The organism is Halomonas sp. SpR8 (assembly GCF_031010195.1).
Classification (GTDB): Bacteria; Pseudomonadota; Gammaproteobacteria; order Pseudomonadales; family Halomonadaceae; genus Vreelandella.
The window spans coordinates 57,076-114,746 of record NZ_JAUAMC010000001.1 but is presented as its reverse complement, the minus strand read 5'-3'; the positions used below and the strand labels follow the sequence as shown (position 1 = coordinate 114,746).

At 54.7% G+C, this 57,671-nt stretch carries 52 protein-coding genes, 2 tRNA genes and 1 pseudogene (2 of these 55 only partly in view); 18 read left to right on the top strand and 37 right to left on the bottom strand.

The window, feature by feature from the left end; all coding sequences use genetic code 11:
• The 3 genes in view from QT230_RS00550 to QT230_RS00540 are tightly spaced (at most 8 nt apart) and all read right to left on the bottom strand, a layout consistent with a single transcriptional unit that may run on beyond the window.
• Positions 1-150, bottom strand: partial view of an SIS domain-containing protein gene (locus QT230_RS00550; protein WP_308319550.1) — the start only. 870 nt of this gene lie to the left of the window's left edge; only the first 150 of its 1,020 coding nucleotides appear in the window; its start codon is at positions 148-150; its stop codon lies off the left edge, out of view.
• Positions 150-1,253, bottom strand: a complete 1,104-nt coding sequence (gene nagA, locus QT230_RS00545; RefSeq protein WP_308319549.1) for an N-acetylglucosamine-6-phosphate deacetylase — start codon at positions 1,251-1,253, stop codon at positions 150-152. Before nagA ends, QT230_RS00550 begins: the two co-directional genes overlap by 1 nt.
• An 8-nt stretch (positions 1,254-1,261) precedes the next feature.
• On the bottom strand, positions 1,262-1,996 hold the full coding sequence (locus QT230_RS00540) for a GntR family transcriptional regulator (RefSeq protein ID WP_308319548.1): 735 nt from the start codon (positions 1,994-1,996) through the stop codon (positions 1,262-1,264).
• 254 nt (positions 1,997-2,250) lie between these two features.
• On the opposite strand from QT230_RS00540, the gene QT230_RS00535 reads away from it, so the two are divergent.
• Positions 2,251-4,191: an exoribonuclease II gene (locus QT230_RS00535; protein ID WP_308319547.1), complete on the top strand. Its 1,941-nt coding sequence runs from the start codon at positions 2,251-2,253 to the stop codon at positions 4,189-4,191.
• 204 nt (positions 4,192-4,395) lie between these two features.
• On the opposite strand, the gene QT230_RS00530 is transcribed toward QT230_RS00535, so the two are convergent.
• The gene (locus tag QT230_RS00530; protein WP_308319546.1) at positions 4,396-4,815 is read right to left on the bottom strand and encodes an amidase family protein; all 420 of its coding nucleotides are present in this window, start codon (positions 4,813-4,815) and stop codon (positions 4,396-4,398) included.
• Between the two features lie 309 nt (positions 4,816-5,124).
• Here QT230_RS00530 and QT230_RS00525 point away from each other — a divergent pair, with 309 nt between their 5' ends.
• The gene (locus QT230_RS00525; protein ID WP_308319545.1) at positions 5,125-6,243 is read left to right on the top strand and encodes a glycosyltransferase family 1 protein; all 1,119 of its coding nucleotides are present in this window, start codon (positions 5,125-5,127) and stop codon (positions 6,241-6,243) included.
• A complete protein-coding gene (locus QT230_RS00520) occupies positions 6,221-7,246 on the top strand; it encodes a lysylphosphatidylglycerol synthase transmembrane domain-containing protein (protein ID WP_308319544.1) in 1,026 nt (341 codons plus the stop codon). The genes QT230_RS00525 and QT230_RS00520 overlap by 23 nt, the downstream gene beginning before the upstream one ends.
• Positions 7,247-7,321: 75 nt before the next feature.
• Here QT230_RS00520 and sucD read toward each other — a convergent pair whose 3' ends face one another.
• From sucD to sdhC, 9 genes are all read right to left on the bottom strand, one after another.
• On the bottom strand, positions 7,322-8,194 hold the full coding sequence (gene sucD, locus QT230_RS00515) for a succinate--CoA ligase subunit alpha (protein WP_308319543.1): 873 nt from the start codon (positions 8,192-8,194) through the stop codon (positions 7,322-7,324).
• On the bottom strand, positions 8,194-9,360 hold the full coding sequence (gene sucC, locus QT230_RS00510; RefSeq protein WP_308319542.1) for an ADP-forming succinate--CoA ligase subunit beta: 1,167 nt from the start codon (positions 9,358-9,360) through the stop codon (positions 8,194-8,196). Before sucC ends, sucD begins: the two co-directional genes overlap by 1 nt.
• Positions 9,361-9,539: 179 nt before the next feature.
• On the bottom strand, positions 9,540-10,979 hold the full coding sequence (gene lpdA / locus QT230_RS00505; RefSeq protein WP_308319541.1) for a dihydrolipoyl dehydrogenase: 1,440 nt from the start codon (positions 10,977-10,979) through the stop codon (positions 9,540-9,542).
• A 174-nt stretch (positions 10,980-11,153) separates the two neighbouring features.
• Positions 11,154-12,752 (bottom strand): 2-oxoglutarate dehydrogenase complex dihydrolipoyllysine-residue succinyltransferase, encoded by a 1,599-nt coding sequence (gene odhB, locus QT230_RS00500; protein WP_308319540.1) that lies wholly within the window; start codon positions 12,750-12,752, stop codon positions 11,154-11,156.
• Positions 12,753-12,807: 55 nt separating this feature from the next.
• Positions 12,808-15,642 (bottom strand): 2-oxoglutarate dehydrogenase E1 component, encoded by a 2,835-nt coding sequence (locus QT230_RS00495; RefSeq protein WP_308320100.1) that lies wholly within the window; start codon positions 15,640-15,642, stop codon positions 12,808-12,810.
• A gap of 402 nt (positions 15,643-16,044) precedes the next feature.
• Positions 16,045-16,755: a succinate dehydrogenase iron-sulfur subunit gene (locus tag QT230_RS00490; protein ID WP_308319539.1), complete on the bottom strand. Its 711-nt coding sequence runs from the start codon at positions 16,753-16,755 to the stop codon at positions 16,045-16,047.
• A 24-nt stretch (positions 16,756-16,779) separates the two neighbouring features.
• Positions 16,780-18,552, bottom strand: coding sequence for a succinate dehydrogenase flavoprotein subunit (gene sdhA / locus QT230_RS00485; protein ID WP_308319538.1), 1,773 nt, complete (start codon positions 18,550-18,552; stop codon positions 16,780-16,782).
• 3 nt (positions 18,553-18,555) lie between these two features.
• Complete coding sequence (gene sdhD, locus QT230_RS00480) at positions 18,556-18,903, bottom strand: succinate dehydrogenase, hydrophobic membrane anchor protein (protein ID WP_308319537.1); 348 nt, start codon at positions 18,901-18,903, stop codon at positions 18,556-18,558.
• The gene (sdhC, locus tag QT230_RS00475) at positions 18,897-19,274 is read right to left on the bottom strand and encodes a succinate dehydrogenase, cytochrome b556 subunit (RefSeq protein ID WP_308319536.1); all 378 of its coding nucleotides are present in this window, start codon (positions 19,272-19,274) and stop codon (positions 18,897-18,899) included. Before sdhC ends, sdhD begins: the two co-directional genes overlap by 7 nt.
• A 500-nt stretch (positions 19,275-19,774) precedes the next feature.
• Here sdhC and gltA point away from each other — a divergent pair, with 500 nt between their 5' ends.
• Positions 19,775-21,061 carry a citrate synthase gene (gene gltA, locus QT230_RS00470; RefSeq protein WP_308319535.1) on the top strand — a complete coding sequence of 429 codons (1,287 nt, stop codon included), beginning with the start codon at positions 19,775-19,777 and terminating at the stop codon, positions 21,059-21,061.
• 715 nt (positions 21,062-21,776) lie between these two features.
• Here gltA and QT230_RS00465 read toward each other — a convergent pair.
• The 3 genes from QT230_RS00465 to gltX all read right to left on the bottom strand — a co-directional run bounded on the left by QT230_RS00465 (position 21,777) and on the right by gltX (position 23,656).
• Positions 21,777-21,852 (bottom strand) — tRNA-Glu (locus QT230_RS00465).
• 58 nt (positions 21,853-21,910) lie between these two features.
• A tRNA-Ala gene (locus tag QT230_RS00460) sits at positions 21,911-21,986 on the bottom strand.
• Between the two features lie 188 nt (positions 21,987-22,174).
• Positions 22,175-23,656, bottom strand: a complete 1,482-nt coding sequence (gltX, locus tag QT230_RS00455) for a glutamate--tRNA ligase (protein ID WP_308319534.1) — start codon at positions 23,654-23,656, stop codon at positions 22,175-22,177.
• A 303-nt stretch (positions 23,657-23,959) separates the two neighbouring features.
• On the opposite strand from gltX, the gene QT230_RS00450 reads away from it, so the two are divergent.
• Positions 23,960-24,484, top strand: coding sequence for a helix-turn-helix domain-containing protein (locus tag QT230_RS00450; protein ID WP_308319533.1), 525 nt, complete (start codon positions 23,960-23,962; stop codon positions 24,482-24,484).
• 5 nt (positions 24,485-24,489) lie between these two features.
• On the opposite strand, the gene QT230_RS00445 is transcribed toward QT230_RS00450, so the two are convergent.
• The gene (locus QT230_RS00445; RefSeq protein ID WP_308319532.1) at positions 24,490-25,092 is read right to left on the bottom strand and encodes a hypothetical protein; all 603 of its coding nucleotides are present in this window, start codon (positions 25,090-25,092) and stop codon (positions 24,490-24,492) included.
• A 145-nt stretch (positions 25,093-25,237) separates the two neighbouring features.
• On the opposite strand from QT230_RS00445, the gene QT230_RS00440 reads away from it, so the two are divergent.
• The 4 genes from QT230_RS00440 (at position 25,238) to dusA (ending at position 28,180) form a co-directional block, all read left to right on the top strand.
• Entirely contained in the window at positions 25,238-26,044 is an 807-nt protein-coding gene (locus QT230_RS00440; protein WP_308319531.1) for a sulfite exporter TauE/SafE family protein, read from the top strand.
• A gap of 200 nt (positions 26,045-26,244) precedes the next feature.
• A complete protein-coding gene (locus QT230_RS00435) occupies positions 26,245-26,619 on the top strand; it encodes a hypothetical protein (protein ID WP_308319529.1) in 375 nt (124 codons plus the stop codon).
• On the top strand, positions 26,616-26,828 hold the full coding sequence (locus QT230_RS00430) for a helix-turn-helix transcriptional regulator (RefSeq protein WP_308319527.1): 213 nt from the start codon (positions 26,616-26,618) through the stop codon (positions 26,826-26,828). The genes QT230_RS00435 and QT230_RS00430 overlap by 4 nt, the downstream gene beginning before the upstream one ends.
• 338 nt (positions 26,829-27,166) lie before the next feature.
• Complete coding sequence (dusA, locus tag QT230_RS00425) at positions 27,167-28,180, top strand: tRNA dihydrouridine(20/20a) synthase DusA (protein WP_308319526.1); 1,014 nt, start codon at positions 27,167-27,169, stop codon at positions 28,178-28,180.
• A gap of 52 nt (positions 28,181-28,232) precedes the next feature.
• Here dusA and QT230_RS00420 read toward each other — a convergent pair whose 3' ends face one another.
• Together QT230_RS00420 and QT230_RS00415 are read right to left on the bottom strand one after the other, a co-directional pair.
• Positions 28,233-29,705, bottom strand: a complete 1,473-nt coding sequence (locus tag QT230_RS00420; protein ID WP_308319525.1) for a catalase — start codon at positions 29,703-29,705, stop codon at positions 28,233-28,235.
• A gap of 207 nt (positions 29,706-29,912) precedes the next feature.
• Entirely contained in the window at positions 29,913-30,944 is a 1,032-nt protein-coding gene (locus QT230_RS00415) for a succinylglutamate desuccinylase/aspartoacylase family protein (protein ID WP_308319524.1), read from the bottom strand.
• 214 nt (positions 30,945-31,158) lie between these two features.
• Here QT230_RS00415 and QT230_RS00410 point away from each other — a divergent pair, with 214 nt between their 5' ends.
• Both QT230_RS00410 and QT230_RS00405 read left to right on the top strand, forming a co-directional pair.
• Positions 31,159-31,770 carry a TetR family transcriptional regulator gene (locus QT230_RS00410; protein ID WP_308319523.1) on the top strand — a complete coding sequence of 204 codons (612 nt, stop codon included), beginning with the start codon at positions 31,159-31,161 and terminating at the stop codon, positions 31,768-31,770.
• A 77-nt stretch (positions 31,771-31,847) separates the two neighbouring features.
• Complete coding sequence (locus tag QT230_RS00405) at positions 31,848-32,777, top strand: alpha/beta hydrolase (protein ID WP_308319522.1); 930 nt, start codon at positions 31,848-31,850, stop codon at positions 32,775-32,777.
• Between the two features lie 54 nt (positions 32,778-32,831).
• Here QT230_RS00405 and QT230_RS00400 read toward each other — a convergent pair whose 3' ends face one another.
• From QT230_RS00400 to QT230_RS00385, 4 genes are all read right to left on the bottom strand, one after another.
• The gene (locus QT230_RS00400) at positions 32,832-33,518 is read right to left on the bottom strand and encodes a hypothetical protein (RefSeq protein ID WP_308319520.1); all 687 of its coding nucleotides are present in this window, start codon (positions 33,516-33,518) and stop codon (positions 32,832-32,834) included.
• A 168-nt stretch (positions 33,519-33,686) separates the two neighbouring features.
• Positions 33,687-36,875 (bottom strand): efflux RND transporter permease subunit, encoded by a 3,189-nt coding sequence (locus QT230_RS00395; protein WP_308319518.1) that lies wholly within the window; start codon positions 36,873-36,875, stop codon positions 33,687-33,689.
• Positions 36,875-38,146, bottom strand: a complete 1,272-nt coding sequence (locus QT230_RS00390) for an efflux RND transporter periplasmic adaptor subunit (protein WP_308319516.1) — start codon at positions 38,144-38,146, stop codon at positions 36,875-36,877. The genes QT230_RS00395 and QT230_RS00390 overlap by 1 nt, the downstream gene beginning before the upstream one ends.
• Before the next feature lie 75 nt (positions 38,147-38,221).
• Entirely contained in the window at positions 38,222-39,694 is a 1,473-nt protein-coding gene (locus QT230_RS00385) for a TolC family outer membrane protein (protein ID WP_308319514.1), read from the bottom strand.
• A gap of 376 nt (positions 39,695-40,070) precedes the next feature.
• Between QT230_RS00385 and QT230_RS20825 the strand changes: the two are divergent.
• A pseudogene (locus tag QT230_RS20825) lies at positions 40,071-40,154 on the top strand (formate/nitrite transporter family protein); the annotation flags it as partial.
• 2 nt (positions 40,155-40,156) lie between these two features.
• A complete protein-coding gene (gene cynS / locus QT230_RS00380) occupies positions 40,157-40,513 on the top strand; it encodes a cyanase (RefSeq protein ID WP_308319512.1) in 357 nt (118 codons plus the stop codon).
• A 20-nt stretch (positions 40,514-40,533) separates the two neighbouring features.
• Here the strand turns inward: cynS and QT230_RS00375 are convergent, their stop codons facing one another.
• The 11 genes from QT230_RS00375 to QT230_RS00325 form a co-directional block, all read right to left on the bottom strand.
• The gene (locus QT230_RS00375) at positions 40,534-41,376 is read right to left on the bottom strand and encodes a fructosamine kinase family protein (protein ID WP_308319510.1); all 843 of its coding nucleotides are present in this window, start codon (positions 41,374-41,376) and stop codon (positions 40,534-40,536) included.
• 79 nt (positions 41,377-41,455) lie between these two features.
• Positions 41,456-42,409, bottom strand: coding sequence for a transaldolase (gene tal / locus QT230_RS00370; protein WP_308319508.1), 954 nt, complete (start codon positions 42,407-42,409; stop codon positions 41,456-41,458).
• A gap of 35 nt (positions 42,410-42,444) precedes the next feature.
• Positions 42,445-43,935 carry a xylulokinase gene (xylB, locus tag QT230_RS00365; RefSeq protein ID WP_308319505.1) on the bottom strand — a complete coding sequence of 497 codons (1,491 nt, stop codon included), beginning with the start codon at positions 43,933-43,935 and terminating at the stop codon, positions 42,445-42,447.
• A complete protein-coding gene (locus QT230_RS00360) occupies positions 43,935-45,422 on the bottom strand; it encodes a mannitol dehydrogenase family protein (protein ID WP_308319503.1) in 1,488 nt (495 codons plus the stop codon). The genes xylB and QT230_RS00360 overlap by 1 nt, the downstream gene beginning before the upstream one ends.
• An 88-nt stretch (positions 45,423-45,510) precedes the next feature.
• On the bottom strand, positions 45,511-46,296 hold the full coding sequence (locus QT230_RS00355; protein WP_308319501.1) for an L-iditol 2-dehydrogenase: 786 nt from the start codon (positions 46,294-46,296) through the stop codon (positions 45,511-45,513).
• A 42-nt stretch (positions 46,297-46,338) separates the two neighbouring features.
• Positions 46,339-47,010 carry an HAD-IA family hydrolase gene (locus QT230_RS00350; RefSeq protein WP_308319500.1) on the bottom strand — a complete coding sequence of 224 codons (672 nt, stop codon included), beginning with the start codon at positions 47,008-47,010 and terminating at the stop codon, positions 46,339-46,341.
• Positions 47,007-48,158 (bottom strand): sn-glycerol-3-phosphate ABC transporter ATP-binding protein UgpC, encoded by a 1,152-nt coding sequence (locus QT230_RS00345; RefSeq protein ID WP_308319499.1) that lies wholly within the window; start codon positions 48,156-48,158, stop codon positions 47,007-47,009. The genes QT230_RS00350 and QT230_RS00345 overlap by 4 nt, the downstream gene beginning before the upstream one ends.
• Before the next feature lie 12 nt (positions 48,159-48,170).
• Entirely contained in the window at positions 48,171-49,037 is an 867-nt protein-coding gene (locus tag QT230_RS00340; protein WP_374694429.1) for a carbohydrate ABC transporter permease, read from the bottom strand.
• A gap of 29 nt (positions 49,038-49,066) precedes the next feature.
• Positions 49,067-49,957, bottom strand: a complete 891-nt coding sequence (locus tag QT230_RS00335; protein WP_308319498.1) for a sugar ABC transporter permease — start codon at positions 49,955-49,957, stop codon at positions 49,067-49,069.
• 67 nt (positions 49,958-50,024) lie between these two features.
• Positions 50,025-51,344, bottom strand: coding sequence for a sugar ABC transporter substrate-binding protein (locus QT230_RS00330; RefSeq protein WP_308319496.1), 1,320 nt, complete (start codon positions 51,342-51,344; stop codon positions 50,025-50,027).
• A gap of 166 nt (positions 51,345-51,510) precedes the next feature.
• Positions 51,511-52,461 (bottom strand): sugar-binding transcriptional regulator, encoded by a 951-nt coding sequence (locus tag QT230_RS00325; RefSeq protein ID WP_308319494.1) that lies wholly within the window; start codon positions 52,459-52,461, stop codon positions 51,511-51,513.
• Positions 52,462-52,590: 129 nt separating this feature from the next.
• On the opposite strand from QT230_RS00325, the gene QT230_RS00320 reads away from it, so the two are divergent.
• Complete coding sequence (locus tag QT230_RS00320; protein WP_308319493.1) at positions 52,591-52,902, top strand: NGG1p interacting factor NIF3; 312 nt, start codon at positions 52,591-52,593, stop codon at positions 52,900-52,902.
• A 16-nt stretch (positions 52,903-52,918) separates the two neighbouring features.
• On the opposite strand, the gene QT230_RS00315 is transcribed toward QT230_RS00320, so the two are convergent.
• Complete coding sequence (locus QT230_RS00315) at positions 52,919-53,476, bottom strand: NUDIX hydrolase (RefSeq protein WP_308319491.1); 558 nt, start codon at positions 53,474-53,476, stop codon at positions 52,919-52,921.
• Between the two features lie 136 nt (positions 53,477-53,612).
• Between QT230_RS00315 and QT230_RS00310 the strand changes: the two genes are divergently transcribed.
• Both QT230_RS00310 and QT230_RS00305 read left to right on the top strand, forming a co-directional pair.
• On the top strand, positions 53,613-54,284 hold the full coding sequence (locus QT230_RS00310; RefSeq protein ID WP_308319490.1) for a CoA pyrophosphatase: 672 nt from the start codon (positions 53,613-53,615) through the stop codon (positions 54,282-54,284).
• A complete protein-coding gene (locus tag QT230_RS00305) occupies positions 54,281-54,949 on the top strand; it encodes a 2OG-Fe(II) oxygenase (RefSeq protein WP_308319489.1) in 669 nt (222 codons plus the stop codon). The genes QT230_RS00310 and QT230_RS00305 overlap by 4 nt, the downstream gene beginning before the upstream one ends.
• Before the next feature lie 11 nt (positions 54,950-54,960).
• On the opposite strand, the gene QT230_RS00300 is transcribed toward QT230_RS00305, so the two are convergent.
• Positions 54,961-55,923, bottom strand: coding sequence for a L,D-transpeptidase family protein (locus QT230_RS00300; RefSeq protein WP_308320098.1), 963 nt, complete (start codon positions 55,921-55,923; stop codon positions 54,961-54,963).
• A 411-nt stretch (positions 55,924-56,334) separates the two neighbouring features.
• Here QT230_RS00300 and QT230_RS00295 point away from each other — a divergent pair, with 411 nt between their 5' ends.
• A complete protein-coding gene (locus QT230_RS00295) occupies positions 56,335-56,766 on the top strand; it encodes a PRC-barrel domain-containing protein (protein ID WP_308319487.1) in 432 nt (143 codons plus the stop codon).
• Between the two features lie 170 nt (positions 56,767-56,936).
• On the opposite strand, the gene QT230_RS00290 is transcribed toward QT230_RS00295, so the two are convergent.
• On the bottom strand, positions 56,937-57,359 hold the full coding sequence (locus QT230_RS00290; protein WP_308319486.1) for an OsmC family protein: 423 nt from the start codon (positions 57,357-57,359) through the stop codon (positions 56,937-56,939).
• Positions 57,360-57,603: 244 nt separating this feature from the next.
• On the opposite strand from QT230_RS00290, the gene QT230_RS00285 reads away from it, so the two are divergent.
• Positions 57,604-57,671, top strand: partial view of a DMT family transporter gene (locus tag QT230_RS00285; RefSeq protein WP_308319484.1) — the start only. Its footprint extends 838 nt past the window's final position; only the first 68 of its 906 coding nucleotides appear in the window; its start codon is at positions 57,604-57,606; the stop codon falls past the right edge of the window.

Here is a 57,671-nt window from a genome sequence, read left to right as displayed (position 1 = left end):
ATCGGAACTGCCCCGGGCCACCGTCACTACAGCTGAAGGCGGTGTCTGGCGTAGTTGCTCGCCCAACGCGGCCAGGATGGGGGCGTTACGCTGCAACTGGCCACGAATACGCTCCGGCGCATTGCGGGCTTCCAAGAGCATCTGGGACATCAGGCATCTCCTTGAATGGCGCGGCCTTCGACGAAGACCGCTTGGAGTTGAAGCTGAGGATCAAGAACAACCAGATCAGCTGAGGCGCCTTCCTGAAGACGACCAATATCGCTAATACCCAGGAAATCCGCCGGGTAGCGAGAGAGGCGATCAGAGGCCTCGGCAAGAGAGAGCCCTAGGGAGACCAGATTGCGCAGCGCCTGGTCCATCGTTAGCGTACTACCTGCCAGAGTGCCGTCGGCTAACCGCACGCCGCCTAGGCACTTAGTGACGGTGTGCTCCCCCAGCCGATAGTCGCCGTCAGGCATACCCGCGGCAGCCGTCGAGTCGGTGACCGCATAGAGATAGGGGATGCAACGTAAGGCAGTGCGGATGGCACCAGGGTGGACATGTAACAGGTCGGGGATCAATTCGGCGTACTGGGCATGAGCCAACGCCGCGCCCACCATGCCAGGTTTGCGGTGATGCAGGCCAGTCATGGCATTGAACAAATGAGCGAAACCACTAGCACCGTGGGCCAGAGCCTCGACGCCTTCCTCGTAGCTGCCCAATGTGTGACCCAACTGCACCCGTACACCGCGCTCGCTAAGGTGGTGAATCAACGCCAAGTGGCCAGATAACTCTGGGGCCAGAGTGATCAAGCGAATTGGTGCCAGCGCGCAGAGTTCGTCCAACTCCTCTGTTATTCCAATTCTTGCATAGGCTGGCTGGGCACCCAGCTTACCTGGGTTAATGTAGGGCCCCTCCAAATGCACGCCCAACACCTTGGCAGCTTGGGGTTCTGGTGCTTCCATATAAGCAGCGACTTCGCGCAGTGTCCGCCGGATATGGGCATCTGGCGCCGTCATGGTAGTCGCTAGCAGCCGCGTGGTGCCAAAGCGCACATGGGTGCGAGCCAAGATAGCTAGCGCTTCGCCTCCCTCCATGACATCTGCACCGCCACCACCATGCACATGTAAATCGATAAAGCCGGGCAGTACGCGAGGATGTTCATTGGTGTCGGGATCTACCGGATCGCCGCTAATACGACTGATACGCCCCTCCTCCCAGTGAATTCCTCCCAATCGCCAGCCCCTGGGGGTATAAATATTACCGAATTGCATAACGTCTCCTAGCGAGTCAGCTCGACCATAAAGTCGTAGTAATCGGTGCGGCAGTAAGTCACCGTGAGCTCTGCTGGCGTGCCATTGGCCAGGTAACCTAGTCGAGTAATCTTAAGCAGCGCCTGCCCCTCGGCTACCTCAGCGAGTGCCGCTAGCTCTGCGTCCGCATTGATGGCTGTGACGTGCTGCAGCGCTCGAGTCACTGATTTACCGCTGGACTCCAGTACCGCATAGAGAGACGTTTCTACTGACTGAGGATCGGGCAGCACCGAGACAGGTAGACAGCTATCTTCTACCGCCATCACCACATCATCGGCCAAGCGTAAGCGCTTCAGGCGCGAAACCTGGGCATCAGCACCCAGGCCAAGACGCATGCTCTCTTCCGCATTGGGATTTGCAAGCCTGCGCTCTAACCATTGAGAACTTGGCTTAAAACCACGCTGAGTAAGCAGCTCTGTGAAACTCACCAACCGGGTTAACGACTGATTGAGACGCGGCGTAATGAACGTTCCGGAACCGCGACTACGACGAATAAGCCCCAGCTCTGCCAGACAGTCCAAAGCCTTACGCGCGGTAATACGCGAGACATTGAGGGTATCGGCCAAGTTACGCTCTGAAGGCAACGCCTCCCCGCTCTCCCAAGTGCCAGTCTCAATGGCATGCTCCAACTGGCGGGCCAACTGTTGGTAAAGAGGGGTCGCGCCCTTAGGGTCAAGGCGCAGCTGGGTAAAGCGTGAATCCATGGATCTCTCCTGAAGACAAACAAGACCAATTAGATACCAATATAGTCAATAATTAATACCATTCAAGCACCAATAATCCACGAACATGTTTGGTAGGGACACTTTCTTCATTTAATAAGGAGATGACACGACTGGCAGAGGGGATGTAGGTTATTGATAAATTGAGATCAAAGAGAACTTCCCATGGCGACAATTGGCGCAGCCCGCGGTAATCCGTATAGTGGCATCCTATCCTTCGCCAACTGATTGACCTCATGCTGCAAAACAATTCCGTGCTTGCGTCGCTCAAGCAACAGATTCGTCAAACCACCCCCCGTGCTGAAGGGGTGATCAAAGCTACCGACAAAGGTTTCGGTTTTCTCGAAACCGACGACGGTGAATCCTATTTCGTGCCGCCGCCCGCTATGAAGCAAGTGATTCATGGTGATCGCGTGGAAGGCGTGATTCACGAGAACGGTGACAAAAAATCCATTGAGCCGGAAAAGCTGATTGAAGCAGGGCTGGATCGGTTTGTCTCCCGGGTGCAGAAGCGCGAAGGCCGTCTGGCCGTGGTGCCTGACCACCCATCGATTAAAAATGTTATTAAGGCGCGGATTAAGAACAGCCTTGATGAAGACAGCATTGCTGACGGCGATTGGGTCGTTGCCCGCCTGGTGCGCCATCCGCTAAAAGCCGATGACCGCGCGTTCTTTGCCCAGATTGATGAGCTGGTCGCCAAGAGCGATGATCCAGCGGTGCCGTGGCGCGTCACGCTTGCCCGTCATGCGCTGGAGCAAGAGTGCCCCGATGCGGGCACCGACTGGCCGCTGATGGATGAAGGCCTGACGCGCGAAGATTTAACCGCAACGCCCTTCTTCACCATCGATGGTGAGAAGACCCGCGATATGGACGATGCGCTGCACGTCGCGACCCGTTCTGAAGGCGGCTGGCGGTTAAGCGTAGCGATTGCCGATCCCACGGCTTACGTGGCAGAGGGCCATGCGGCGGATTTAGAAGCCCGTACCCGCGCCTTTACCGTTTACCTGCCGGGCCAGAACGTCACCATGCTGCCGGAGCAGTTAGCGGATGATCTCTGCTCGCTGTGGGAAGGCAAAGAGCGCCCCGCGCTGGCCTGTACGCTGGATATCAATGCCGACGGCAGCCTGGGCGATTACCGCTTTTTTGCTGCCAACGTTAAATCCCACGCCAAACTCGCCTATGACAGCGTCTCCGACTGGATCGAGGGTCAAGGCGACTGGGCACCCGCGGATGAGATCGCCGAGCAGCTCACCGCTCTGCGCGATTTGACCGAGGCGCGTACCGCCTGGCGTAACGAACACGCGCTGGTGTTTAAAGACCGCCCCGACTACGTGTTTGACCTTGATCCCGCCGGTAACGTATTGGCGGTGCGCACCGAAGAGCGTCGCATTGCCAACCGCATGATCGAAGAGTCGATGATTGTGGCCAACGCCTGCTGCGCGGATTTCCTGGCCCAGCATATCGGCCACGGTATCTTTAACGTGCACCGCGCCTTTGAGCCGGAGAAAGCCGAAGCTGCTCAAGAGTTTCTGGCAGGTCAGGAGATCGTGGTCGAGCGCGAAGCATTGACCGAACTTGCCCGCTACACAGAGCTGAAGCGTGCGCTGGAAAGCCGCGATGACGCCTGGCTGGATGCGCGCCTACGCCGTTTCCAGGGCTTCACCAGTATGTCGGCCCAACCCGGCCCGCATTTTGGTTTAGGCTTGGCTGCCTATGCCACCTGGACGTCGCCGATTCGTAAGTATGGCGATATGGTCAATCACCGCTTGATCAAGCGCGTGTTGAAAGGCGAGCAGGCACCAGCCGAAGCCACCCAGCAGCTTACCGAGCAGTTGACCGAGCGTCGCCGCTTGAACCGTATGGCCGAGCGCGATGTGAAAGACTGGCTCTACGTGCGTTACTTAACGCCCTCCGCGCAGAACCAGGACACCTTTGAGGCCGAAATCATGGCCATCAACCGTGGCGGTATGCGCGTTCGACTGCTGGAAAATGGCGCGACGGCGTTTGTACCCGCGCCTTTGATGCACAGTGATCGCAGTAAAGTGGTCATTGACGATAAAGAGGGCCGTATTCAGATCGAAGGCGAAGAGCGTTATAAGCTGGGCGATCCGCTACGCGTAGTGCTGACGGAAGCGCGCGAAGAGACCCGCTCGCTGGTGGCTAAGCCAGTCACCTAAACTGCACTCGTTGGCTTGCAATCAACAACGGCGCCTTAAGGCGCCGTTGTTGTTTCTATCACTTGGGATTGTTAACCAACCTTCGTTAACGTACGCGCAATTTGCAAAAGCTCTTCATCCTGCCAGCGGTCGGCGATTATCTGCCCCCCTACTGACTACCTCCGCCCCCGCCTGCTCAAAGCGTGCCTGTGCAGTGGCTAACGCCTACTCAACATCCGGCGTCAACGGCTCATCTATCGGCAGGCTGCGAACGCCAACGCGAACTCCCTTAAGGGTATCCAGCGTATCAATAGTGGGGGCTTGGGTGAGAGCGGAGAACGTCGCACAAATATCCTCGATATAGCGGGTAAACCAACCCAAAGTATCCAGTGACGCTGAAAAGGGTTTAACGCCATCGCAACTGAGCGTGCCGAAGGTGGGCTTAAAGCCAAACACGCCACAATAGCTGGCGGACCGGATTATGCTGCCCGCCGTTTGGGTGCCAAATGCCAGTGGCACCATACCGGCCGCGACAGCCGCCGCCGAGCCGCTTGATGAACCGCCCGGCGTGCGAGTAGGGTCGTGAGGGTTACGTGTTTTGCCCGGTGCAAAGTAGGCAAATTCGGTGGATACCGTTTTGCCCATTATCAGCCCCCTTGCTGCTCTAAAAGCGTCACCAAGGCGGCGTTTAACTGTGACCCAGGCAAGCTTTGCGCTTTTAATTCTGCTCGCAGTTATCTAATAGTCTGCCGGTACTGAAAGAAAAAGCGCAGAACTTCGTCCGTGGCAGCTAGGTCTTTCAACGCAACTGTAATGTTAAGACCCATCACACCGTCATTAATGCAGGTGTCAATATAAAAGCAGCAGCGCCAACGCATCCTTCCCAGTGTCGTCGAACTGACTTATTTCTCCTTTATGGTGAAACGATGACACTTTGTAGGGTTGGAGGTTAGCTTGCACATTGCCGATGTGACGATGTTTCATGCCCCCGCCAGCGGCGGTGTGCGCACTTATTTACAGGCCAAGCATCGCGTTTTTTCGCGCATTCCACAGCTGCGTACCAGCCTACTGGTGCCGGGATCGGAGCGCGATAGTTTGGGCGACCATCACACCTTACCGGCTCTACACCTCCCCCTGGGCCAGGGCTACCGGTTTCCGCTACGTCGTTCGCCCTGGCGCGATACCTTAGTTGATCTAAAGCCTGATCTTATTGAGGCCGGCGACCCGTATGTAACGGCATGGGCAGCGCTGGCCGCGGGTCAGCGCCTTGGCGTTCCGGTGGTGGGTTTTTACCACTCGGACCTCCCACGTTTGATGGGAGACCGCTTTGGGCGCTACGTTGAGAAGCGCTTAACCCGCTATGTCACAGACCTTTATCGCCAGTTTGATAGCGTACTGGCACCCTGTAACGCCATGGCTAATCGGCTAAAGGAATGGGGCGTCGATAACGTTCGCGTTCAACCGCTGGGCGTCGATTTGACGCAATTTCATCCCCAGCAGCGAGACCCTGCTTTTCGCCAAACCATGGGCATACCCAACGACAAAAAGCTGCTGATCTTTGTGGGGCGTAACTCCCGCGAGAAAAATATCGATGTGCTGCTGGCGACGATGCGTCAGCTGGGCAGCCATTACCATTTGCTGCTAATGGGCCCCGGTATGCCGCACCAGGTACCCAGCAATGTCACCATTGTCGATCGCTGTTGTGGCGTTCACGAGGTGGCCAAAGCCCTCGCCAGTAGCGATGCGCTGCTGCACGCAGGCACCCGTGAAACCTTCGGTTTAATTGCCCAGGAAGCCATGGCCAGTGGCCTTCCGGTAATAGCAGCAAATGCAGGCGCGCTGGCAGAAAACGTGCCGCTGGGCGCGGGCATTTTATGCAAACCGCTTGACCCTGTTGCTATGGCAGAGGCGTGTATGGCGCTGTTCAGTAATGATATTGCTGCCAGCGGTCACTATGCCCGCCGCCATGTGGAGCGCCATTTCAACTGGGATGGCGTTATGCATTCACTGCTTGAGCACTATCAGCACCTTTGCCACGACAGCCAACCGTATGCACTCAACCAACACCACTAATCGTCGCCAGCTACTCAAGTGGCGACCCATCCACGGCGTAATGATTGCCTTGGCGCTGATTGCACCGCTGGTACTCACCGCCTGGCTGGGTGGCACTGAGGCACTGCAGCACGTCAAACACTTCCCGCCTGGGTTGCTGTCATTAATGCTGGTGATGGCATTTGTATGCTGGAACCTGAATGCGGCGAGGCTACGTTTGATGCTGGGTGGTCGGGCAGGCAGGCTCGGCCAGGGCGGGGCACTGGGCATTGAACTAGCGTCTAAGTTCGCGCTTTGCGCCACCCCAGGCGGTAGCGGTGGCCCAATCACCCTACTGATGCTGCTTGCCCAGCGCGGTTTTCCGCCCGCCAAAGGCGCGGCGATGTTTCTGATAGACCAAGGCTGTGACCTACTGTTCTTCCTGGCGATGCTGAGCGGCCTGGTGCTGTTTTCGCTGCTCAGCGACACCCAATGGCCACATCAATCGTTGGTGCAATGGGCGCTGGTCGGTTTAGCCTTTATGGCAACACTGGTGATTGTGGTAATGCGCTATTTGCCCACCCTACTGCGCTCGCCCGGCATGAATACGCCATGGCCAAGCCGCTATCGGCGACGCTGGCTGGCACGGCGTCTTTTACGCTGTCGGCATGCGTTAAAGGTGACGCTTGAGCTACCACGCTCCACGCTATTCGCGATGCTACTGCTGACCACGGCGCACTGGTTGATGCGCTATAGCTTGCTCTATTTGGCGGTACTGGGAGTGGGCGGGCACGCTGATTGGATGTGGACGTTTTTAACTCAAATGCTGGCCATGGCGGCCAGTCAGTTTAGCTTTCTGCCCGGCGGCGCGGGTGCTGCAGAGGTGGGTGTGGGAACTCTCTTGCTGCCGCTGATGGAACGCGAGCAGGCCGCAGCAGCGGTACTGGTGTGGCGGTTGGTGAGCTATCATCTGTATCTAGCGGCAGGCGCGCCTCTGTTTATTTTATATAGCTACCGAATGCTGCGCCGTTCACCGACCCCATAGCAACATTTAATGAGCAGGAATGAATAAGGGCGCCCCGAGGGGCGCCCTTATAGCGTGCAGCTAAACGTCCGTGACTTACCAGCCAGTGACTGCTTTCAGCGCATCGCCGATTTCAGCCAAAGAACGCACGGTTTTAACACCGGCGTCTTCAAGGGCCGCAAACTTCTCGTCAGCAGTACCTTTACCGCCAGAGATGATGGCACCAGCGTGGCCCATACGCTTGCCAGGAGGGGCAGTCACACCGGCAATGTAGGAAACCACGGGCTTGGAAACGTTGGCTTTGATGTAAGCCGCGGCTTCTTCTTCCGCCGTACCACCGATTTCACCGATCATGACGATGGCTTCGGTTTTCGGGTCTTTCTCGAACATCTCAAGGATGTCGATGAAGTTAGAGCCCGGAATCGGATCACCGCCGATGCCGACACAGGTAGACTGACCAAAGCCGTGATCAGTGGTCTGCTTAACGGCTTCGTAGGTCAAGGTACCCGAACGAGATACGATACCGACGCGGCCCGGCTGGTGAATGTGACCCGGCATGATGCCGATTTTGCATTCACCCGGGGTGATAACACCTGGGCAGTTCGGGCCAATCAGGCGTACACCCAGCTCGTCGCACTTCACTTTGGCTTCGAGCATATCTAGCGTGGCGATGCCTTCAGTGATGCACACAATCAGCTTGATACCAGCATTAGCTGCTTCAAGGATTGAGTCTTTACAGAACGGTGCCGGTACGTAGATAACGCTGGCTTCCGCGCCGGTTTTCTCGACCGCTTCTTTCACGGTGTTGAAAACGGGCAGACCGAGGTGCTCTTGGCCGCCTTTACCCGGCGTAACACCGCCGACCATTTGCGTACCGTAGGCAATCGCCTGCTCGGAGTGGAACGTGCCCTGGCCACCGGTAAAGCCCTGGCAGATGACCTTGGTGTTCTTATCGATCAGGATGCTCATTACTTGCCCTCCGCCGCTTTAACGACCTGCTGAGCCGCGTCGGTCAGACTGGTAGCCGCGATGATGTTCAAACCGCTAGACGCTAATTTTTCAGTGCCTAGCTCGGCGTTGTTACCTTCCAGACGTACGACAACGGGTACGTTGACACCCACTTGCTCAACGGCACCGATAATGCCTTCAGCAATCATGTCGCAACGTACGATGCCGCCGAAGATGTTAACCAGTACGGCTTTAACATTGTCGTCAGAGAGGATGATTTTGAACGCTTCTGCCACGCGCTCCTTGGTGGCGCCGCCGCCAACATCCAAGAAGTTAGCGGGCTTGCCGCCGCTCAGGTTGACGATGTCCATGGTACCCATGGCCAAACCTGCGCCGTTAACCATGCAGCCGATGTTGCCATCAAGCGCGACATAGTTAAGTTCCCACTTCGCCGCATCAGCTTCGCGCTGGTCTTCTTGAGACGGGTCGCGCATGGCTTGCAGGTCGGGGTGACGGTACAACGCGTTGCTGTCTAGACCCAATTTGGCGTCGAGGCAGTGCAGATTGCCTTCATCGGTTACAACCAGCGGGTTAATTTCTAACAGCGCCAGATCTTTGTCGTGAAACAGCTGAGACAAACCTAGGAAGATCTTGGTGAACTGCTTGATCTGGTCGCCTTTCAGGCCCAGAGCAAATGCCAGTTCACGCGCTTGGTAAGGCTGTGCGCCAACCAGCGGATCGATTTCAGCTTTGAGAATTTTTTCAGGTGTTTCTTCGGCAACTTTCTCAATCTCTACACCGCCTTCGGTGGAGGCCATAAAGACCACGCGACGGCTAGTGCGATCAACCACCGCGCCGAGATATAGCTCGTCTGCGATGTCGGTGCAGGTTTCTACCAGAATCTTGGCAACCGGTTGACCTTTCTCATCAGTCTGGAAAGTCACCAGGTTCTTGCCCAGCCACTGCTCAGCAAAGGCTTTGGCTTCAGCCGGGTCTTTAATCAGCTTAACGCCACCCGCTTTACCACGACCACCAGCGTGCACCTGGGCTTTAACCACCCACATGTCACCGCCGATTTTTTTACAAGCCTCTTCGGCTTCTTCGGGCGTGTCGACTGCAAAGCCTTTTGACACTGGTAGACCATAGTCGGCAAACAGCTGTTTACCTTGATACTCGTGAAGATTCATCGATTCATGCCATTGGTTGCATGTGACTCGAACGGTGATCAGTTTTCTTTTAAGGACCGTCTTACAAGAACGGTCTTAAAAGAGCTGGCCACCCCCGTTCTCTCGATCTTTGTGGATTAAGACAAAGCCGAAAGTTTGCGCCACCTTTAAAAGGTGGCGCTTCGTTGTTGCTGACTGAATTACTTACGCTTCTTACGATTAGCCATATGAATCGCATGGCCTTCTACCGCAAGCGCTGCTTCATGAACAGCTTCCGACATGGTCGGGTGCGCGTAGCAGGTCAATGCCAAGTCTTCGGCACTAGAGCCGAATTCCATGGCAATCACGCCCTGGGCGATCATCTCGCCAGCGTGTTGACCCACAATGTGCATACCGAGGATACGGTCAGTTTCCGCATCGGCGATGATTTTGGCACTGCCTTCGGTGGCGTTATTAGCCATCGCGCGACCGCTGGCTGCAAACGGGAAGGTGCCGGTTTTGACTTCGATGCCTTTCGCCTTAGCGTCTTGCTCGGTCATACCAACCCACGCCACTTCCGGGAAGGTGTAGATAACGCTGGGGATAGTATCGTAGTTCATCTCGGCTTTATGGCCAGCGATGATGTCGGCCACCATAATGCCTTCTTCAGAGGCTTTATGCGCCAGCATCGGGCCGCGTACACAGTCACCGATGGCATAAACGCCTGGCACGTTAGTACGGCACTGGTCGTCGACAAAAATAAAACCACGCTCATCCAGCTCAACGCTAACCCCATCGGCAATGACGCCTTTGGTGTAGGGGCGACGGCCAACACAAACGATGAGCTTATCAAAGATCATCTCTTGGTCGCCGTTGGCATCGCTATACTTGACGACGACTTCTTCGCCTTTGACTTCAGAACCGATCACGCGCGCACCAAGCTTGATGTCCAGGCCCTGCTTCTTGAGCAGTTTCTGCGTCTCTTTGGCGACAGTGGTATCCACCATCGGCAGGAAGGAGTCCATCGCTTCAAGCACGGTGACCTCTGAGCCCAGGCGATTCCATACGCTGCCCAACTCAAGACCGATGATACCAGCACCGATTACGCCCAAACGCTTCGGTGTCTCGGTAAATTCCAGCGCACCGGTAGAGTCAACAACCAAACCTTCAACTAGCGGGGTCGGTGGAATTTCAACCGGCACAGAACCCGCGGCGATAACGATGTTATCGGCGTCATAGGTGGTGGCATTGCCGTCGCGGTCGGTGACCTCAACCTGCTTGCCAGACACTACTTTACCGGTACCTTCAAGCGCCGTTACGCCGTTGGCTTTGAACAAGCCAGAGATACCGCCAGTCAAGTTCTTAACGATCTTGTCCTTGCGCGCCATCATCTTGGTAACGTCCATGGAGACGTCACCAGCCTGGATGCCCATCTCATCGAAATCGTGCTTGGCTTCAACGAACTTATGCGACGCTTCAAGCAACGCTTTAGACGGGATACAACCTACGTTCAAGCAGGTACCGCCGTGAACAACGTTGCCTTCTTTACCTATCCATTTTTCGACACAGGCCGTTTTTAGGCCCATCTGTGCAGCGCGAATGGCGGCGACGTAACCACCAGGGCCGGCACCGATAACGATCACATCAAACTTATCAGCCATGTTGGCTCCTTTAGCTTGCTAGCCTCCCCCCGTTACTAACTAAAACTGGGTGAGAGGCTGTGTACGATTGCAGATAAATCCTGGTTAAGCATTAGCGCCGTTAATCGCTATCTCAACAACTATCTCAACAACTATCTCAACAACTATCTCAATAACGGTGACGCTTACGCTTTTTTAGATATCCAGCAACAGGCGTGCCGGGTCTTCCAGCAATTCTTTCAAGGTGACCAAGAATTGAACGGCGTCTTTGCCGTCGATCATACGGTGGTCATAGGAGAGCGCCAGATACATCATCGGGCGAATTTCGACCTTGCCGTTCACTGCCATCGGACGATCCTGGATTTTGTGCATGCCCAGAATGGCGGTTTGCGGCGGGTTGATGATTGGGGTCGACATCAATGAACCAAAGGTGCCGCCATTGGTGATGGTAAAGGTGCCACCGATCATGTCGTCCATGCCCAGCTTACCGTCACGACCACGCTTACCAAAATCAACAATCGTGCGCTCGACGTCAGCAATTTTCATGCTGTCGGTATCACGCAGTACCGGTACAACCAAACCGCGGTCGGTGGAAACGGCAACGCCGATATCCTGATACCCGTGATAGACGATGTCGGTGCCGTCGATAGAGGCGTTCACATCCGGATAACGCTTGAGCGCTTCTGAAGCCGCTTTGACGAAGAAGCCCATAAAGCCCAGCTTGATATCGTGAGCTTTTAAGAAGGTCTCTTTGTACTGCGCACGCAGAGCCATGATCTCGGTCATGTCCACTTCGTTGTACGTAGTCAGCATCGCCGCAGTTTGCTGCGCCTGCACCAAGCGCTTGGCGATGGTTTGACGCAGGCGGCTCATGGGCACGCGCTTCTCGACGCGCTCACCTTCGGCAGCCGGTGCAGCGGCTGATTTCGCCGGTGCGGCAGCCGCTTTCGCGGTTTTCTTGGCAGAGCCATCTTTAACCGCTTTTTGAACGTCTTCTTTCAAGATGCGACCACCTTTGCCGGTGCCCTCAATCTTGGCAACGTCCAGGTCATGCTCAGCCACCATTTTACGTGCAGCCGGGGCGAGGATCTTGTCCCCCACTTTCTCGTCGGCGCCATCGTCATCGCTGCTGTCTGCTTTAGCGGACGCTGAATCACCGCCGCTATCGCTACCACTGCTGTCGCCACCAGCACCTTCGGTGAAGGTCGCTAGAATAGCTTCGGACTCTACCTGGCTGCCCTCTTCGGCTTTAATTTCAGCCAGGGCACCATCCGCCGGTGCCACGACTTCCAGCACGACTTTGTCAGTTTCGATATCAGCCAGCACTTCATCGCGCTTGACCGCTTCACCGACTTTTTTGTGCCATGTCGCCACGGTGCCTTCCTGAATCGACTCCGGGAAGCTGGGGGCTTTCACGTCGTGCTGCTTGCCACCGCCGCTGGCAGGCTTATCTTGCTTCTCTTCAGCCGGCTTGTCGTCAGATTTCTCGGCGGTTTTTTCAGCGCTATCATCACCAGAAGATTTCTCTTCTTTTTTACCGCTGTCACCAGACGCGCTGCCTTCACCAATTTTGCCCAGCACCTGCTCAGACTCAACGGTATCGCCCTCTTCGGCCATCACGTCGGTCAGGGTACCCGCTTCCGGTGCGACGACTTCTAGCACCACTTTGTCTGTTTCAATCTCAACAATCAGTTCGTCACGCTCAACGCTGTCACCCGGCTTTTTATGCCACGCCGCCACTGTGCCTTCGGCAACGGATTCCGGAAAGGTTGGCGCTTTGATCTCGGTAGCCATGTCGTTTCCCTTATGTGTTCTCTATACCCGCATGTTCTCTAAACCCGGTGGTCGCTTATAAATTGAAAGCGTCTTCCACCAGCTGGCGCTGCTGTTCAGTATGGACGGACATATAGCCAGCTGCCGGAGCAGCAGAGGCGGGACGTCCGGCAAATTTCAAATCGCGTCCGAAGCCATCTTTCAGCATATCGGCCACTGCACGCATATTGTGCTGACTGGAGTACCAGGCGCCTTGGTTCAATGGCTCTTCCTGACACCACACGATGTCTTCTACGTTTGTATAGTCTTGCAGCGCTTCCAGAAGCTCTTCTTTCGGGAAGGGATAAAGCTGCTCAATACGTACAATCGCTGTATCAGTACGCTCATTTTCGGCGCGCCAAGCAGCTAAGTCGTAGTAGACCTTGCCAGCACACAGCACAACGCGTTTGACCTTCTCCGGCGCTAGATCCGCCTGGTCGGCGAGCACCATATGGAACTTGCCATGAGCTAGATCTTCAAGACTCGAAATCGCCTCTTTATGACGCAGCAGCGATTTAGGCGTCATCACGACGAGTGGCTTACGCAGCGGACGAATCACCTGCCGACGCAACAGATGATAAATCTGAGCGGGGGTAGTCGGTACGCAGACCTGCATATTGTGCTCGGCACACATTTGCAGGAAACGCTCCAGGCGTGCAGAGGAGTGCTCAGGGCCCTGTCCTTCATAGCCGTGCGGCAACAGCATAGTTAAACCACACACGCGGCCCCACTTCGTTTCACCCGAGGAGATGAACTGATCCACCACCACCTGGGCGCCGTTGAAGAAGTCACCAAACTGAGCTTCCCAGATCACCAAATCATTCGGCGCAGTCGTCGAATAGCCATACTCAAACGCCAGCACGGCTTCTTCCGAAAGGATAGAGTCGTGAATGGTGAAACGCGGCTGACCATCGGCCATGTTCTGTAGCGGAACATAGGTGGAACCGTCTTTCTGGTTATGCACTACCGCATGACGGTGGGAGAACGTACCGCGGCCCACGTCTTGCCCGGTAATTCGAATCGGATGACCTTGCTCTAGCAGCGTGGCATAAGCCAGGGTTTCAGCGAAGCCCCAGTTAAGCGCCATCCCACCGGCCTGCATCTTGCGGCGGTCATCATAAATCTTGGCCACTTGGCGCTGTACGTCGACGCCATCCGGCACTTCACACATACGCGCGGCTAACTGCTGCAGGCGCTTCATATCGAAGGTCGTATCGGCATCACCCGACCACTCGTGCCCCAAGTAGGGCGCCCAGTCGACAAACAGCGAAGCATTGGGCTCTTGCACTAACGCATTAGCAACGTGATTACCTGCCACTAGGTCATTACGGTAGGTCTCCACCATCGCTTTGGCAGACTCTTCAGAGAGCACACCTTGCTCAACCAAGCGCTGAGCATACAGCGAGCGCGCAGAGGGGTGATCTTTGATCTTGGCGTACATCATCGGCTGCGTGCCTGACGGCTCGTCAGCTTCGTTATGACCACGACGACGATAGCAAACAAGATCAATCACCACGTCTTTCTTGAACTGCTGGCGATAGTCGAGAGCGACCTGAGTCGCGTGCAGCACCGCGTCCGGGTCATCGCCATTAACATGAAAAATTGGCGCCTGAACCATCTTGGCAATATCTGTGCAGTACTCGGTGGATCGCGCATCGAGCGGATGCGAGGTGGTAAAGCCCACTTGGTTATTGATCACAATGTGGACCGTGCCACCAGTTTTATAAGCACGGGTCTGGGACATCTGGAATGTCTCCATCACCACGCCTTGGCCAGCAAACGCCGCATCGCCATGGACGTTGATCGGTAGCACCTTGCTACCCTCTTCGTCATTACGACGGTCCTGACGAGCGCGTACCGAGCCTTCCACCACCGGGGCTACGATTTCCAGGTGAGATGGGTTAAACGACATCGCCAAATGGACTTCGCCGCCCGGCGACATGACATTCGAGCTAAAGCCCTGGTGGTACTTCACATCGCCTGAGCCACGCTCGATCACCTTCTTGCCGTCGAACTCATCAATCAAGTCAGCGGGGTTTTTACCCAGAATATTGACCAACAGGTTGAGTCGGCCACGGTGAGCCATACCGATGACCACTTCCTTGGTACCATAACCACCAGCACGCTGGATGAGCTCATCCATCATCGGCACAAACGATTCGCCGCCTTCAAGACCAAAACGCTTGGTACCTGGATACTTGGATGCCAGGTAATTCTCCAAACCTTCGGCGGCCGTCAAGCGCTCCAGTACGTGCTTACGCACGTCAGCGCTAAATTCCGGCGCACTGCGTACCGACTCAAAACGCCGCTGCAGCCAGCGCTTCTCTTCCGTATCGACAATGTGCATGATCTCGCAGCCGATGGAGCGGCAGTAGGTGCGCTCCAGCGCATCCACGATGTCACGCAGTGGCGCTTTGTCGATGCCTAAAAAGAAAGAACCGGTTTGGAACTCGGTGTCCAGATCAGCCTTTGAGAGCTGATGAAACGACAGGTCGAGATCAGGGACGGGGGTGGGATTACGCAGCCCTAGCGGGTCGATATTGGCCTTTTGATGGCCACGAAAGCGGTAAGCGTTAATCAGTTGCAGGACTTTTACCTGCTTTTTATTTTCACCGCTGTCGGCAGCGGCGACTACACGGCCCGGGCGGCTTTCGCGCCCCAACTGGTAGAACTGATCACGGATTGGGCTTAGTGGTACATCGTGGGAGGCGCTGCCCTCGGGGCGCGGCAACTGGTCAAAATAGCTGCGCCACTCGTCAGGGACAGACTCAGGATCGGCGAGGTACTGCTCGTAAAGCGCTTCTACGTAGTGAACATTACCGCCACTAACGTGAGAGGAACGCCACATCAATTCCATTATGCCTTGTTGCATCTCTCGGTCACCCTGCACTGATGGGGTGGTATCGGTATCGTCGCAAACGTGCGGCGACATCGCTATTGCCCTGCCGGCGGGGCGGGACATTTGCCGGCGGCGCCGGCCAAAGGCCGGAAACCCTGTTCATTTAGCTATTAGCTATTAGCTATTCGTCATCTAGTACTTCATGTCACATCTAGCGGTCATGCTGTGTTTCTAGCAGTCATACTGTGTTTCATCTTCAGTTCATGCTCGAAAGCCGGTACCCCAGGCACCGGCTTTCAAACTTGTCTGATCAGCGATGCGACGTGACGCCGCACCGCGTGATAAGCACTATGATAACAAGCGAAGCGCCATGATTTAAGTGGCATTATTACCCAACTTAAGTGATATGCGCTTTTTTACAAACATCTCATAGACTTAGGTAGCATCAGACAGCAGCATTTCGCGAATTTTACCGATTGCCCGGGTGGGGTTGAGCCCTTTTGGACAAACTGCTACGCAGTTCATGATGCCGCGGCAGCGGAAAACCGAGAACGGATCTTCCAGATCGCTCAACCGCTCACGGGTAGCGGTATCACGCGAATCGGCCAGGAAGCGGTAAGATTGCAGCAGACCTGCCGGGCCCACGAACTTCTCTGGATTCCACCAGAAAGAGGGGCAAGACGTTGAACAGCAGGCGCATAGAATACACTCATACAAGCCATCTAGCTTATCGCGCTCTTCCGGCGACTGAAGACGCTCGATAGCCGGCGCAGGCGTATCGTTCTGCAGGTACGGCTGAATACGCTCGTACTGCTTATAGAACAGCCCCATGTCGACGACCATGTCGCGGATAACCGGTAAGCCCGGCAGCGGGCGCAGCACGAGCTTGTTATTTTTGACAACGTCTGACAGCGGCGTAATGCACGCCAAGCCGTTTTTGCCATTCATGTTCATGCCGTCGGAACCGCACACGCCTTCGCGGCAGCTGCGACGAAACACCAAACCGCTGTCTTGTTCTTTCATCATATGAAGAACATCCAACACCATTACGTCGCGGCCTTTGGTATCAACCTGAAACTCCTGCATATAAGGCGCGGAGTCGGTTTCCGGATTGTAACGGTATATGGATACCTGAAGATTGGACATAGTGACTCCCTCTCGTTGCAGAGATTAGTAGGTACGAACCTTAGGCTCGAACATATCCATGGTTTTGGGTTTGAAGTTTACGTCGCGCTTCTTCAGCTCTTTCGTTGCTGGGAAGTAGAGCGAGTGCTTCAGCCAGTTGACATCGTCACGGTCTGGATAGTCGTAGCGTGAGTGAGCACCACGGCTCTCGTTACGCTTCAGGGCAGCGATCGCTGTCGCTTCTGCCACTTCCATCAAGTTATCGAGTTCCAGTGCTTCTACACGCGCGGTGTTGAAGGCATTGGATTTGTCAGGCAAATAAGCGTTGCCAATCCGCTCACGCAGCAGCGCTAGCTTGTCGACGCCTTCCAGCATATTTTTCTCTTCGCGGAATACGCCGAACGAAGTCTGCATGATTTCCTGAAGCTCAGCTTTAAGCTCAGGGATGCTTTCGCCGCCCTCAGACTCATTCCAACGCGTAATGCGCTTCATGGCCGACTCAACGTCAGACTCAGATGCATCCAGGTATTCAATACCTTCGTTCAGCGCACCTTCGATAAACATGCCTGCAGCACGACCAAAGACCACCAAATCCAGCAGCGAGTTACCGCCCAAGCGGTTGGCACCATGGACCGACACGCAGGCCGCTTCACCACAGGCAAACAGACCGTTAACGATATGATCGTTACCGCTTTCATCCATAGTAATCGCCTGACCATGAATATTGGTCGGGATACCACCCATCATATAGTGGCAGGTCGGTACAACTGGGATCGGATCTTTCGCTGGGTCGATATGCGCAAAGGTCTTAGAAAGCTCAACGATACCGGGTAGGCGCTTGCCAAGGACTTCTTCACCCAGGTGATCAAGCTTCAGGAAGACGTGGTCGCCCTTCTCGCCACAGCCGCGGCCTTCGAGGATTTCCATCACCATCGAACGAGCGACAACGTCACGGCCCGCCAAGTCTTTGGCGTTGGGCGCATAACGCTCCATAAAGCGCTCGCCATCTTTATTGATCAGGTAACCGCCCTCACCACGGCAGCCTTCTGTGACCAGCGTGCCCGCACCGTAGATACCAGTCGGGTGGAACTGCCACATTTCCATGTCCTGCATCGGAAAACCAGCGCGCAGCGCCATACCGATACCGTCACCGGTGTTGATCAGGGCGTTGGTGGTCGAGGCGTAGATACGCCCAGCACCGCCGGTCGCCAGCACCGTGGCCTTGGATTTCACGTGAACCACTTCGCCGGTTTCGATACACATGGCGATACAACCCACCACGTCGCCGCTAGCATTTTTGACCAAGTCAACCGCGTACCACTCGTTTAGGAACACGGTGTTGTTCTTCAGGTTATTCTGATAAAGCGTGTGCAGCAGTGCGTGGCCGGTGCGGTCAGCCGCTGCACAAGTACGCGCCGCCTGGCCGCCTTCACCAAAGTTCTTTGACTGACCACCAAACGGGCGCTGATAGATGCGGCCGTTGTCTAAACGCGAGAACGGCAAGCCCATATGCTCGAGCTCAAATACCGCTTTCGGGCCTTCAGAACACATATACTCAGCCGCATCCTGGTCAGCGATATAGTCACCGCCTTTAACGGTGTCGTACATGTGCCAGCGCCAGTCATCGTTCGGGTCATCAGAAGCGATGGCGCAGGTAATGCCACCCTGGGCAGAAACGGTGTGCGAGCGTGTCGGGAATACTTTTGATAACACGGCCGTCTTTTTACCGGACTTAGCCAGCTCCAGTGCGGCTCGCAGGCCGGAGCCACCGCCACCAATGATAATGGCGTCAAACGTCAGGCTACGCAGATTAGACATGTATCAAGCTCCCCACAGAATTTGAATGCCCCACACCAAATACACGAAAATGCCCAGGAGAATGACAGCTTGGACACCCATGCGCAGGCGCGTGGACTTGAGATAGTCGGTGGTGACGGTCCATAGACCAATCCAGGCGTGTGCCGCTAAAGCGATAAACGCCAAAAGCGAGAAAATTCGCATCCACGTCTGGTTGAACAGGCCGCTCCACGTATAGTAATCAAGGTTCGGATTAAACAGCAGAAAGGCGACAATAAAGATCGTGTAAAGGGCAAGGATTACCGCGGATACGCGCTGCATCAGCCAATCAGATAGCCCACTACGGCCAAAACTTGTGATGTTAGTTACCATACCCAGACTCCTGCCAGAATAATCAGAACAGCGCTGACCACGATGGTGATCTGCGCTTTTTGCACGCCACCCTCAAGGGTCACACCAATATCGGCATCCATCAGCAGGTGCTTGATACCTGCCACGAAGTGGAATGCCAAGGCGGACAACAGACCCCAAGCAATCAACTTAGCCAAAAAATTGTTAGCTAAGGCATCGCTAACGGCGTCAAAACCCGCCGGAGATGACAAGGATTTACCCAGCGCCCAAAAAGCGAAAATCAGGCCAACGAACAGGATGACACCCGTAATGCGGTGTGTGATCGATGTCAGTGCTGGCAGTGGAAAATGTATGGTGGAAAGGTCTAGGTTTACGGGTCGTTTGCTATTCACGGCGTTGTACACACTCTCTTGGTCCGCTCTGAGACAAGTCGGGCGTAGCCCGAGCGGGCGGTGGTTTCGGGAAGGGGCTCGGCCGTTGCCAAGTTGGGCACGACCTACTACCTACCGGTCGCGCGCCGTAGATTATAAGAATCTTCGCCCCCGCTTACAAACCGAACTCAGGGCTAAATCGACTATGGTGCAAGAAAATTCCTGTTATCACGAGTCGATTTTGCGCTGCAGCATGGTTATAGTGGCAGTAGGTTAGCAGATTGATAAGCCTGTTAACGTATTATATGAGCCGAACGACCATTTTTGTGACGCTCAGTTATTTATAGACTTTAAAATCTTATACATAAATTAACCATAATAACAATATTTGTATAATATGCGCCTAGCGTTTAGGCTAATTGACAAAATGTCGCACACTTCTATAGTGGGCAGGCCTTTTCGCCGGCGCGGTATGCGCAGCAACGACTTATGTCCCAACCCGAATTCGAAAGGAGGCCTGCATGGCTGATAGGAAAGCGACATTGACGGTAGATGGTCTGGATAACCCGATCGAGCTACCCATGTACTCCGGCACACTTGGCCCCGACGTTATCGACGTACGCAGTTTAGGTGCCGAAGGCCTTTTCACCTACGACCCCGGCTTTATGGCCACCTCTTCTTGCCAGTCTGCTATCACTTATATTGATGGCGGCAAGGGCGTACTGCTGCACCGTGGCTACCCCATTGATCAACTGGCGAAAGAGTCTAACTTCGTAGAAGTTTGCTACACCCTGCTGTTTGGCGAGCTACCCAACGACGACCAGTACGCTGAATTTGAATCGCGCATTCGCAACCACACGATGGTTCACGATCAGATCAACAACTTCTTTAAAGGGTTCCGTCGCGACGCGCACCCAATGTCCATTTTGTGTGGTGTAGTAGGCGGCTTAGCAGCTTTCTATCATGACCACATGGATATCACTAAAGAAGAAGACCGTGAGATCAGCGCCATCCGCCTGATTGCCAAGATGCCCACACTGGCGGCGATGTCACATAAGTACAACGTTGGACAGCCGTTCAACTACCCACGCAACGACCTGAGCTATGCAGAGAACTTCCTCTACATGATGTTCAGCAACCCTTGTGAAGAGTACAAAATTAACCCGGTATACGCTAAAGCCATGGACCGCATCTTTATGCTGCATGCGGATCACGAGCAGAACGCTTCTACCTCGACAGTCCGCCTAGCGGGCTCTACCGGCGCCAACCCATTCGCCTGTATTAGCGCTGGTATCGCGGCACTCTGGGGCCCCGCTCACGGCGGCGCCAACGAGGCCGTGCTGGCCATGCTCGATGAGATAGGTGACGACTCCGAAGAGAACATTCAGCGCTTTGTCGATAAAGCCAAGGATAAAGACGACGGGTTCAAGCTGATGGGCTTTGGCCACCGCGTTTATCGCAACTTCGACCCGCGCGCCAAGGTAATGAAAGAAACCTGCGATGAAGTACTCGCGGAACTCGGCATGGCCGACGACCCGCAGCTTAAAATCGCCAAGCGTCTTGAGCAGATCGCCCTTGAAGACGAATACTTCATTGAGCGCAAGCTGTACCCGAACGTCGATTTCTACTCGGGCATCATCCTGAAAGCGATGGGCATTCCAACCAACATGTTTACCGTGATTTTCGCGGTTTCTCGCACCATTGGCTGGATCTCTCATTGGCACGAAATGCTTAGCGAAAGTTACAAAATCGGCCGTCCGCGCCAGCTTTACATTGGTCACGATCAGCGTGACTATCCAAAAAAATAAATCACCCCGTTTGATAGTACGATCAAAGGCCACCTTCGGGTGGCCTTTTGCGTATGGGCTGATTAACGCTATGCCTCTTAAGCCACCAAGGCAGTATCCGATCACAAACGAGCGATTGCCCCCCCACCCTTCTATTACCTCGACCAAGACCATAGCGTAGAAGCCTCTGAGCAGTGACAGGGGAGCTGGAAGGAAACTGGGCGGGGATAGGCTTGATGTCAGGCGCGCCAACTGAAGAGGCACTTGAGAGCATTTTACTTCGCCCTGTTGAATCATTTATTGAACCATAGCCCCGTCATAAGAATGCCTAAACAGCGGCTAATATCGCTTGACTTTTTTGCTACTGGTTATCGATCAAGGTTTTCCACACTATCTGTGGATAACCCTGTTCACAACCACTTCAAAACGTCCCGAGATCGCCATGGACAGTGGGCCAGCCTTAAATTGGTCATTTTTTGATCTAACATAACTCATTGTTTTTAAATGGTTTAAGTTCTGTTAAAGATTTTTTGCGTCTACAACAAAGGGTTGTGCACAACCTCAAATCCCGAACAGCAAAAGTGGACAAGTCAAGCAAAAAATCGTCTAAAAAATGACGATTTGTAGCGTTTATGTGAACATTTTTATAAGCACATTTGTGAACAGCAGGAATGCCAAAAGCCAGCGCATGAGAAAACTCATTGCCAGAGAAAACATCAGGAGGGGTATAAAGTAGTGGCGTCCCATAGGGGGTTCGAACCCCTGTTACCGCCGTGAAAGGGCGGTGTCCTAGACCACTAGACGAATGGGACGTATAACGAGCCGCTTCACGGCCAACATTCACACTCTTTAACAAAGCAGTATGAAAATTGGTGGAGCCTAGCGGGATCGAACCGCTGACCTCAACACTGCCAGTGTTGCGCTCTCCCAGCTGAGCTAAGGCCCCACATGTCGCGAAGACGGAGCGTATAATACTGATTACGCTAACCTTAGTCAATAGAAAAAGCGCCTATTTGCTATGCAAACAGCATAGAAAGAGTAGACGCTTCGGTTATGCCTAAAAGCTCGGGGGAAAACTTCGGGACAAAAGCTTCAGAAATCTGGCTTAAGGGCTAGGGCTTCGGTAAAACGCGTTTACGCAATTTCACGAAACGCTTTCTCAAAACGCTTAGCCTGCTTTTTGGATACGCCGCCGAGAACGTCGATCGCACTACGCAACCGCGCTCGAGTGACGTCAGACCCCAGAATCGCCATAGCGTCCATCACCGAGGTGCTGGAGGTACTCCCGGTAATGGCAATAAATACCGGAGCCAGGAAGACCTTCATTTTCAAATCAAAGTGTTCAGCTAGCAGCTTCACTTCGCTCAGCAAAGCCTCTTTGTGCCAAGCCGAGACACCCTCAAACCGCCAGACAAGAAACTGGAGCAGTTTTACCAGTTCCTCTTCTTCAAGCTTCACGCTATCAAACGACGCTTTTGTCAGCACAGGTAAACCCGAGAAGAAGTGTCCTGCCAACGGCATCACCTGGGAGAGCGTCTCTACCCGTGGGCGTACCTGTGGCAGAATCTGCTTAACATAGTCTTCATTAAAGGCCCAGTCGCGAAGCGCGCTCAACAGTGCATCGTCGTCCAAATCTTCGCGGATATAAACGCCGTTCAGCCATGTTAGCTTCTCCAGATCAAACACCGGGCCACCTAACGAGACACGCTGCACATCAAATTCCGCCATCATTTCTTGAAGGCTGAATTTTTCGCGCTCGCCAGGCATTGACCAGCCCATCCTCCCCAAATAGTTGGTCACAGCTTGGGGTAAGAAGCCCATCCGGCGGTAATAGTTGATCGAGGTCGGGTTCTTACGCTTGGAGAGCTTGGATTTATCCGGGTTGCGTAGCAGCGGCATGTGACAAAGTTGCGGCATTTGCCAACCAAAATACTCATACAGCAACTGGTGCTTTGGTGCGGAGTTAATCCACTCTTCCCCACGCAATACATGGGTAATTTCCATCAAGTGGTCATCAACAACGTTCGCCAAGTGATAAGTAGGCATGCCATCCGATTTAAGCAGAATTTGCGCATCCACCTGCGCCCACTCCACTTCAATTGTGCCGCGCAGCATATCATTAACAACGCAAACCCCTTCAGCAGGCACATTCATACGCACCACGTAAGGCCAGCCTTCTTGCTCACGGCGTGCTTGCTCCTGGCTATCCAGCGCTAAATCCGCAGGCTTTAAGGCTAAATGCAGGCCGGCTGCTTTGCGGGTTTCGCGCAGTTCATCCAGCTCTTCACTGGTGCGGTAACACTTGAACGCATGCCCCGCGTCCAAAAGCTGCTGGGCGTGCTGAGCATATATATCGCCACGCTCGCTTTGTCGATAAGGACCATGCGGCCCGCCTACGTCGGGGCCTTCATCCCACTCAAGACCCAGCCAGCTCAACGAATCCAGAATCATCTGCTCCGATTCAGGCGTGGAACGCACCTGATCAGTATCTTCAATACGCAAAATAAACTGGCCACCATGCTGACGCGCGAAGCACAGATTAAAAAGCGCGATGTAGGCCGTACCAACGTGAGGGTCCCCGGTCGGAGAAGGCGCGATGCGAGTACGTACGGTCATGAAAACGTCCTATTGGCAAAAGTGCATGGCGATATTATACGCACCTTAGGCGCAACCAACAGCGCCGTGCAGGGAACAACCCAAGCAGAAAAGCGTCAGAGAAATTAGCTCAACGTTATGCGTCCACTAATGCGCACTCTAGCACAATCGCTTAGTATGGCTCTGCAGCAACACCTTGGGGGAATTACCTCAAGATAAGTCAGACCAATAACGCATGCTCCAAGCGCCACTATCTCTATTGAAAGACATACCATAGTGGAAAACATTCAACGAGCTTGTTTAGCTCATCATCAGGAAGACGAAATGGAATCGCTAGGCTCACGGATAAAGCAACTGCGGCTTAGGGCCAAGCTCAATAAAGCTGCCCTCGCACGCAAAGTTGGCGTGTCAGATGTCACCATTTCTTACTGGGAATCCGGGGCGATCAAGCAGATCGGTCACGAACGCTTAGTGGCGCTCGCAGACTCCCTCGACTGCTCCCTGGCAACACTGTTAGAAGGTGATAGCGCCCCCGAGCTATTGACGTTGACCCATACCGGCCCTCTCCCCTGGGAACAGGTACAGGCAACCACCATTAAAGTGCCCAGCCACTTGAAGCTGAACATTGACTGGAAGGCGCCATGTGTCATGGCAACGCCTGGATCCAATACAGATTTTTCGCCGGTGAGTGCTGGTGGTCTAATGTTGCTCGGACCAACCCAAGTGTTTCACAAAGCGGGCCACTATATAGTGCAGCGTGACGATAATTTTGTCATTGAGCACTTCGCTAAAGCCCCCAGCGACACCGCCATTCATGCAGTACTGTTAGCCCATTGGCATCCTGCCTAAAGCGTCTACATCCCCGGACTCTCTAGCACCTCCACCTGGTCACGCGTTCTCCTTGGCTCACTCCCCACCAAGAAGCGTCGTGAGTAGGTGGCCACCTGGCCCAGCCCATGCCGGGATTGACTTACAAGCTCTCCCGCAAGGTGCTGGCCCTCGTGGCCAATGCGCGCTTGTACCGCCTCTGGCTGCACGCTGCCCTCTGAAACTTCAACCCGCACTATATAGCCACCATCGGGCAGGCCACTGCCAGGTCCAAAAGGCCCTGTTGCATATACGCCATCGCTTATGCGTGTTCGCTCGCGCCACCGCACGCTGCTAATTTCGCGCTCAACGATAACTTGCACCAGCGTCTCGTCAGGTAAGTTGCTCTCGCCTTCCACCATTAAGCGCCGGTCGCTACGTAACACTACGTGCGCCGCTATCTCAACGACCAGAGGCTCTATTTCTTCTTCAACCACTTCTGGCTCAGCAACGGCGGCTTCAGCGGTCGGCACCTGCTCAGGCTGCGTCATAGAAGCCGGCTCATTTGGCGGCTCTTCTGTTTCGCCACAGCCTGCCAGTAGCGCAACGAACACAATCAACACGCCAACACTACTTATTACATTGCGCATATAAACTCCAAAACATGGCCTAACCTCAAGCTTACCACTGCCTAGCCGCTACCACAGTTGAATACTCTTCTTAGCCCCCGCTAAACGCCTCGCTTCCGGTACAATGTACTTATCGTGCTAACAAGACATTTAAGAGGCGTCGGCTTTGGACATCATTTGGTGGGTAGCATATGTAGCATTGGGCGGTTTTGTTGGTCTGATGGCGGGCTTATTAGGGATTGGCGGCGGCGGCATCATGGTACCGATTCTAACCTCCCTTTTTGTACTCCAGGGTGTGCCCCATGAGCATCTAGCCCACTTAGCGCTGGGTACCGCGATGGCGGCTATCATACCCGCCTCCACCGCCAGCCTGCTCTCCCACCATCGGCACAAGGCCGTGCGCTGGGACATCGTGCGCTTTATTACCCCCGGCATATTAGTCGGCACTTTCTTGGCCACCTTTATCGCCGCGCTGATCCCCACCCGTGCCCTCGCCATCTTTTTCGCCTGCTTCATGGTGCTAATGTCGCTCCAGATGTTGGCCAACATCAAGCCCAAACCAAGCCGTGGATTGCCGGGCCCGGTAGGCGTAAGCGGCGTTGGCCTGGGAATTGGCGGCATTTCTGCCCTCGTTGCCATTGGCGGCGGCTCCTTAACGGTGCCCTTCCTCACCTGGTGCAACGTCAAACTACCCCGCGCGATTGGCACCTCCGCAGCCGTGGGGCTACCGATTGCGGTTGCCGGGGCGCTGGGCTATATCATTAACGGTTGGAGTACGGCCGGGCTACCTAGTGCCGCGCTAGGCTATGTTTACCTGCCAGCGTTCCTGTTAATGGCGCCCTTCAGCATCCTGACCGCCCCCATCGGGGCGAAATTAGCACATAAGCTACCCGTTAAACTCCTCAAACGGGTATTCGCCTTTATGCTGATGGGGTTGGCACTGCAGATGGTTTATGCGGTGTTCACGGCTTGAGAGAACGTGCCCGCGCCGAGCTTCAGCGTCTCTATTACGAAGAGAAACCCCAGAATGGTCATGACCTTCTGGCGCAAAAATGGGGGGATGACGACAAATTAGCCAGGAGCTTACTATTAAATCAGCCTATCATGTAAAGCGTGCTTGACATAAAATTTCAATAGCCTAATGTAAAGCTACCTTTACATAATGCAGTGGTGATGAAAGCTATGAAATATCGATACTGGCTTGAATTAAGCTTATGCTTAATGACATATGTTCTAATTTTAGTATATTCATTAAATAAGCTTAATAATGAAACTGCATGGCCTATTGTTGTCTCCATAATGCCTATGGTGCCAGCACTGGTTGTGTGCTGGGTTATTATTAGGGGCGTCAGGAGCATGGACGAGCTTCAAAGAAAAATACAATTTGAGGCGATGGTGTTAGCGTTTGCCGCCACAGCATTGCTTACATTCAGCTATGGATTTCTTGAGAATGTAGGTTTCCCAAAGATGACAATGTTTGTTGTCTGGCCGTTGATGGCTTCATTCTGGGTAATTGGAACAATAATAGGCAGCATACGTTATCGATGAAAAATAAAGTGAAGATACTGCGTATCGCTCGGAACTGGTCTCAAGGCGAGTTAGCAAGCCGTTTGGGGGTTTCTCGCCAAACAGTTAATTCTATAGAAAATAATAGATACGATCCCAGCCTTCCTCTCGCTTTTGAGATCGCACGAGTTCTTGAGTCGAAAATAGAAGATATTTTTGAGGAAGAAACGAAAGCTCCAAAGCCGCTTTAATCCTACCCAGCAGCAGTGAACGTTACTGCTTGGTGAGATCACCTCCTAAGGCGATTTATAGCGTTCTTCATTTCATTTTGGGTGATACCCAACCTGAACAACGCCATAAGCGCAGCGGCATATATCTTGCTATGTGCTGAATGCCCTTTCTTACGTACAATGGAGCGAATACATCACGCCGCCTCTGAGAAAGCTCTCAAAAAGCACTTAAAGTGTACCCAGCTTTTTTAGACTTCGGCCATTATGGTTGCTTGGTACACCATGGGTACACCAAGGGCGTTAATTACCGCATTTAGAGGCAATTTAGCTGTGTTTATTGCAGCTAGCGATATTACTAAATGACTAATTTAATTAATGAAAACAGTGCAGATCGTGGGCGGCTTTTTTCGGTTGCACCGATGATGGACTGGACGACCCGCGACTACAGAGCCTTCGCACGCACGTTAACCAAGCGGACGCTGCTGTATACCGAGATGGTCACCACTGGTGCGATTTTGCACGGTACGCCTCGTGAGCGCTTTTTGGGTTATAACGAGGTGGAGCATCCGCTGGCGCTGCAGTTAGGTGGCAGCGATGCCGGTGAGCTAGCTGAGTGCGCGGCGATTGCCGAGGCGTGGGGGTATGACGAGGTGAATCTGAACGTGGGTTGCCCGAGCGATCGCGTGCAGAACAACCTGATCGGCGCGTGCTTGATGGGCTATCCCGAGAAGGTCGCCGATGCAGTGCGGTCGATGCAGGCCACGGTGTCTATTCCGGTCACGGTGAAGTGCCGTATTGGTATTGATGATCAGGATGAAGATGCCGACCTTGAGCGCTTTATCGCTATCGTCGCTGATGCAGGGTGCGAGGTATTTACTGTTCACGCACGTAAGGCGTGGCTGCAAGGCTTATCGCCTAAACAGAATCGCGATGTGCCACCGCTTAACTACCCTCGCGTTCACCGCTTAAAGCAGAGCCGCCCTGAATTACATATTGGCATTAACGGTGGAATTAAAACGCTGGCGGAGTGCCAAGAGCAGCTTACCCATGTGGATAGCGTGATGGTAGGACGTGAGGCGTATCAAAACCCGTGGCTGCTCGCCGGGGTTGATGAGCAGCTGTTTGGTGAGAAAGGCCCTGCGGCAAGCCGCTTGGATGCGGCAATTGCGTTTCGGCCTTATATTCAGCAGCGTTTGGATGAAGGCGCAAAGCTGAATCATATTACCCGCCACCTGCTGGGCTTGTTCCAGGGCTGCCCAGGCGGCAGGCGCTTTCGGCGTCACTTGTCAGAATACGCCCACAAAGAAGGCGCAGGATTGCGCCTATTTGATGACGCGCTTAGCTTGGTGAACGAACCCGAGTGCGTTGTATAAAAAAACCCGCTACGCAAGAGAGTAGCGGGTTCGTTTTCCTGATAGCGTAAGCTTATTGACCGTTTTCCCGACGGTTTGCCATTACGCCCTGCTCGACACGCTCGCCAATCGTCTGGTCGATGTTTTTCCAGTACTCAAATACCCGTGACAGTACCGGCTCTTCAACACCGTCGGAAACGTGGCCCACGATGTTGTTGACCAACCGATCACGGGCAGCATCATCCATTACCTTATTGACCAGGTCATTGGCTTGGTTGAAGTCGCCATCGCCCGAGCGCAGCGTGTAGGCGGCGCGAACCAACTCGCCGTCAGTCTCCCATGTCGCATCTTCCGGGTATCTTTCCGGGCTGGCGTGAGCGCCCCCTTTGCTATTAGGTGCGTACACCGGGTCGGTGGAGTGGGAAATACGCATCCGACCACCTTGGGAATAGCTGTTAACCGGTGTCTTGGGCGCGTTAACGGGGATATGTTGGTAGTTCACCCCTAAACGCGCACGGTGAGCATCAGCGTAGGATATTACCCGCGCCAACAGCATTTTATCTGGAGAGAAACCGGTGCCCGGTACGGCGTTGCTGGGCTGAAACGCCGCCTGTTCGATTTGCGAGTGGAAGTCGACGGGGTTGCGATCCAGCGTCATCTTACCGACTTCTTGCAGCGGGTAGTCGGCGTGCGGCCACACCTTGGTCAAATCGAAGGGGTTGATGTGGTAGGCCTTGGCATCTTCAAACGGCATAATCTGAACTTGCAGCGTCCAGGTTGGATGATCACCGCGTTTGATGGCATCGAACAGGTCGCGGCGATGATAGTCAGCATCCGCCCCCGCCATCTTATCGGCCTGTTCCTGGGTCATGCACTTAATGCCCTGATCAGTCTTGAAGTGGTACTTCACCCAGAAGCGCTCGCCTTCGGCGTTAATCCACATATAAGTATGGCTTGAATAGCCGTTCATATGGCGCCAACTGGCGGGTATACCACGATCGCCCATCAGCCAGGTGACCTGGTGCGCAGTCTCCGGCGACAACGTCCAGAAGTCCCATTGCATATCGTGATCACGTAAACCGTTATCCGCTCGGCGCTTTTGTGAATGGATAAAGTGCTGGAACTTGAGCGGATCGCGAACGAAGAACACGGGGGTATTATTACCCACCATGTCGAAGTTGCCCTCTTCGGTGTAAAACTTCAGCGAGAAGCCACGGGGATCGCGCCAGGTGTCTGGGCTACCGGACTCACCGGCCACCGTCGAGAAACGAGCCAGCATCTCGGTTTTCTTACCCGGCTGAAGAAAGTCAGCCTTGGTGTATTGGCTGACGTCGTGCGTTACCTCGAAGTGACCAAAGGCACCGCCTCCCTTCGCATGTGGCTGACGATCCGGGATCATTTCCCGGTTAAAGGCAGCCATCTGCTCCATCAAGTAGTGATCATGCAGAACGATCGGCCCATCTGGGCCTATCGAGAGGGAGTGTTCATCACTGCTAACCGGTATGCCTGCATCCGTTGTGGTGTGTTTAGGGGTATCGCTCGTCATCGTATTTCCTCCATGTCACGGTAAACGTGGCGTCTTGTCGCCACTCATTCGAGTACGATGAAAGCCTGGCTATTTATTTTGATTATTATCACTTTAGTAGCCGCTAACAAAGCCCACCCATAGGTATAGTCAAACAGCTGCCAACTTGCCATTCATAACGGCTATCACGGCCCTATCATGACAATAGTTTTTAATTATTAGACGCGATTAATAGAACGAATCAGGGGGAGGCACCAGGCTTGAGTTGAAGCTCTCAACAGCGGTTTCGGCCTCTTCAATCTCATCAAAGCGGGCGATATGAAACAGCGCCTCGCCTTCATTGGCCAGCGGCAAACGGCTCATGCCAATCACGATACCATCGGCAGCGGAGCGCACCTCTCCCTCGTCATTGCCAAAAGGGTCGGCTACTTTGCCCAGCACTTCACCTTTGGCTACGCGCGCACCTAAACGCACCTTGGGACGTAAAATACCGTCGATTGGCGCACGCGCCCAGCTTGACCCATTGGCCAACTCAGCCGGTGCTGGTATACGGCGGCGCTGTTCGCCGGTCAGCATACCTAAACGCCGCATTACCCGCAGTACGCCGCGCACGCCGGGGGCAATCGCCCACTCATCAAAACGCAGCGCCTCACCGGCCTCATAGGTTAATACCGGAATACCGCGGCTTTGGGCGTAGTGGCGCAGGCTACCTTCGCGCAGCTCGGCGTTAAGCACCACCGGGGCGCCGAAAGCATCGGCCATGCGTTCGGTTTCGCTGCCTGGACGCAGTTGGGCACGAATTTGGGGCAGATTGGTGCGATGAATCGCCCCGGTATGCAGATCAATAATGTGGGTCGCGTAATCAACGATCTGTTCGCGAAACAGTGCGGCAATCCGGCCGCCTAGCGAACCCGTTTCACTGCCTGGAAAGCAGCGATTGAGGTCGCGCCGATCGGGCAAATAGCGTGTTTGTTGAAGAAAGCCAAACACATTCACCACTGGCACGGCGATAAGTGTGCCGCGGATGCTGTTGATCGCTTTCGAGCGCAGCATCCGACGGACAATTTCCACCCCGTTGATTTCGTCACCATGAATGCCACCACACACTAACAATACCGGGCCATCCTTACGGCCGTGCACCACTTCGACGGGAATATGCAAGGGGGTGTGGGTGTACAAACGCGCCACCGGCACGTCAACTTGTGAGCGCTGACCGGGCATAATGATATGCTCGCCTAGAAGAAAAGGTGCTCGCGCCATGCGTATATCCTGTTTTCAATGGGTAGGGTTAGCAGCAACACTCCCCCTCTGGGCCAGTTTTATTACTCGTTTATACCCCTTAAGCACCAAAATGACGAATTTGTTAATCCACGTTATGCACTGGAATATTTATCCATACAGTTTTGAATGTAAATGTTATTCAGCTTAGGTTAAAATGTGATCATCCCGCGTCGATTATTAAGGTTATATTTCCATGGCAAGAAAAACCAAAGCTGAAGCTGCTGCTACTCGAGAAGCGTTGTTAGAAGCTGCTGAAGAGATGTTTTTTGCCAAGGGCGTGGCGCGCACATCGCTTGAGCAAATTGCTCGCCATGCAGGCCTTACCCGCGGTGCCGTTTACTGGCATTTTAAAAACAAGGGCGACCTGTTCATGGCACTGATTGAACAAGTGCGCATGCCCTTCCAGTCGCTGATGGATGAGGTGAGCAATGCTGACGCCGAGCTATCGCCACTTGAAACCATACGGTTAGCCTGCTATGCGGGCTTGGTGCGCCTTGAGCAACCCTCTTATCAAAGAATACTGTCGATTTTACTGCATCGCTGTGAGTTTTTCAGCGATATCAATCCGTTAGAAATGCAGGAAGAAATTGGCAACGAGTGTTTTGAGGAAATGCTCGACGTCTTTGTGTTAGCTAAGCAGCAGAAGCTATTGCGCGAAGATCTCAGCCCTGAAATGGCGACGCGGTTAATGCAAGCCATGCTAGGCGGCCTTTTTCATGACTGGCTACGTAACCCCGAGGCTTTTTCGATTCGTGAACGCGGTGGCGAACTAATTGATGCCGCTATTCTTATGATGCAGCGCTAAACACCTCACCCAGCTCTCGCTGCAAAGCAGCAGGTATGCTAATACTGGCCCTACTGTTATAGCCGTGTGAGCACACTATGGATGCCTTGGAGTTTATCCGCGTACGCGAATTGGAAGTGGCCGTACGTATTTGGAACCCGACCGCCCCACGCACCCTGGTCGCCTGGCATGGACTTGCTCGCCATGGCGGCGACTTTAGTGCGCTGGCGCGGGAACTCGGTAGTGAATGGCGGGTGCTCGCTCCAGACACCCCAGGTCGAGGGTTATCAAGCTGGTCACTATTCCCTGCCCACGACTATCTTTATAGCCATTACATAACCGTTGCGATCGCGCTACTCGACCATTTCGAACTTGATGAAGTTGATTGGCTGGGCACTTCAATGGGTGGCCTGCTTGGCATGCTGATTGCCGCTGATCCACAGCACAGCGCGCGTATTACCCGGCTGATTCTTAACGACGTTGGTCCCGAGCTGAACACACAGGGCCTTATTGGTCTTTCCAGCTATTTCGGCGTTACCCATCGTTTTTCTACCTTTAGCGAACTCCAGCAAGAGCTCAACCAGCACTATGCCAGCTTCGGCATTACTGCTGAAGCCGCACGCCGCGAGCTGGCACTCAACAGTGCCCGTCGGTTACCGGATGGCAGTTGGACGTACCACTTTGACCCACGCATCGGCGAACAGTTTGTACATGATACGCCGCGCGATATGTGGGCCGACTGGGCGAATATTCGCTGTCCTGTGATGGTCATCCGCGGGGAGGAGTCAACGCTACTAGACCCAGAAACCTTGCCGAAGATGGCCGAAGCACAGCCGAAGCTGGTAACGCTTAGCGTGCCTAACTGCGGTCATGCCCCCATGCTGGATAAACCGGCACAGGTTGACCCTATTCGCGACTTTTTAAATCGCCCCGCACCTCGCCCAGCGCCAGATAATAAAATGCAAAACGCCACTGGCTGGCAGCATGTAGTGCGGTGGCTGGCGCAGCAGTGGCGGCGGTGGAAATAACCGGGATACTTGAGGTTTGTGCCTCCCGGTAGCCCACTAGCGAAATTGAGGTAATCAGTGCGAAGTAGAGTAATGGGTTGAATGGCGGTTTTTCTGGTTTAGCCGCAATTTATTCAAGCGGATCCGCGTTTCGAGATACGCCTGCTCGGAGACGCTGCGGTAGGCGCCCTCTTCAGGTAAATACTTCACCAACACCCGGCGCTCTCCCTGCACAGGCAGAGCATCGCTTTTGCTAAGCAGTTTGACTCTACTAGTAGGCTCATTCTCAATCACCGCAAACGCCTGCTCCCCCACGCCTTGGCGCTCAGTCACGATGACCGTTTGGCCCAGTAAACAGCGCCGGGTGAAGGGGCGGTACCGGTGCAACCCCCGGTGCAACGCCTGGCAGAGCATCGCCGCCACGGGCGAGGCCGCCACCAGCGAGCCCCATAGCACCAGCACCCCTACCGGTATACGTATCAAGCCAAGCGGCAGCCAACGTAACACCAGCAGCTCAATCGCTAATGTTAGAACTGCTGCAATAGTCAGAATCACCGTTAAGGCCAGCGTGGCGGGAACACCGGCGAAGCCTAGAGACACCAGCGTACTGGCGAGATGATCCTCTTTTAGACTATCGCGCTCAAACAGCTCTAAGGGTGCTAAGCGAATAATCACTAATAGCCAGTAGAGGGCTAATAGTCCGAGTAACAGGGTAAAAACAATGCTCGGAAATTGCGTAGCGGCGTGCAGTAAATCATTCATGGTGGCACCTCCCCCGGTACTTAGCCGGTTATGTATTGTTACTTCCAGCTTAGTTCAGGTTAGCTTTTGCGCGCCACCTCTACTTTGACCTCGGTCATCGACATAAAAAAACGGATGCCATCCAAAGATGACACCCGCCTGTTCTTGCTCGTGATTAATCGCTAAGGCTTAATGCTTGTCATGCTCAAGTACCGGTTGCGGGTCATCATGCTTATGCCCTTTTATCTTGCGACTTAGCCAGTCAGAAACAGTGGCAATCATGGCATAGAAACTGGGAATGAACAGGCTACCCAAGGTGGCAACAGAGAACATACCCATAGCGACCGTAGTGCCAATGTGATGGCTACTCACGTCGCTGGCACCGGTCGCCAATGCAAGCGGCAAGGTACCAAAGATAAATGCCAGGGAGGTCATCACGATAGGACGGAAGCGCAGCTCAGCTGCGGTAATCGCCGCCTCACGGATTGATTTCCCCTGCTCCTTACGCTGCAGTTCGGCGAACTCAACGATCAGGATCGCATTTTTCGCAGCAAGCCCAACCACCACCAGCATGCCGATCTGCACATACACACTGGTGTCCAGCCCGCGCAACACGATACCGCCAATACCACCTAAGAAAGCAAAAGGCGTTGCCGTCAATACCGCTAGCGGTAATGACCAACTCTCGTACTGAGCCGCCAGAATCAGGAACACCATCAACAGCCCGAAGACAATCGCCAGCGTCGCGGCACTGCCCATATTGGACTCCTGATAGGCCGTACCGGTCCAGCCCATCCCCCAGTTATCGCCCAGTGCCTCTTGCACCACCTCGTCCATCGCTTCGATCGCCTGCGCTGAACTGTAACCAGCAGCAGGCTCCCCCTGGAACATAGCGCCAGCGTAGACCCCAAAGCGCGATACTACCGATGGACCGGTTTGGCGCTCAAGCTCGACAAATTCAGAGAGCGGGATACGTTCGCCATTGCCGCCACGCACGTAGACGCTGCTGACGTCTTCTGGCGTTTTACGGAATTCATCTTCGTTTTGTAGGTAGACCTGAAAGTTACGATTTTGATAACTGAAATAGTTAACAAAGCCGTTGCCAAATGTATTGGACAGGGCCGAGTTAATATTTTCCAGTGCCACGCCGTAACTTAACGCTTTCTGCTGGTCGATATTGGCACGGTATGACGGCACATTAACGTTAAAGGTGGTGAACACCCGATTCAACGCAGGATGTTGGTTGGCCTTCTGCATGATTTGCAGCGATGCTTCATATAGCTCACGCGCCGAAGCACCATCAAAGGACTGCAGGTAGCCGGTAAACCCGCCGGTGGTCGAAAGCCCCATAATGGGTGGCAAGTTAAAGGCCATCGCGGAACCACCATCGATACTGGCGCCTAGCCCCATAATCCTCCCTACAAGTTCGGTGGCAGTCAGGTCACGCTCAGACCATGGGCTCAGATTGATAAACATAACCCCCCGAGCAGTATTCACGGCACTCGACAAAATGTCATAGCCCGCCACCGCTGAGGAGTATTCCACACCGGGAATATCTTCAATCGCCGCACTGAGTTTTGACATATAGCGCTGGGTGCGATCCAGCGACGCTGCATCGGGGAGCGACACACTCACTAACACAACCCCCTGATCAGTTTCCGGTACCAACGTCGAAGGCGTATTAGCGTAGAGCCAGTAGGAGCCCACCCCGGTTAGCACCGTTAGTGCTAAAGCTAACACCCAAAAACGTACTAAGCCTTTTACTACCCACATATAAGCGGCGGTGATGCCAGCAAACAGCCGGTCAAACAGGCGCAGCGGCGTATTCAAGGCACGCTTAAATTTGGATTGCCCGGCGCCCGCGATTTTATGCTTGATAAAAATCGCCGAGAGGGCGGGCGTAAAGGTCAACGCCATTAACGCCGAGATGGCTACCGAGATGGCGACAGTAATCGCAAACTGCTGATAAATTTGACCGGTAAAACCGCCAAGAAACGCCACGGGTACAAATACTGCGGCCATAATCAGCGACGTCGCAATGACCGGCCCGCCAACTTCTTTCATCGCCCGAATAGTAGCGTCGCGTACGCTAATATCGTCTTCTTCACTCAGCACGCGCTCGACGTTCTCCACCACCAGGATGGCATCGTCGACCACTATCCCTATCGATAAAACCAAGGCAAACAGGGTTAGCAGGTTGATCGTAAAGCCAAACACATAGAAGCCAGCAAACGTACCCACAACAGCGACCGGCACCACCGACATGGCAATCACGGTGAAACGCCAGTTCTGCAGGAAAATAAACAGAATGACGATAACGATTAGAAAAGCCTCAATAAAGGTATGGAGCACCGTTTCCACGGAGGCATCAATAAACAGGGTTGTATCATAAGGGGCATCATACTCAAGCCCGGGCGGGAAGCGGCCGGACAGCTCCTCCATCGTATCTCGCACACCCTGTGCAGTTTCCAGCGCGTTTGCACCGGGCTGTTGATTAATAATAATCGGCGTCATGGTCGAGCCGTTCAAACGCGCATCAACCCCGTAGAAAGATGCCCCAAGCTCTATGCGCGCGACATCTTCCAAGCGCAGCGAAGAGCCATCGTTATTGGTACGCAGGTAAATATTGCGGAAGTCGTCGACATTACTGAGGCGACCGCCAGCGGTTATCGTATAAGTGTACGCTCGCGGGTCACTTTGCGGCGTCGAGGCCAAGTTGCCCGCCGGCACTTCAGTATTTTGTGCTCTAATCGCGCTGGCCACTTCACTGGGCGTCAGATCATACTGGGCCAACTTATCCGGATCCATCCAGATACGCATGGCGAACTCGCCACCACCCAACACTTCGGCGTTACCCACCCCCGGTACCTGACGCAGTTCGTCAAGCACGTTAAGCGTGGCGTAGTTCTGCATATAGATGTTGTCGTAGTCGCCATCAGGTGAGGTCAACGCGATAAACATCAAAATAGAGTCAGAGCGCAGTTCAACGGTAACACCTTGAGACTGCACGGCTTCAGGTAACTGCGAAAGCGCCCCCTGAACCCGGTTGTTAACGTTGATGGTGTTAATATCACCATCGGTACCGATATCGAAGGCAACGCTAAGGCTCATAAGGCCGTTATCAGCGCTGTTAGAGGTCATGTAGAGCATGTCCTCAACACCGTTAATGGCTTCTGCGATGGGAGCTGCCACTGTTTGCGCCACGGTTTCCGCATCCGCACCGGGGAACTGCGCCTGAACTGAGACCGTGGGCGGCACCACGCTGGGATACTGCTCTATGGGCAAAATGCGCATGGACATCACGCCCACCAGCGTCACGATAATCGCCAATACCGTGGCAAATATCGGGCGACTGATGAAGAAGTTAGAGAAATTCATTATTGCGCACCCTCTTCCCCTTCAGCGGGCTGGCCATCGGCAGCCCCCTCCTCCATCTGTTGTGCTGCTTCTGCCTGCTCTTGCGCTTCCTCTTGCTCAGCCTCTTCGACCACTGCTTCCGCATCGCCACTAAACGGCTGGGGGTCAATCATCATACCCGGCTCTAGACCAGCGGGGTCACCGACCACTACACGGTCACCCGGCTCAAGCCCCTCACGAATCAGCTGCCACGGGCCTGCGACTTCACCCAATGAAACAGTCCTCTCGCGGGCTTTATTCTCCTCATCCAGGACAAACACCTGAGGTCCCATTAATCCTTGCGTCACCGCGATCTCAGGCACTGCCATAACATCAAAACGTTTCAGACCCACAATACGCACACGCACAAATTGCCCTGGTAGCACTGTGGCTTCAGGGTTTTCAAAGGTGGCTGACGCTTGCACGGTGCTGGTGCCGCTATCGACCCGCGAACCCAAAAAGTCTAAATGCCCTTCCAGTTCAGAATCGCTGCCGCCACTGACGCCAGGGATACTCAACCGCGCACGAATATCCGAGGTATCACCGCCGTCACTCAACTGGCGACGCAGTTCAAAAGCATCACGCTGGGGCAACTGGAAACGCACTTCCAGTGGATCCAGTGGGGTGATCGTCGCTAATTCCGTACCGGAAGTAACCAGATTGCCCACGTTAATTTGGCTCAATCCGATCATGCCCGATACAGGGGCAGTCACCTGGGAGTAGCCCAGATCCAGGTTAGCGCTGGAGAGTGCCGCTTCAGCCTGTGCCACGCTCGCTTGCGCGACCCGTTGGTCGGCCAGTGCCTGGTCATACTGCTGACGACTCACCGAGTTTTGGCTGAGTAGCTGCTCGAAACGCTGGGCATCACGTTGGGCGCGGGAAAGCTCGGCACGCGCGCTCTGTAGATCCGCTTCACGCTGATTGACCGTTGCCTGGTAAAGATCCGGTTCGATGGTGTAAAGGCGATCCCCCTCTTCGACCAACTGACCCGGTTCGAAGTGGCGCTCCTCAAGGAAACCGTCTACACGGGCAACCAAGGTGACCTCGTCATCACTGCGCAGCAGCGAGGGGTATGACTTGTCCAACGGTATATCCTGACGCGCCATTTCAGCCACTTCGACTTTATGGGGCGGGGATTCTTGCCCACCACCCTGTTGAGGCGCCTCGGCTTGCTCCTGACCACAGGCTGAAAGTGCCAGCGCAGCTACCAGCGTCACCAGACTCGCTCGGCGTGAGTGAATCATCTTCTTCATACATTGAATTCCCATATATCTTTTTTAAGGTGACCGAAAGTGCGCGCACCTGAACCACTGCCAACCGACGGGCAATTACGCGCCAGGCTGAGGCGGAGCACCTATGTTGAGCGCGGGTTCATAGCGATCATTGCCGCCGCTTTCAGGCAGAGTAAAATTCACCTCATCGCCGGTTAACCACGCATTGACTTCCTCAATAGCGTCCACATCCAGGCGTCCAGCCTGCTGACGCAGCGTGAGCAAGTTAACCACGTAGTCGTAACGCGCCTCGGCGTAGTTCGCGATGGCGTTATACAAATTCTGCTCAGCGTTCAAAACATCCACAATATTCCGGGTGCCGACCTCGTAACCGGCACGGGTAGCTTCCAGGGCGCTTCGGTTAGACACAATGGCCTGTTCCCGAGCTTCGACAGTTTCTACATCGTTGCTAACCTGGGTATACAGCGAGCGTACCTGCTGGATCGATGAGCGACGCTGGGACTCGAAATCGTACTGGCTGCTCTCCAGTTGGTAGGTTCCCTGGCGGATGCTGGCGCTGGTACGACCACCGGTGTAGATCGGTAAATTGGCGCTTATCCCCACCTGGCTAGAGGAATCATGCCCGGTGGTGTTATCAATATCACTATCGCCATATTGATAGTTACCAAAGGCTTGAAGGGTGGGAAGACGCCCCGCGCGAGCAATCTCTACGCCGCTGCGGGAAACCTCGATGGCCGCCTGCTGGGCCAATACTTGCGGATTAAGCTCAAGGGCTTGCTCTACCCAGTAGTCGCGACTACTTGGTTCAGGAAGTGCAATCGGCATGCTGTCACCCAGCGCTTCGATGCTGGCGTAGCGCTGGCCGGTTAACTGCTCTAATGCTTCAAAAGCCACCTGCAGATTACTCTCTGCGGCAATCCGGTCAGCCCGCGACTGGTCAAAGGTGGCGCGAGCTTCTTCGACTTCGGTGATCGCAATCAAACCCACCTCAAACTGCTCGCCCGCCTGCTCAAGCTGACGCCCGATAGCACGCTCTTGAGCGAGACGCGCCTCCAGGACTTCGTAGGCACGCAGAATGTCAAAATAGGCGCTGGCCACGTCAATTAACAGTTGCTGTTCGGTAGCTGCGAACAGATATACCTGCTGGTCAATCTGGCGCTCGGCCTGGGTGACTTCCCGGCGGGTCACTTCATCATAGAGGGCCTGAGTGGCTTCTAGAGAGAGCGATACAGAGTTGTAACGGTCATCACCGGCAGTCACATTCCCCCCCGCGCCAGAGCCTGCTCCTGCTCCTGCTCGGGATGAACCCTGACTTTCATATTGCTGATTATGCGCCACGGTGCCCGAGGCGTTGATTTGAGGCAGTAGCCCGCCTCGCGCAACATCTCGACCTGCTTCAACGCCCAGATATTCGGAGCGCGCCGAGGCAAGCTCAGCGTTATTGTCCAACGCATCACGGGTAATCGTGATGAGGTCGGCAGCTTGAGCAGGCAATACAAAAGAAGCGGTAAATACCGCTAACAGTAGGGGTCGTAAAGGGGCATTGACTGCCCTGTGTGCCAGTCGCATGGGATTGCCTCTAGGTATCAGCGTCAGGTTGGCGAACGCACTCAATCAATCAGCGCACTTATTCACTAAAAGCACGGTGTCACTCAAAGTACGGTGCCACTCAGAAAGATGAGCATTATAGTTACATTCATGTATGTATGCTAGCCTTGAACAATCTAAAAATGTGTGGACAGCCTATTGTCAAGTCGCTTCCAGCTTACCTTAGTCCAAAGCATGATGGGTTGGCGATTAATGCGGCGCTCTTTTGCGAAAATCACGCGTGTCGATACCCCATTTACTTAGCCGTGAGGCCCGAATCGATCATGTTGCGCAGTTCGCGATTGACGGCGGCAATCACCCGCACATCCACTGGATGATCTCTATGGGCGTAGTAGTGGGAGTAGTGGGCGCTGCCATCTCGACAACGGTTTCTGGCAAAATCATGGCCATGTGGATGCCGATCATTGTGTTTTTCTATTTGGCATGCCGCCGGTGCGGGTGGCCTCCGCCTGCTACGGCATGAACAGCGCCAGCGCCGATATCGCCCATAAGATTTGCGATACCCTAGGTGTGGAGAGCGATGTCGCCGAGGCTTTGGTGGCGTTCCCCACCAAAGCCTGGGATGAAGCGCCCCCCCAGGATCCGTTGATCTACCGCCTATATGAGATCGTCGGTGTGTACGGGGAGACCTTGAAAGACGTCGTGCAGGAAAAGTTTGGCGACGGCATTATGAGCGCCATCGATCTCACCATGGAAGTCGACAAGATCGAAGATCCCAAAAAAGGCGACCGTGTACTGCTCACAATGAACGGCAAGTTTTTGCCCTATAAATCTTGGTAAAACACAAGCCCTGGTAAGTCTCAGTTGAAAGCTTCGAGCCTCGCCACGCTGCGCTCAACCGCCGAGCGATAACCGGCACCGAACAGCAACAGGTGATTCAGCAACGGATAAAGCTGAAACAACGCTTCACGCCTCGGCCAGTCGGTCGGGGCGTCGCCGTTCCAGTAGGCGTCGAAAAACGCCTCGCCCGGCGAGCCAAATAGCGTCAGCATGGCAAGGTCGACTTCCGGATAGTGGCGATACACCGCTGGATCGATAATCGCTGGCCCCTTTATCGTAAAGAGCACATTCCCCGACCATAAGTCACCATGCAGCAAACTGGGCGGTGCATCGGGTAGCCAGCTCTCCAAACCCTGGGCCAAGCGCTCGATTCGCCCTCGCAGTTCGCTATCTAACAGCCCTTGCTGGTAACACGCCTCACACAGGGGTAATAAACGACGCTCGCGCTGAAAGGCCCGTCCGTCATTAAGTGGAGCATTCGGCTGAGGCGTTTGCCCGCAGGCGTTATCCTGATGCCAGCCGTGGACATCGCCAATCACGCTGTGCAAACCGCGTAGCCCTTCGCCAAGCGCTGCTTCGCTTTTCGCCCCACTGGGCACGGTGTCCAACGACTCAATGACCAGCCAGCCCGCTGACAAGCCTAATACCTCTGGCACCGCAAGCTTCTCGCAGGCGCTGCGCAAGGCACGCAGTCCCTCGGCTTCGCCGTTTAGCCGCGCTGCGTCGTCGTGCTTAATCACCACCAGCCCCTGGCGCGTCTCCAGACGATACACCGCGGCGATATCTCCCCCACTGAGCGGCTGCAAATTGCCAGTGGGGGTTAAGTCGATAGATTCCAATAGCTGGCTCAGGGTGGCATCCATAAGACTTTCTCCCTGTCCCCGAATGAATAACTGCGTCGGGGTTAGGGTGCCCCCCCGACGCCATGGGCTAACCTGTATGTTAGCCCAGCCGTTTATCGATCAGGCTCTCTAGCTCAAGCTGGTCATCGTGGAAGCGGCGGATGCCTTCGGCCAGTTTGTCGGTGGCCATGGCGTCTTGATTGTGGCCCCAGCGGAAAGCGGCCTCGTTCAGCGGTTCAACTGGTTTACCACGGCCTTCGCCAGATTGGATTTGCGCAGCAACGCTGCCTTCGGTGGCATCCAGCTCTTCCAACAACGCGGGAGAAATCGTCAGCCGTGGGCAACCAGCTAAGGCAAGCACCTGACCGGTGGTGCGGAAGCTTGCGCCCATGACCACGGTTTCATAGCCGCCCTGGTTGGCACGCAGACAAACGCCTTGCACAAACTGAACCCCCGGGTCGTTTTCCGGCGTGTAGTCATTGCCCGTCTCTTTTTTGTACCAATCGGTGACCCGGCCGACGAAGGGTGAAATCAGAAATACCCCGGCATCAAAGCAGGCCTGGGCCTGAGCATCGCTGAACAGCAGCGTCAGGTTGCACTGAATGCCCTCACGCTCAAGCACTTCGGCGGCACGAATGCCTTCCCAGGTGGAGGCCAGCTTGATGAGCACGCGATCCCGCGACACACCGCGGGCGTCGTAGAGTTCGATTAACTCGTGGGCCTTAGCAATGCTGGCCTGGGTATCAAAAGACAAACGAGCAGCGACTTCGGTAGACACACGACCCGGCACAACGGCAGCAATTTCACTGCCCATAGCAACGGCCAAGCGATCAACGGCATGCTTCACCTGCTCTTCACGGCTTCCACCAGAGGCTTTTACGCTGCTTAGCTCTTCGTCAATCAGCGTTTGGTAACCGGACAGGCTAAACGCCTTGAGCAACAGCGAAGGATTGGTAGTGGCATCCTGAGGCTGATAACGACGAATAGCGTCAAGATCACCGGTGTCGGCGACGACAAGCGAATGTTGCTTCAACTGTTGCAGCTGGCTGGTCATAAAATCTCCTTGATATTCGTCTATATGCTTAATAATCACTTCACGCCGCCATGGCGTTGTTCAAGTGCTGCGCAGTAGCGCGCATAAATCGGTTGGTAGGCGGCCACCCGCTCCGGATGAGGGTCAGCCAGTGACCGGGCATCCAGGTGGACTAATTTTTCACACAACGCTTCCAGGGTGACGCCCTCTGAACGCTGATCGCACCAGGCCGCCTGTATCGCGGCACCTAGCGCGGCCGCATCGGTAATTTCGGGGCAAATCACCTGGGTGTTGGTAATATCCGCCACCATCTGCCGCCACACGGGGCTTTTAGCGCCACCACCGATCAGCCGAATCTGACTGGCCCCGGCGGTTAAATCACCCAGCAATTCCAGCCCATAGCGTAGCCCGAAAGTGGCCCCCTCGACCACCGCCCGGCACACATTAGCCTGGGTGGTATTAAGACTGGTCAAGCCGAGGAAGTCCGCTGAGGCATCCGGCAGCATGGGTACCCGCTCACCGTTGAAAAATGGCAGCACGGTAACACCCTCGGCACCTATGGGTGCGCTGGCCACTTTCTCGCCAAAAGACGCCAAGTCTAAACCAAACAGCTCGCGTACCCGCGTAGTGGCCGACGTGACGTTCATGGTGCAGATCAGCGGTAGCCAGCCGCCAGTGCTGGAGCAGAAGTTGGCGACCATGGCGCTATCGCACTCAACGGGCGTAGCCGAATACGCACATACGGTGCCCGAAGTACCTAAACTCAGCGTGATCAGCCCCGGGGTAATATTCCCGGTACCGATAGCGCCGAGCATATTGTCGCCGCCACCGGAGGAGACGACCACCTGATCGCCAAGCCCTAGTTCCCGGGCCACTTCTGAGCGTACATAACCTACCGGCTCATGGGCGTCCAGTACTCGGGGCAACACTCGAGTCGGGTCTAATTCTGGGGCTATCTCAGAAAAAACATCCAGTTGCCAACAGCGCTTGCGGGTATCGAAGTAGCCAGTGCCCGACGCATCGCCCGCTTCGGTGACGCGTTCTCCGGTAAGCCAGAAATTGAGGTAGTCGTGGGGTAGGAGCAGGCTCTCGATGCGCTTGTATGCATCCGGCTGACGCTCGCGCAACCAGGCGACCTTAGAGGCTGTATAACCGGTTTGCAGCACCAGCCCCAACTTGTCCAGACAGCCTGCTTCGCCACCCAGGCGGGTAACCAGATCAGCGTTCTGGGCACTGGTCTCGGTATCGCACCATAGCTTGGCGGGGTAGACCGGCACGCCATCCCCATCGAGTGCCACCATGCCGTGCTGCTGGCCGGAAACCCCGATACCGCGCACTTGGCTCGCCGATACAGCGGCTTTGTCCAGCGCGGCAAAAAACGCCTCTTTCAGGGCCGTCAGCCACTCGGCAGGCGACTGCTCGCGACGACCATTTTCGCCTTCGTCCAGGTGATGACCACGGCTTGCTTCAGCGAGTATTTTGCCTTGCTCAACGTCTATCACTACTACTTTGGTACTCTGAGTACCGCAATCGACCCCGATATACATCAAAACGTCCCCTTAGATGCCGCCAGACCTTCTAGAGTAGCGCGTGCGCCGCGTTCGTGCAGTGACTTCAGGGCGGTTAAATAGGCTTTAACAAAACGCGGAGTGTCGATTAAATCGCCAAACAGCTCGCGGTTTTCGATAAAGGCCGTGGGCCGCGAGCGATTTTCGGCAGCAATCGCCATTAACGGCGCTTTTAAACGATCGACGATCTCAATCGGCTCGCCCTGCTCGTCTACCCCCTCAGCGTAACGTGCCCAACTGGCCACCACCGCAGCGCTGCGTTCTATCTCGCCGTCCTGAGCCAACTGCTGGCGAATCACCGGCACTAACCATTTGGGAATGCGATCAGAGCTCTCGGCACAGAGTCGCGCCAAAGTATCTTTGATCTGCGGGTTGGCGAAACGCTCAATCAACGTTAAACGATAGCTTTCAAGATCGACCCCTGGTACCGGCGCCAGAGTGGGCGTGCCCTCTTCGCGCATATAACCAAGTAAAAAATCGACAAATAGCGGATCCTGACACACCTCGTGGGCGTAGCGGTATCCGGCTAAATAGCCAAAATAGGTCAACGCTTGGTGACTGGCGTTGAGCAGGCGCAGCTTCATCAATTCGTAGGGCTCGACATCCTCCACGACTTGGACACCCACTTTATCAAACGCCGGGCGCCCGAGGGGGAAGTGATCTTCCAATACCCACTGGATGAAGGGTTCACAGACTACCGGCCAAGCGTCCTCTACCCCAAAGCGCTGACTCAGTTCATCAATATCCGTGGTCGACGTAACTGGAGTAATGCGATCCACCATAGCGTTGGGGAACGCTACCTCGGCTGCCAGCCAGGCGCCTAACTCGGCATCCCGCGCCTGGGCATAGGCGCCGAACATGCGCTTGGCCACGTCGCCGTTGCCCTGAATGTTATCGCAGGACATTACGGTAAACGGCGCAATGCCCCGGGCACGGCGGCGGGCAAGTGCCTCCACCACTAGCCCGAAGCTGGTAGTGGGCTGAGTGGGATTGGCAAGATCAGCCTCGACCTGAGGGTTTTCAAGATCGAATTCGCCGCTCACCGGGTGAAAGTTGTAACCGCCCTCGGTCACCGTCAGCGACACAATACGGATCGTCGGATCGGCCATCTGCTCGATCACGGCTTCGGTGTCTTCCGGGGCAAACAGGTAATTCACCATGCTGCCAATGACCCGTGGTTCGTACTGGCCGTCAGGATGTTTGACCACCAGGGTGTAAAGATAATCCTGCGCTGCCAGCGCCTGCTGCATGCGTTTATCGCCAGGCATCACGCCCACGCCCACAATGCCCCAGTCCAGCGCTTCGCCCTGGTTCATCAGCGTATCCAGGTACATCGCTTGGTGGGCGCGGTGAAAGCCGCCTACCCCGATATGTACGATACCGGGGGTAAGTGTCTTGCGATCATAGCTTGGTACGCCAACATCGGCGTTTAGATTGCCCAAGTTGTGGTTATTGAGTCGGGTCATGGGTGCTCTCCAGCCAAGGCCTACTTGGCGCTATGGGTATATTTGCAGGCAGGTAAACAGAATCGGTATCCGAGTAGTGGCTTAAACCTCAGCTCATCCAGTTGCCGCCATCGACATTGAGCGTCTGGGCGACCACGTAGTCGCTATCTTGGCTGGCCAAAAACACGGCGGCGCCAGTGTGATCTTCGGGTAGGCCCATACGCCCGAAAGGCACTGCCTCTCCCACTAGGCGCTTCTTCTCGCCGAGTGGGCGGCTTTCATAACGGGCAAACAGCGCGTCGACTTGCTCCCACATTGGCGTGTCCACCACGCCGGGGGCGATGCCATTAACGTTGATGCGGTGTTTGATTAGATCCAAGCCGCTGGATTGGGTCAGGCTGATGACAGCGGCTTTGCTCGCGCAGTAAACGCTTACCAGCGCTTCACCACGACGGCCTGCCTGGGAGGCCATATTGATAATTTTGCCGCCTTGCCCGCGGGCCACCATCGAACGGGCAACCGCCTGCAGGGTAAAAAACATGCCTTTGGTATTGACCGCAAACTGCTTGTCGAAGCTCGCTTCGGTCACCTCAAGCACCGGTGCCATATCAAAGATAGCGGCATTATTAACTAGAATATCGATGCCGCCAAAACGGCTGGTTACTGCGTCCACCATGGCGTCAATTGAGGCTTGGTGGCAGACGTTCAGCTCAATGCCCATGACTTTTTCAGAGGGGGCTTGCTGGCCCAGTATTGCCAAGGCGGCTTCAATGGCAGCACTATCAATATCGGCCACCACCACGCTGGCGCCTTCGCTTAAGTAGCGCTGGGCAATGGCTAAACCGATACCCCGAGCGCCTCCGGTAATCACCGCGATTTTATTGTTTAGTTTCATCTTTATGCTCTCGCTGTTACATAGAACGCTGTATTAGGCAGGTCATTGGCCTCTGCTTTGCCACTCATCCACCAAGGCTTCCAGGCCGTGCATATGCTCTAAAATGCGCCAAGCACCGGCTTGAGTAAGGCGCGTCGATTGCTCTGCATCCACATGGCTGGCGCCGACAAAACCAATCACACACATCCCTGCGGCATGGGCAGCGGTTACGCCGGCCACGCTGTCTTCCACTACCAGGCAATCTCGCGGCACTTGGCCTAACTGAGAGGCTGCCAAGCGATAGAGCGCGGGGTCGGGTTTGGGGTTGGCGACTTGCTCAGCGGTAAAAATGGGTACCTCGCCTAACGCATCGGTCAGCCCCGTGCTCGCCAGTGACGCCAGCACCCGGCTGCGGCGGCTGTTGGAAACAACTGCCTTCTCCAAGCGAATGCTGCGAATCGCCTTGTCAGCCCCCTCTATCGCCTTAAGTTCCCGCGCCAGACGCGCCTCAATGGCGGCATCCACTTGTTCGGTGGCATCCACGGGCAGGGCGTGGGCACTTAATGCTTCGAGATGAGCGAGAATATCCGCCGTGGTCATCCCCAATGCCTGTCCAAGCTCCTGATCAATATTCAGATCGGGGAGCCAGTGGGAGAGGAACTCCACCAGCATGCCTTCGGCAAGGGCTTCGCTGTCGACCAGCACGCCATCGCAGTCAAAGATGAGTGTCCTCATGTAAGCTCCTCAGAAGGCGAGCCGGGAGCGCGGTTATCATGGCGAGTTAGCCCTGCCAGCGGATGCTGCTGCAAGCTCGACAGGGCCAAGCCACTAGCATCAAAGAGATGAGCACGCTCAGGGGCAAAGCCGAAATGCACCGTATCGTTGACCCGGTAGGCCACATCCCCATCGGCCATAATAGTGATGAGTTCATCGTCCATTTGGACGTAGAGCGAGGTTTGACCGCCGAGGCGCTCAAGCACTTTGATCTCGCCACTCAACGGCCCCTGCTCCTCGAGCACTAAGTGTTCCGGGCGAACACCCAACTCAAGGGGAGCGTTGGCCTCCAGGTGCTGACCGTCCACGGGCACACTGCGTTCACCGCCGCCGGGCATCCGAATCCCCACGCCTTCAGTCGAAACGCTGATCAGCGTTACCGGCAGAAAGTTCATTTTCGGCGAACCAATAAAGCCTGCTACAAAGCGATTGCGCGGATGGTGGTAAAGCGCCATGGGTGAGCCCACCTGCTCGACCACACCGTCGTGGAGGACAACGATTTTATCCGCCATGGTCATCGCTTCAATCTGGTCGTGGGTGACGTAGATCATGGTAGCGTCCAGCTCATCGTGGAGGCGCGCAAGCTCGATACGCATCTGCACCCGCAGCGCGGCATCCAGGTTGGAGAGCGGCTCATCAAATAGGAAGATGCTGGGGTTACGCACAATCGCCCGGCCAATCGCTACGCGCTGACGCTGGCCGCCGGAGAGCGCTTTAGGCTTACGATCCAACAGCGGTTCTAGCTGCAGAATTTTGGCCGCCTCCAGCACCTTGGCCCGGCGCTCCTCCTTGGATACCCCCGCCAGGCGCATACTGAAGCCCATATTGCCCTCTACCGTCATATGCGGGTAAAGCGCGTAGCTCTGAAACACCATGGCGAGGCCGCGGTCGGCAGGGCCAACGTCATTGATACGCTGACCGTCGATCAAAATATCGCCGTCAGTGGCGCTTTCCAGCCCGGCAATCATGCGCATCAACGTCGATTTACCGCAGCCGGAGGGGCCAACGAAGACCACAAATTCGCGGTCGTTCACTTCAAGGTCGATGCCCTTGATCACCTCGGTGTCGCCAAAACGCTTGGTAATATTGTGCAGTTGTAGTGTTGCCATGAGGAATATCCTTTACTTGACGGCGCCAAAGGTCAGGCCACGTACCATCTGTTTTTGGGTCATCCAACCGAGTATCAAAATGGGCGCAATGGCCATGGTGGATGCGGCTGACAGCTTGGCCCAGAACAGCCCCTCAGGGCTTGAGAAGGAGGCGATATAAGCGGTTAACGGCGCGGCTTTTGAGGTCGTCAGGTTGAGACTCCAGAATGCCTCGTTCCAACTTAAAATGACCGAGAGCAGGCCCGTTGAGGCGATCCCCGGCAGCGTTAGCGGCAGCAGCAGAAAGCACACTTCCTGCAGCGTCGAGGCACCGTCCATTCGCCCCGCTTCCAGAATGTCTTTGGGCATATCTTTAAAGAAGGTGTAGAGCATCCACACCACAATCGGCAGGTTCATCAGCGTATAGACGATGATCAGCCCGGTACGGGTATCGAGCAGCCCAACATCGCGAAAGATCAGATAAATCGGCACTAATACGCCCACCGAGGGCAGCATTTTGGTGGAGAGCATCCACAGCAGCGTGCCCTTGGTGCGCTTCGTGGGCAAAAAGGCCATGGCGTAGGCCGAAGGAATCGCGATCAGCAGCGCGAAGAACGTCGAGCCAAACGCCACCGCTACGCTGTTGAGTGCAAATCGGGTATAGCCCGAGCGCGCGTGCACCGCCTGATAGCTTTCCAGAGTGGGCGAAAAAATCAGCGTAGGATCGGCAATTGCCGCCGTTTCGGTTTTAAAACCGGTCAGGATCATCCAGAAAATCGGAAAGAAGATCACCAGCGCCACCGACCAGCCCAACACCGTAATGATGGCGCGCTTACTTTGCGCCGACCGCCACCCCGACATCGAACGCGGCGCTGCAGTTTTGGAACTTAATGTTGTCATCGAAGTGCTCCCAGGAGACAAGTGCCGGTCTACTCTTCCAGGTTTTTGGCCACCATCCGAACCAGGAAGATCGCAACGATATTGGCGAGGATGATCGCGATCACCCCACCGGCGGAGGCCGTGCCGACGTCAAAATCCAGCAACGCACGAATGTAAATCAGGTAGGCCAGATTGGTGGTCGCCAAGCCTGGGCCACCGGAGGTGGTGACAAAAATCTCGGCAAAAATAGTCAGCAGGAAGATCATCTCAATCATGATGACCACGCTGATGGCGCGCTTTAGGTGCGGCAGGGTGATAAAGAAGAAAATCGCTATCGGCCCTGCCCCGTCCATGCGTGCCGCTTCCACCTGATCCTCATCCAGCGACTGCATCGCTGTGAGCAGAATCAGCAGCGCAAAAGGCAGCCACTGCCAGGCCACGATGATCACAATCGAGGTCAGCGGCAGCGAGGAGAACCAATCAACAGCGGTCAGGCCTAGCGACTCAGCCAACCATGACAGCACGCCGTTAGAGGGGTGCATCATCATGTTCTTCCACACCAACGCACTCACGGTGGGCATCACAAAGAATGGCGAGATCGCCAGCACACGGGCGATCCCCCGCCCGGCGAACTCCTGTTGGAACAGCACTGCCAGCAAGGTGCCGCCAACCACGGTAATCGCCAACACCCAACCCACCAGCAGCAGCGTGTTGCCCATGGCGGCCCAAAGGGCTGGGTCGGTGAGCAGGTATTGATAGTTTTCCAACCCGGCAAAGCCGGTCATACCGGGCATTAGCAGGTTGTAATACTGAAAGGAGAACCATAGCGTCATGCCTAACGGCACAATCATCCATAGCAGCAGTAGCGTCACGGCCGGCGCTTGCAGCGACAGCGTTCTCAGCCCACCGACAGTACGGCCGGAAGCACGTGTTTTAGTCATAGGAATACCTGCAGAAACAGTTTGAGGGCAATGCCTGCCTGGCTAATCAAGGCAGGCACTGCGGCCATCAGTCTAGATAGCCAGCCCGCTGCATGGTGCGCTCGGTGGCACGCTGAGCACTGTCCAGTGCCTGCTCTACCGTGGTGTCACCGGTTAACGCCGCAGCTATGGTTTGGCCAACCTGGGTGCCGATCGACTGAAACTCCGGGATGCCGACAAACTGCACGCCAACATAGGGGTTGGGTTCCAGCGTCGAATCAGTGGGGTCGGCATCCTGAATAGCCTTTAGCACGAAGTCAGCAAAGGGAGCGGCTTCGGTGTACTGCTCATTGGCGTAGGTCGACTCACGGGTGCCAGGCGGCACGCTGGTCCAACCTTGGGTTTCACCGACCAGCTCAATGTACTCTTGTGAGGTGGCCCAGGTAATAAACTCAAGCGCCGCTTCCTGGTTCTCCGAAGAAGCCGGTATAGCTAACGCCCAGGACCATAACCAGTGTGAGCCTTTCGGTGTTTCAGCCACCGGTGCCGGGGCAAAGCCTAAGCTGTCCGCCACATCGGATTCGTTGCCGTCATATAGCTTGCCCGCTGCCGAGGTGGCATCCACCCACATCGCGCAGTTGCCGCGGGAGAACAGCGCCAGGTTCTCGTTAAAGCCATTGGAGCTTGCGCCTGGCGGGCCGTAGTCATTAAGCAAATCGACATAAAACTGAATAGCGTTAACCCAGGCTTCAGAGTTGAGCTCTGGGTTCCACTCCTCGTCAAACCAGCGGCCACCGTAGGTGTTCACCAGAGTGGAGACAAAGGCCATGTTTTCGCCCCAGCCAGGTTTGCCGCGCAAGCAGATACCCGCCAGCCCCTCTTCGCTGCCGTGTAGCTCGCCCGCCCACTCACGCACCTCTTCCCAGGTGGGCTGCTCGCTCATCTCAATACCCGCTTCTTCGAATAGATCCGTGCGGTAGTACATCATTGAGCTTTCAGCATAAAACGGCAGTGCGTGAGGCGTATCGTCGTAGCTTAAACCATCGCGAACGGAGGCCAACAGGTCGTCTTCGTTGTAGTCGTCGGGCAGGTTATCCAGCGGTGACAGCCAGCCACGCTCGGCCCAGATCGGCACTTCGTAAGTTCCAATGGTCATGACGTCAAACTGGCCACCATCGGTGGCTATATCAGTGGTCATGCGCTGACGGAGCACGTTCTCCTCAAGCACCACCCAGTCCAGGGTGATGTCGGGGTGCGCTTCTTCGAAGGCCTCGGTGAGGCTCTGCATAATCACCATGTCGTTGTTGTTAACTGTGGCCACGGTAATTTCGGTTTGCGCCTGGGCATGGCCTGAGATGGCGATGGCAGCCGCTAGCGTAGTAATGGGTAAGTGACGTGCGAGTTGCATAAAGCACTCCTAATGGGCTTGTATTGGCATTGTTGTCGCCTTGATCTTATTGATCATCTATCGAACAAATGATCGTACGTAAGATAGAAAAAAGCAAAGCACATAGCCTTAGACTTTATGCTAACTTATTCCATTTGATATATATGAAAGTGCAATAGACTGGCCCCTACAACGCACCAACAATCTGCCGTGCAGCCACTTCATCGGTGATTAATCCCTTAAGCCAGTCGCCGCGCAAGGCAGCATGAATCGCCTTGGCCTTTTCCCGGCCTCCCGCAATAGCCACCATGTGACGCTTACCAAAGCGCTCCAAAGGAAAGCTAGTGATACGCCGCGTAATCGAACAGTCGATTATCTCGCCGTTGCAGTTCAGTGGCCAACCAAGCAACTCTCCTACCGCATTCAAACCCAGTAATTCATCCAACTCGCTTTGACTAATAAAATGATCTTGAAACAGCGTAGCTTGGCGGTCAAAGCGCCCAATCCCGATAAAGGCAGCTTCTGACTCTCGCGCCACGTCGGAAATCGCTTTAAATAGACGTTGTTCAAGCATCGCCTCTTTTTCAGACAGGGATTCAGCGACTACCGGTGCAGGGAGTAAAAAGCGCTCGCCACCGGTTTTATCTGCCATCACCATCACCGCATCATAACGGTTGGCTGAACCATCACGGGCGATATTACCAATCAAAGACACAAAGCGGTGTTGTGGCCGTTCAATTCGGCTGAGGGCCTCTACCGCTGCCCTAACCGAACGACCTGTGCCTAACGAAAGCGTCAATGGCTTGCTACGCTCTACTAACTGCGCAATGCGTTTCGCAGCAGCCACAGCCATGTAGGAAGCGGCGTTGTCGACAGTCTGACTATCGGCGGGTACAACCTCACAAAAAGCCAAACCAAAGTGATTACGCAGCGCGCTGCCTAGTGCCACACAGCTAGAAATAGGGTGATCAATATGCACCTTCACCAGCCCTTCTTGACGAGCCAAAGCTAATAAGCGCTGCACCCCAGGGCGTGAAACCCCCAGCTGGCTGGCGATCTCGTCCTGAGTCATGCCCCCCACGTAAGACATCCAGGTGGCTCTGGCCGCCTGCTCCAGCTTTACCTCAAATTTATCCATACACTGACTCACTTAAACAGTTATTAACATATCATCATACAAAGCTAAGCTCGCGACCAGAAGTCACCTTTCCGCTAATATACCCAGAGTAAAGTGTTCGACCTAGGACTGATCACTGGGAGATATCGCATGTATAAACTGGCTTTTTTTGTTCCCATCGAAGACGCTGAAAGCGTCAAGCGAGCGGTGTTTGAGGCCGGTGCCGGTCGCATGGGAGAGTATGAAAATGTCTGCTTTCAAACCCGTGGCATGGGGCAATTCCGCCCAATGGGCGGAGCCCACCCGCATATCGGCTCGGTGGGCAGTTTGGAAAAGGTCGAAGAATTCAAAGTCGAGCTGCTATGCGATGAAGCGCATATTCACGGCGCCATCGCGGCCTTAAAACTTGCCCATCCCTACGAAGAAGTCGCTTATGATGTGTGGCAGCTCGCCGACCTATAACCAAACCTTTAAAGTGTTAAGCACTACCAAAGTAACGCTCACGATCTTCAGGCGTTACCATACTGATATGTAGCGGAAACTCGTTGTGAGGGCGGTCGGCGTAAAAGTGTTTGAGCGTGCGCTCAATGGTTGTGAAAGCCAGCTCATCCCAAGGGATCTCATGCTCCTCAAATAGCGCGACTTCCAGGCTTTCCGGCCCGGCGCTGAAGCCACCGACTAACTCAGCGCGAAAAATCATATACACCTGATTGATATGCGGCAGGTCAATGAGCGTGTAGAGGTTGGCTAGCTCGACCTCAGCACAAGCCTCTTCGCGGGTCTCTCTGGAGGCTGCTTGCTGGGTTGATTCGGCGTTTTCCATATAGCCGGCGGGCAGCGTCCAGTAGCCTTTGCGCGGTGAAATCGCCCGCTTACAGAGCAGCACTTTACTACCGCTAACGGGCAGCGTACCGGCTACAATACGCGGATTCTGGTAATGAATCGTACCGCAGGCATCGCACAGGTAGCGTGGCCGATCATCCCCTTGGGGGACGGCAAAACGTACTTTATCACCACACTGGCTGCAAAAATTCATCGCGTATTCTCAACGGCTAGTGAATAGAAGCCTCGACGCGCTTGACGTCAATGACCGCTGCTGGGTAAAAGAGAGCAAAGTAACTGGATGCCCCATGTTAGAGAAACTATGTTAGTGAAACCATGTTAGTGAAACCATGTTAGAGAAACTACGTAAACGGCTGCAACGGCTGACGCCTCAACGTTTAGACCACGTAGTGATGCCTGAAGCCGCCGTGCTATTGGCAATTGTCGAGCATCCAGCACCTACTTTACTGTTTACTCGTCGCGCCAACCACTTGAGTACCCATAGCGGTCAGGTCGCGTTTCCCGGTGGTAAGCGCGAGTCGTTTGATACCGATTTATACGCCACCGCACTGCGCGAAGCTGAGGAGGAGATTGCCCTCGACCCATGCTTGGTGCAACCCCTGGGGCGGCTCTCCGACGTTATTTCGCTACACGGGATCCGCGTTACCCCGTGGGTCGGTATTATTCCGCCTGATCTACCGCTAATTGCCGACCCAGGTGAGCTGGATGCGATTTTTGAAGTCCCGCTGAGCCACTTTCTAGATGATCACCGCACTCACACCGATGTGATTACCGTGGACGGTGTAGCCCACTACGTGCCCAGCTACCATGTAGACGGCCATGTGATCTGGGGGCTCTCCGCGATGATGCTGGTGGAGTTATTGGCTGAAGGCTTTGGTATGCCGATTGATCTCTTTCAACGCCCCGCAGGGCCCTTGCGCCACTACCCTGAACGCACTAGTCGACTCTCTAAACCCTCCACGACCGTTGCCGGTTCAGCGCCATCGAGATCCAGCAAATGATCCCCAGTGTTGCTACGTCGTCACCTGCTCTTCAGCCAGCGACCCAGATAGCCCTTGTCGATGCGCTGGTTGAACAGGGCTGGTATGTCGGCCGCGAGGTGATTGACCTGGGTCTTTGCGAGGCACTGAATAACGAGCTTCTGCATCGGGCGGCCTATAACGGATTGGATGAAGCGGGGATTGGCCGCGGCCAGCAGCATCTGCTGCGTAAAGATATTCGTGGCGACGCCATTCACTGGCTGGATCGCGAAAGCGCCGCCCAGCGGCGTTACCTGGATGCTATGAGCGAGCTACAGCAAGCGCTCAATCATGCGCTTTTTTTGGGCCTGTTTGAGTACGAAGCGCATTTTGCCCACTACCCACCGGGGGCTTTTTATCAACGCCACCTGGATAGCTTTCGTGGCCGCGCCAACCGCGTTATCTCAACCGTCGGTTATTTAACCCCAAACTGGCCGAGCGATGGCGGCGGTGAAATGGTGATTTACCACCCGGACGATCCCAGTCAGGAGGTCGCTCGCATTGTACCCGAGGCAGGCACCTTCGCCTGTTTCTTGTCGGAAACTATTCCCCACGAAGTGCTACCGACTCGTCATACGCGTACTAGCATTGCTGGCTGGTTTCGGCGCAATGCCTCGCTGGGTGGCGTGCTTGATCCCGCGCGCTAGTCCTTCATCTCTTACGTTAGGGGTACGATTTGGCCGTTCGCCTGCTCTAGCACTTCACGCACCTGCTCGTAATCGACGCCGGTTGAGTTATCACCCTCGTGCTGCTCAATCAGGCCAACAACGTCTAGCAGCATGTCCATGCCAAATACCTGTTCGTCTGTGGCGGTAAAGGCCTGGATGTAATTTCTCCCACCTTCCCCCCAACCCACTTTGATCGGCGAATCGATGATATTGACCTGGGTACCCACCGGTACGCGCCAGAAAACCGACTCGATGTCTTCAGGGAGCATACGGATACAGCCCCGACTGGCGCGCATGCCAATACCATCGGGCTGATCGGTGCCATGAATTAGATAGCCGGGGATATCCAGCAAAATAGCGTATTGGCCTAGCGGATTATCAGCCCCCGGGGGTACTACGGCTGGCGCCGGGTCGCCACGCTCGGCTGCTTCTTGGCGAATGGATTCAGGCGGATACCAGGCAGGATTCTCCAGCCGCATAGTGGTTTCGGTAACCCCTAATGGTGTGTTGTAGGCATCGCGCCCAATGCCGATGGGATACGTTTCTACCCGCGGCGGCTCGCCACTCTCTACTTCGGGATAGTAATAAAGGCGCAGCTCCGCCACGTTAATCACAATGCCAGTGCGTACCTCATCGGGCAGGATAAACTGGCCCGGAATCGTCACCTCGGTCCCTTCACCCGGCACCCAAATACTGGTATCGGGATTGGCCATGCGAATTTCCTCATAGCCGACGTTATTTGCCCGGGCGATATCCATCAGCGTATCTTGCTCGGTGGCCTTGACGGTATATACCTCACCCACCATATTGCCCTTAGTTGGCAGCGGAAAATGGCCTTTGGGCACCTCGCCACTATCAGCTATCGCACTCGAGGCAAATAGCCACGCACCTAGCGCAACACTGCTCACGCAGAGCTGCTTCATGCGCTGCAGAGGGTGATCAAGGAAAGTCATGGTCAAGGGTTCTCCTTTATTATGCGGCCGCTCTGTTATCAACGTCTGCTCTCAAAATCTGTTACCAACGCCAGATTGAAAAGCGAGCCATTTGGAGATGAATATGACCACTGAACAAGCCCAGGTCAATTCGACAGACTGTCGCACAGCGGAGACGGTACACATAAATGTTTTACTGAAATGGTTGTATTTCTGAACACAGCGACTAACCTAATAACTGTCTTAGCGCAGTGACGCGCAAGATAGCGTTAATTACCTCTTTTCATTAATGACGTAATTAATACACTTAGGAATAATAGCACTGGCATTGTCATCGCTTATTTAGGAAGAGCCAATACCATTTGCTATTGATTTATTTGGGCTGTTACGCGGAGTCGTCAAGCCCTAATGAAATCGCAAGGAGCAAGCAAAATGAAAATGATTAAACCTGCCTTTTTAGGTACTCTCATGGTGCCAGCGATTATGTTTTCAGCTGGTACAGTAAACGCCGAAGAGAATACCACTACCATGGAAGCAACCTACCTGACTGAAGCACCAGCAGGCACTTTCCATGCTGACGCGTTAACCGGCAACCAAGTCAAAAGCAGCGTCGAAGATGATGAAGATATCGGCACCATCACTGACTTGGTAATCGATGAAGATGGCCAGATTAATGCTGTGGTCGTTGGTGTCGGTGGCTTCCTGGGTATGGGCGAGAAAAATGTCGCTATCGAATGGGATTCACTTGAACTGACCAAAGACGAAAACGGTGATGATTACGTCATTACCGTTAATGCCTCAGAAGATGCGCTAGAAGCCGCTGAAGAGTATCACCGTAGCGAAGATACAAGTGAAGATAAATAAGCGCCAGTAAGTCTCAAAAAGCCTTGGCACTTGCCAGGGCTTTTTTATTGCCAACAATAGCCTTACTCGTCAAACCAATAAAAAATCGTTAAAAATTACCGCCACATCATACAATGTGGCGGCACCATAACTTATGCTATTAAAAAACGTAAGCTATCAAAAGCTGGTTATCAGCCTTTTAATTTAGCCGTCATACTTACATCTGCATTAAGAACCTTGGAAACAGGGCAGTTAGCTTTAGCCGTTTCCGCTGCTTCCTGGAAAGCGGCGTCGTCGGCGCCACTTATTTCAGCCACAACGTCCAGGTGAATTTTCGAGATATCAAACCCGGCATCACTTTGGGAAAGCGTCACTTTGGCGCTGGTTTCAATGGCGTCAGCGGTATAGCCTTTCTCGCCCAAAATCATTGATAGGGCCATTGAGAAACAGCTGGCGTGCGCTGCGCCAATTAGCTCTTCGGGGTTGGTACCTTTCTCATCTTCAAAACGCTTGCTGAAGGAGTACTTGGCATCCAAAACGCCACTTTCGGTTGAAACGGTGCCTTTGCCATCCTTGAGACCACCTTCCCAACGTGCGCTAGCTTTACGATCCATGAACAACTCCTTGTGTGTAGTCAATATGCATAGACATGTTGTCAAACCATGTTTTCAAACCGTGTTTTCAAACCGTGTCGTCAAACTGAGCCTAACGGCGGTTGCCGCGTCGACCACTTAACCAGCGTAGCTGATTTTTACCACTCTGCCGAGCCCGCTCTGCATATGGCTTTCATCGTTTTCAGTTCGGCCGTAAGCTAGTTAGCTATCTAATCGAATAGCCTACGGAAATTAAGGACCCGCCATGTCATCGGCTGATACGCTGCGCCTGATACTGCTCTCTTCGCTATGGGGTTTGTCATTTATCTTTAT

Excerpts from the sequence above, each read along its gene's own strand:
- QT230_RS00340 (WP_374694429.1), bottom strand. The coding sequence starts at position 49,037 with ATGACAACATTAAGTTCCAAAACTGCAGCGCCGCGTTCGATGTCGGGG.
- cynS (WP_308319512.1), top strand. The coding sequence starts at position 40,157 with ATGCCGCCGGTGCGGGTGGCCTCCGCCTGCTACGGCATGAACAGCGCC.
- QT230_RS00405 (WP_308319522.1), top strand. The coding sequence starts at position 31,848 with ATGGATGCCTTGGAGTTTATCCGCGTACGCGAATTGGAAGTGGCCGTA.
- QT230_RS00290 (WP_308319486.1), bottom strand. The coding sequence starts at position 57,359 with ATGGATCGTAAAGCTAGCGCACGTTGGGAAGGTGGTCTCAAGGATGGC.
- gltX (WP_308319534.1), bottom strand. The coding sequence starts at position 23,656 with ATGACCGTACGTACTCGCATCGCGCCTTCTCCGACCGGGGACCCTCAC.
- QT230_RS00350 (WP_308319500.1), bottom strand. The coding sequence starts at position 47,010 with ATGAGGACACTCATCTTTGACTGCGATGGCGTGCTGGTCGACAGCGAA.
- QT230_RS00450 (WP_308319533.1), top strand. The coding sequence starts at position 23,960 with ATGGAATCGCTAGGCTCACGGATAAAGCAACTGCGGCTTAGGGCCAAG.
- QT230_RS00335 (WP_308319498.1), bottom strand. The coding sequence starts at position 49,957 with ATGACTAAAACACGTGCTTCCGGCCGTACTGTCGGTGGGCTGAGAACG.
- QT230_RS00375 (WP_308319510.1), bottom strand. The coding sequence starts at position 41,376 with ATGGATGCCACCCTGAGCCAGCTATTGGAATCTATCGACTTAACCCCC.
- gltA (WP_308319535.1), top strand. The coding sequence starts at position 19,775 with ATGGCTGATAGGAAAGCGACATTGACGGTAGATGGTCTGGATAACCCG.
- xylB (WP_308319505.1), bottom strand. The coding sequence starts at position 43,935 with ATGTATATCGGGGTCGATTGCGGTACTCAGAGTACCAAAGTAGTAGTG.
- QT230_RS00360 (WP_308319503.1), bottom strand. The coding sequence starts at position 45,422 with ATGACCCGACTCAATAACCACAACTTGGGCAATCTAAACGCCGATGTT.
- QT230_RS00385 (WP_308319514.1), bottom strand. The coding sequence starts at position 39,694 with ATGCGACTGGCACACAGGGCAGTCAATGCCCCTTTACGACCCCTACTG.
- QT230_RS00520 (WP_308319544.1), top strand. The coding sequence starts at position 6,221 with ATGCACTCAACCAACACCACTAATCGTCGCCAGCTACTCAAGTGGCGA.
- QT230_RS00530 (WP_308319546.1), bottom strand. The coding sequence starts at position 4,815 with ATGGGCAAAACGGTATCCACCGAATTTGCCTACTTTGCACCGGGCAAA.
- QT230_RS00445 (WP_308319532.1), bottom strand. The coding sequence starts at position 25,092 with ATGCGCAATGTAATAAGTAGTGTTGGCGTGTTGATTGTGTTCGTTGCG.
- QT230_RS00345 (WP_308319499.1), bottom strand. The coding sequence starts at position 48,158 with ATGGCAACACTACAACTGCACAATATTACCAAGCGTTTTGGCGACACC.
- nagA (WP_308319549.1), bottom strand. The coding sequence starts at position 1,253 with ATGCAATTCGGTAATATTTATACCCCCAGGGGCTGGCGATTGGGAGGA.
- QT230_RS00295 (WP_308319487.1), top strand. The coding sequence starts at position 56,335 with ATGAAAATGATTAAACCTGCCTTTTTAGGTACTCTCATGGTGCCAGCG.
- odhB (WP_308319540.1), bottom strand. The coding sequence starts at position 12,752 with ATGGCTACCGAGATCAAAGCGCCAACCTTTCCGGAATCCGTTGCCGAA.
- QT230_RS00490 (WP_308319539.1), bottom strand. The coding sequence starts at position 16,755 with ATGTCCAATCTTCAGGTATCCATATACCGTTACAATCCGGAAACCGAC.
- QT230_RS00355 (WP_308319501.1), bottom strand. The coding sequence starts at position 46,296 with ATGAAACTAAACAATAAAATCGCGGTGATTACCGGAGGCGCTCGGGGT.
- QT230_RS00330 (WP_308319496.1), bottom strand. The coding sequence starts at position 51,344 with ATGCAACTCGCACGTCACTTACCCATTACTACGCTAGCGGCTGCCATC.
- QT230_RS00420 (WP_308319525.1), bottom strand. The coding sequence starts at position 29,705 with ATGACGAGCGATACCCCTAAACACACCACAACGGATGCAGGCATACCG.
- sucC (WP_308319542.1), bottom strand. The coding sequence starts at position 9,360 with ATGAATCTTCACGAGTATCAAGGTAAACAGCTGTTTGCCGACTATGGT.
- QT230_RS00410 (WP_308319523.1), top strand. The coding sequence starts at position 31,159 with ATGGCAAGAAAAACCAAAGCTGAAGCTGCTGCTACTCGAGAAGCGTTG.
- sdhD (WP_308319537.1), bottom strand. The coding sequence starts at position 18,903 with ATGGTAACTAACATCACAAGTTTTGGCCGTAGTGGGCTATCTGATTGG.
- lpdA (WP_308319541.1), bottom strand. The coding sequence starts at position 10,979 with ATGGCTGATAAGTTTGATGTGATCGTTATCGGTGCCGGCCCTGGTGGT.
- QT230_RS00305 (WP_308319489.1), top strand. The coding sequence starts at position 54,281 with ATGATCCCCAGTGTTGCTACGTCGTCACCTGCTCTTCAGCCAGCGACC.
- QT230_RS00415 (WP_308319524.1), bottom strand. The coding sequence starts at position 30,944 with ATGGCGCGAGCACCTTTTCTTCTAGGCGAGCATATCATTATGCCCGGT.
- sdhA (WP_308319538.1), bottom strand. The coding sequence starts at position 18,552 with ATGTCTAATCTGCGTAGCCTGACGTTTGACGCCATTATCATTGGTGGC.
- QT230_RS00430 (WP_308319527.1), top strand. The coding sequence starts at position 26,616 with ATGAAAAATAAAGTGAAGATACTGCGTATCGCTCGGAACTGGTCTCAA.
- QT230_RS00435 (WP_308319529.1), top strand. The coding sequence starts at position 26,245 with ATGAAAGCTATGAAATATCGATACTGGCTTGAATTAAGCTTATGCTTA.
- QT230_RS00315 (WP_308319491.1), bottom strand. The coding sequence starts at position 53,476 with ATGAATTTTTGCAGCCAGTGTGGTGATAAAGTACGTTTTGCCGTCCCC.
- dusA (WP_308319526.1), top strand. The coding sequence starts at position 27,167 with ATGACTAATTTAATTAATGAAAACAGTGCAGATCGTGGGCGGCTTTTT.
- QT230_RS00390 (WP_308319516.1), bottom strand. The coding sequence starts at position 38,146 with ATGAAGAAGATGATTCACTCACGCCGAGCGAGTCTGGTGACGCTGGTA.
- QT230_RS00400 (WP_308319520.1), bottom strand. The coding sequence starts at position 33,518 with ATGAATGATTTACTGCACGCCGCTACGCAATTTCCGAGCATTGTTTTT.
- QT230_RS00320 (WP_308319493.1), top strand. The coding sequence starts at position 52,591 with ATGTATAAACTGGCTTTTTTTGTTCCCATCGAAGACGCTGAAAGCGTC.
- QT230_RS00325 (WP_308319494.1), bottom strand. The coding sequence starts at position 52,461 with ATGGATAAATTTGAGGTAAAGCTGGAGCAGGCGGCCAGAGCCACCTGG.
- QT230_RS00300 (WP_308320098.1), bottom strand. The coding sequence starts at position 55,923 with ATGACTTTCCTTGATCACCCTCTGCAGCGCATGAAGCAGCTCTGCGTG.
- QT230_RS00310 (WP_308319490.1), top strand. The coding sequence starts at position 53,613 with ATGTTAGAGAAACTACGTAAACGGCTGCAACGGCTGACGCCTCAACGT.
- QT230_RS00495 (WP_308320100.1), bottom strand. The coding sequence starts at position 15,642 with ATGCAACAAGGCATAATGGAATTGATGTGGCGTTCCTCTCACGTTAGT.
- QT230_RS00535 (WP_308319547.1), top strand. The coding sequence starts at position 2,251 with ATGCTGCAAAACAATTCCGTGCTTGCGTCGCTCAAGCAACAGATTCGT.
- QT230_RS00395 (WP_308319518.1), bottom strand. The coding sequence starts at position 36,875 with ATGAATTTCTCTAACTTCTTCATCAGTCGCCCGATATTTGCCACGGTA.
- QT230_RS00540 (WP_308319548.1), bottom strand. The coding sequence starts at position 1,996 with ATGGATTCACGCTTTACCCAGCTGCGCCTTGACCCTAAGGGCGCGACC.
- sucD (WP_308319543.1), bottom strand. The coding sequence starts at position 8,194 with ATGAGCATCCTGATCGATAAGAACACCAAGGTCATCTGCCAGGGCTTT.
- tal (WP_308319508.1), bottom strand. The coding sequence starts at position 42,409 with ATGACCAGCCAGCTGCAACAGTTGAAGCAACATTCGCTTGTCGTCGCC.